Annotated in this window: 46 protein-coding genes and 2 pseudogenes (1 of these 48 only partly in view); 16 read left to right on the plus strand and 32 right to left on the minus strand. The window is 61.5% G+C overall.

Annotation, left to right across the window (positions count from 1 at the left end):
• Positions 1–59 precede the first annotated feature (59 nt).
• Entirely contained in the window at positions 60–419 is a 360-nt protein-coding gene (locus NN484_RS25300; RefSeq protein WP_215500242.1) for a DUF6124 family protein, read from the plus strand.
• Positions 420–608: 189 nt separating this feature from the next.
• Here the strand turns inward: NN484_RS25300 and NN484_RS25305 are convergent, their stop codons facing one another.
• From NN484_RS25305 to NN484_RS27430, 17 genes and pseudogenes are all read right to left on the minus strand, one after another.
• Positions 609–1,367: a PIG-L deacetylase family protein gene (locus NN484_RS25305; RefSeq protein ID WP_127647039.1), complete on the minus strand. Its 759-nt coding sequence runs from the start codon at positions 1,365–1,367 to the stop codon at positions 609–611.
• Between the two features lie 157 nt (positions 1,368–1,524).
• Positions 1,525–2,211 (minus strand): glycosyltransferase family 2 protein, encoded by a 687-nt coding sequence (locus tag NN484_RS25310; RefSeq protein WP_215500241.1) that lies wholly within the window; start codon positions 2,209–2,211, stop codon positions 1,525–1,527.
• A complete protein-coding gene (locus NN484_RS25315) occupies positions 2,208–2,807 on the minus strand; it encodes an SAM-dependent methyltransferase (protein WP_274658188.1) in 600 nt (199 codons plus the stop codon). The genes NN484_RS25310 and NN484_RS25315 overlap by 4 nt, the downstream gene beginning before the upstream one ends.
• Positions 2,804–3,574 carry a PIG-L deacetylase family protein gene (locus NN484_RS25320; protein WP_274658189.1) on the minus strand — a complete coding sequence of 257 codons (771 nt, stop codon included), beginning with the start codon at positions 3,572–3,574 and terminating at the stop codon, positions 2,804–2,806. The genes NN484_RS25315 and NN484_RS25320 overlap by 4 nt, the downstream gene beginning before the upstream one ends.
• Complete coding sequence (locus NN484_RS25325) at positions 3,571–4,569, minus strand: acyl-CoA dehydrogenase family protein (RefSeq protein WP_274658190.1); 999 nt, start codon at positions 4,567–4,569, stop codon at positions 3,571–3,573. Before NN484_RS25325 ends, NN484_RS25320 begins: the two co-directional genes overlap by 4 nt.
• A gap of 1 nt (position 4,570) precedes the next feature.
• Positions 4,571–6,730, minus strand: coding sequence for a glycogen debranching protein GlgX (glgX, locus tag NN484_RS25330; RefSeq protein ID WP_274658191.1), 2,160 nt, complete (start codon positions 6,728–6,730; stop codon positions 4,571–4,573).
• Between the two features lie 223 nt (positions 6,731–6,953).
• Positions 6,954–7,286 (minus strand): DUF2934 domain-containing protein, encoded by a 333-nt coding sequence (locus NN484_RS25335; protein ID WP_215500237.1) that lies wholly within the window; start codon positions 7,284–7,286, stop codon positions 6,954–6,956.
• A 27-nt stretch (positions 7,287–7,313) separates the two neighbouring features.
• Positions 7,314–10,082: a malto-oligosyltrehalose synthase gene (locus tag NN484_RS25340; RefSeq protein ID WP_274658192.1), complete on the minus strand. Its 2,769-nt coding sequence runs from the start codon at positions 10,080–10,082 to the stop codon at positions 7,314–7,316.
• Complete coding sequence (malQ, locus tag NN484_RS25345) at positions 10,079–12,157, minus strand: 4-alpha-glucanotransferase (protein WP_215500235.1); 2,079 nt, start codon at positions 12,155–12,157, stop codon at positions 10,079–10,081. The genes NN484_RS25340 and malQ overlap by 4 nt, the downstream gene beginning before the upstream one ends.
• Positions 12,154–13,956: a malto-oligosyltrehalose trehalohydrolase gene (gene treZ, locus NN484_RS25350; RefSeq protein WP_215500234.1), complete on the minus strand. Its 1,803-nt coding sequence runs from the start codon at positions 13,954–13,956 to the stop codon at positions 12,154–12,156. Before treZ ends, malQ begins: the two co-directional genes overlap by 4 nt.
• An 18-nt stretch (positions 13,957–13,974) precedes the next feature.
• On the minus strand, positions 13,975–15,561 hold the full coding sequence (gene glgA / locus NN484_RS25355) for a glycogen synthase GlgA (protein ID WP_274658193.1): 1,587 nt from the start codon (positions 15,559–15,561) through the stop codon (positions 13,975–13,977).
• A 591-nt stretch (positions 15,562–16,152) separates the two neighbouring features.
• Positions 16,153–17,106: a D-2-hydroxyacid dehydrogenase family protein gene (locus NN484_RS25360; protein WP_215500232.1), complete on the minus strand. Its 954-nt coding sequence runs from the start codon at positions 17,104–17,106 to the stop codon at positions 16,153–16,155.
• 13 nt (positions 17,107–17,119) lie between these two features.
• Positions 17,120–18,184, minus strand: a complete 1,065-nt coding sequence (locus tag NN484_RS25365; RefSeq protein WP_274658194.1) for an alpha/beta fold hydrolase — start codon at positions 18,182–18,184, stop codon at positions 17,120–17,122.
• A gap of 86 nt (positions 18,185–18,270) precedes the next feature.
• The gene (locus NN484_RS25370) at positions 18,271–18,705 is read right to left on the minus strand and encodes a YqaA family protein (protein WP_274658195.1); all 435 of its coding nucleotides are present in this window, start codon (positions 18,703–18,705) and stop codon (positions 18,271–18,273) included.
• Complete coding sequence (locus NN484_RS25375) at positions 18,705–19,151, minus strand: DUF411 domain-containing protein (RefSeq protein ID WP_274658196.1); 447 nt, start codon at positions 19,149–19,151, stop codon at positions 18,705–18,707. Before NN484_RS25375 ends, NN484_RS25370 begins: the two co-directional genes overlap by 1 nt.
• A gap of 276 nt (positions 19,152–19,427) precedes the next feature.
• Positions 19,428–19,955, minus strand: a pseudogene (locus NN484_RS27425) (methyl-accepting chemotaxis protein); the annotation flags it as partial.
• Positions 19,956–20,288: 333 nt separating this feature from the next.
• Positions 20,289–21,749: pseudogene (locus NN484_RS27430) on the minus strand (HAMP domain-containing protein); the annotation flags it as partial.
• A gap of 50 nt (positions 21,750–21,799) precedes the next feature.
• Here NN484_RS27430 and NN484_RS25385 point away from each other — a divergent pair.
• On the plus strand, positions 21,800–22,327 hold the full coding sequence (locus tag NN484_RS25385) for a hypothetical protein (protein ID WP_215500228.1): 528 nt from the start codon (positions 21,800–21,802) through the stop codon (positions 22,325–22,327).
• A 47-nt stretch (positions 22,328–22,374) separates the two neighbouring features.
• Here NN484_RS25385 and NN484_RS25390 read toward each other — a convergent pair whose 3' ends face one another.
• The 5 genes from NN484_RS25390 to NN484_RS25410 are packed head-to-tail and all read right to left on the minus strand — an operon-like array spanning position 22,375 to position 29,439.
• A complete protein-coding gene (locus NN484_RS25390; protein WP_274658198.1) occupies positions 22,375–23,301 on the minus strand; it encodes a GNAT family N-acetyltransferase in 927 nt (308 codons plus the stop codon).
• On the minus strand, positions 23,298–24,590 hold the full coding sequence (locus NN484_RS25395) for a phenylacetate--CoA ligase family protein (RefSeq protein ID WP_274658199.1): 1,293 nt from the start codon (positions 24,588–24,590) through the stop codon (positions 23,298–23,300). Before NN484_RS25395 ends, NN484_RS25390 begins: the two co-directional genes overlap by 4 nt.
• A 48-nt stretch (positions 24,591–24,638) precedes the next feature.
• On the minus strand, positions 24,639–27,041 hold the full coding sequence (locus NN484_RS25400) for an aldehyde dehydrogenase family protein (RefSeq protein ID WP_274658200.1): 2,403 nt from the start codon (positions 27,039–27,041) through the stop codon (positions 24,639–24,641).
• Between the two features lies 1 nt (position 27,042).
• Entirely contained in the window at positions 27,043–28,173 is a 1,131-nt protein-coding gene (locus NN484_RS25405) for a LuxE/PaaK family acyltransferase (RefSeq protein ID WP_274658201.1), read from the minus strand.
• A 9-nt stretch (positions 28,174–28,182) separates the two neighbouring features.
• Positions 28,183–29,439, minus strand: coding sequence for an MFS transporter (locus tag NN484_RS25410; RefSeq protein ID WP_274658202.1), 1,257 nt, complete (start codon positions 29,437–29,439; stop codon positions 28,183–28,185).
• A 554-nt stretch (positions 29,440–29,993) separates the two neighbouring features.
• Here NN484_RS25410 and NN484_RS25415 point away from each other — a divergent pair.
• Positions 29,994–30,182: a hypothetical protein gene (locus tag NN484_RS25415; RefSeq protein WP_127647081.1), complete on the plus strand. Its 189-nt coding sequence runs from the start codon at positions 29,994–29,996 to the stop codon at positions 30,180–30,182.
• A gap of 18 nt (positions 30,183–30,200) precedes the next feature.
• On the opposite strand, the gene NN484_RS25420 is transcribed toward NN484_RS25415, so the two are convergent.
• Positions 30,201–30,578: a fe2+ zn2+ uptake regulation protein gene (locus NN484_RS25420; RefSeq protein ID WP_127647083.1), complete on the minus strand. Its 378-nt coding sequence runs from the start codon at positions 30,576–30,578 to the stop codon at positions 30,201–30,203.
• 277 nt (positions 30,579–30,855) lie between these two features.
• Here NN484_RS25420 and pvdQ point away from each other — a divergent pair, with 277 nt between their 5' ends.
• Positions 30,856–33,201: a bifunctional acylase PvdQ gene (gene pvdQ / locus NN484_RS25425; protein ID WP_274658203.1), complete on the plus strand. Its 2,346-nt coding sequence runs from the start codon at positions 30,856–30,858 to the stop codon at positions 33,199–33,201.
• 75 nt (positions 33,202–33,276) lie between these two features.
• Here the strand turns inward: pvdQ and NN484_RS25430 are convergent, their stop codons facing one another.
• On the minus strand, positions 33,277–34,278 hold the full coding sequence (locus NN484_RS25430; RefSeq protein ID WP_215500221.1) for a FecR family protein: 1,002 nt from the start codon (positions 34,276–34,278) through the stop codon (positions 33,277–33,279).
• A gap of 153 nt (positions 34,279–34,431) precedes the next feature.
• Here NN484_RS25430 and NN484_RS25435 point away from each other — a divergent pair, with 153 nt between their 5' ends.
• A complete protein-coding gene (locus NN484_RS25435) occupies positions 34,432–34,701 on the plus strand; it encodes a PepSY domain-containing protein (protein ID WP_274658205.1) in 270 nt (89 codons plus the stop codon).
• Positions 34,702–34,758: 57 nt separating this feature from the next.
• Here NN484_RS25435 and NN484_RS25440 read toward each other — a convergent pair whose 3' ends face one another.
• Positions 34,759–39,585, minus strand: coding sequence for a dermonecrotic toxin domain-containing protein (locus NN484_RS25440; protein WP_274658206.1), 4,827 nt, complete (start codon positions 39,583–39,585; stop codon positions 34,759–34,761).
• Positions 39,586–39,819: 234 nt separating this feature from the next.
• On the opposite strand from NN484_RS25440, the gene NN484_RS25445 reads away from it, so the two are divergent.
• Complete coding sequence (locus tag NN484_RS25445) at positions 39,820–40,860, plus strand: Ldh family oxidoreductase (protein WP_274658208.1); 1,041 nt, start codon at positions 39,820–39,822, stop codon at positions 40,858–40,860.
• 166 nt (positions 40,861–41,026) lie between these two features.
• Here NN484_RS25445 and NN484_RS25450 read toward each other — a convergent pair whose 3' ends face one another.
• On the minus strand, positions 41,027–41,344 hold the full coding sequence (locus NN484_RS25450) for an ElaB/YgaM/YqjD family protein (RefSeq protein ID WP_127647097.1): 318 nt from the start codon (positions 41,342–41,344) through the stop codon (positions 41,027–41,029).
• A gap of 153 nt (positions 41,345–41,497) precedes the next feature.
• Between NN484_RS25450 and NN484_RS25455 the strand changes: the two genes are divergently transcribed.
• On the plus strand, positions 41,498–41,752 hold the full coding sequence (locus tag NN484_RS25455) for a hypothetical protein (protein WP_034155999.1): 255 nt from the start codon (positions 41,498–41,500) through the stop codon (positions 41,750–41,752).
• A 6-nt stretch (positions 41,753–41,758) separates the two neighbouring features.
• On the opposite strand, the gene NN484_RS25460 is transcribed toward NN484_RS25455, so the two are convergent.
• Positions 41,759–42,673: a LysR family transcriptional regulator gene (locus NN484_RS25460; RefSeq protein ID WP_274658210.1), complete on the minus strand. Its 915-nt coding sequence runs from the start codon at positions 42,671–42,673 to the stop codon at positions 41,759–41,761.
• Positions 42,674–42,757: 84 nt separating this feature from the next.
• Between NN484_RS25460 and NN484_RS25465 the strand changes: the two genes are divergently transcribed.
• Together NN484_RS25465 and NN484_RS25470 are read left to right on the plus strand one after the other, a co-directional pair.
• On the plus strand, positions 42,758–43,681 hold the full coding sequence (locus tag NN484_RS25465) for a carbon-nitrogen hydrolase family protein (protein ID WP_274658211.1): 924 nt from the start codon (positions 42,758–42,760) through the stop codon (positions 43,679–43,681).
• An 89-nt stretch (positions 43,682–43,770) separates the two neighbouring features.
• Positions 43,771–45,342, plus strand: coding sequence for an alkaline phosphatase D family protein (locus tag NN484_RS25470; protein ID WP_274658213.1), 1,572 nt, complete (start codon positions 43,771–43,773; stop codon positions 45,340–45,342).
• Between the two features lie 3 nt (positions 45,343–45,345).
• On the opposite strand, the gene NN484_RS25475 is transcribed toward NN484_RS25470, so the two are convergent.
• Both NN484_RS25475 and NN484_RS25480 read right to left on the minus strand, forming a co-directional pair.
• Positions 45,346–45,819: an LEA/WHy family protein gene (locus tag NN484_RS25475; RefSeq protein ID WP_215500215.1), complete on the minus strand. Its 474-nt coding sequence runs from the start codon at positions 45,817–45,819 to the stop codon at positions 45,346–45,348.
• A 65-nt stretch (positions 45,820–45,884) separates the two neighbouring features.
• Positions 45,885–47,351 carry a nucleobase:cation symporter-2 family protein gene (locus NN484_RS25480; RefSeq protein WP_127647106.1) on the minus strand — a complete coding sequence of 489 codons (1,467 nt, stop codon included), beginning with the start codon at positions 47,349–47,351 and terminating at the stop codon, positions 45,885–45,887.
• A gap of 313 nt (positions 47,352–47,664) precedes the next feature.
• Between NN484_RS25480 and zapE the strand changes: the two genes are divergently transcribed.
• The 3 genes from zapE to NN484_RS25495 all read left to right on the plus strand — a co-directional run bounded on the left by zapE (position 47,665) and on the right by NN484_RS25495 (position 50,044).
• Complete coding sequence (gene zapE, locus NN484_RS25485; RefSeq protein WP_274658215.1) at positions 47,665–48,783, plus strand: cell division protein ZapE; 1,119 nt, start codon at positions 47,665–47,667, stop codon at positions 48,781–48,783.
• A gap of 17 nt (positions 48,784–48,800) precedes the next feature.
• A complete protein-coding gene (locus NN484_RS25490) occupies positions 48,801–49,382 on the plus strand; it encodes a DinB family protein (protein WP_215500213.1) in 582 nt (193 codons plus the stop codon).
• Between the two features lie 164 nt (positions 49,383–49,546).
• Positions 49,547–50,044: a GNAT family N-acetyltransferase gene (locus NN484_RS25495; RefSeq protein WP_274658217.1), complete on the plus strand. Its 498-nt coding sequence runs from the start codon at positions 49,547–49,549 to the stop codon at positions 50,042–50,044.
• An 84-nt stretch (positions 50,045–50,128) separates the two neighbouring features.
• Here the strand turns inward: NN484_RS25495 and NN484_RS25500 are convergent, their stop codons facing one another.
• Both NN484_RS25500 and NN484_RS25505 read right to left on the minus strand, forming a co-directional pair.
• The gene (locus NN484_RS25500; RefSeq protein WP_127647114.1) at positions 50,129–50,338 is read right to left on the minus strand and encodes a hypothetical protein; all 210 of its coding nucleotides are present in this window, start codon (positions 50,336–50,338) and stop codon (positions 50,129–50,131) included.
• Between the two features lie 132 nt (positions 50,339–50,470).
• Entirely contained in the window at positions 50,471–52,717 is a 2,247-nt protein-coding gene (locus NN484_RS25505) for a TonB-dependent siderophore receptor (protein WP_274658219.1), read from the minus strand.
• A gap of 196 nt (positions 52,718–52,913) precedes the next feature.
• Between NN484_RS25505 and gorA the strand changes: the two genes are divergently transcribed.
• Positions 52,914–54,272, plus strand: coding sequence for a glutathione-disulfide reductase (gene gorA / locus NN484_RS25510; protein ID WP_274658221.1), 1,359 nt, complete (start codon positions 52,914–52,916; stop codon positions 54,270–54,272).
• On the opposite strand, the gene NN484_RS25515 is transcribed toward gorA, so the two are convergent.
• Positions 54,269–55,285, minus strand: a complete 1,017-nt coding sequence (locus tag NN484_RS25515; protein ID WP_215500210.1) for a DNA-binding protein — start codon at positions 55,283–55,285, stop codon at positions 54,269–54,271. The two genes, gorA and NN484_RS25515, sit on opposite strands and share 4 nt — an antisense overlap.
• A gap of 177 nt (positions 55,286–55,462) precedes the next feature.
• On the opposite strand from NN484_RS25515, the gene NN484_RS25520 reads away from it, so the two are divergent.
• The 3 genes from NN484_RS25520 to ahpF form a co-directional block, all read left to right on the plus strand.
• Positions 55,463–56,401: a site-specific integrase gene (locus NN484_RS25520; protein ID WP_274658224.1), complete on the plus strand. Its 939-nt coding sequence runs from the start codon at positions 55,463–55,465 to the stop codon at positions 56,399–56,401.
• A 136-nt stretch (positions 56,402–56,537) separates the two neighbouring features.
• On the plus strand, positions 56,538–57,101 hold the full coding sequence (gene ahpC, locus NN484_RS25525; protein ID WP_003224621.1) for an alkyl hydroperoxide reductase subunit C: 564 nt from the start codon (positions 56,538–56,540) through the stop codon (positions 57,099–57,101).
• A 132-nt stretch (positions 57,102–57,233) separates the two neighbouring features.
• On the plus strand, positions 57,234–57,671 hold the 5' end (the start) of the coding sequence (gene ahpF / locus NN484_RS25530) for an alkyl hydroperoxide reductase subunit F (RefSeq protein WP_274658226.1). It continues 1,125 nt past the right edge of the window; 438 of the gene's 1,563 nt are visible here — the first part of the coding sequence; it begins with the start codon at positions 57,234–57,236; the stop codon falls past the right edge of the window.

A 57,671-nucleotide genomic window follows, 5' to 3' on the forward strand; every position in this document is an offset into this window, starting at 1 on the left:
CTGCGGCAGCTCCTACAGAGACTCATTCTTTCGAAGTGCCTCGATCGGAGTTCCATCTGATGTCCGAAACCACCCCCAATCCGCCGCCCACAGACGCGGTATCACCCTACGAATCCCACAACTCCAGAAAACTCCACGAAGCCGCCGAACGCGCCCTCGACCACTACCTGGCACCCGCGCAAATCATGGCGACGCCCTACACCCCCAGCAGCATGTTCATGGTCAACCCGCAAACCGACACCGAATCCCTGCTGGCCAACGCCTGCGAATCCCTGGCCTCGGTCACGGTGATGCTCGGTGATTTCGCCGGCACGCTGGAAGGGCCGAGTCGCAATACGGCGCTGGGCATTGCCCAAGTGGTGATGCTGGGCGAGTTGGCAGTGAATCAGGCGCTGGATAACGTCGTGCCCAAGGATTAGGCGGCAACTGTTATGGCCTCATCGCGAGCAGGCTCGCACATTGGATATGCGGTGCTCAGCTATTTCATGCCCGACAAAAAGTCCCCTGTGGGAGCGAGCCTGCTCGCGAAAGCGGTGTTTTAGCCAATACATCAAGTGCCTGACACGGCCTCTTCGCGAGCAAGTTTGCTTCCACAAGGAATGATTGTTTCAGATGAAGACGATCTCGTACGGCAGTCGCATGCGTTCGAGGATGACCGGCGGCAGCATCGGTGCAATGCCGATGGCCGGTTCGCCCTTGAGCTGACTGGCGTAGGCATGGGTGGCGTGGCTCTTGCGCGCTACGGTCCAGGTATCGAGCCGCAGCTTGCGCGCGCGTTCCCAGGGGATCAGGCCTTGGTCGCGCTCGGGCCAGTGCCAGGCCCAGACCGGCACGTCATGGAAAGTGGCGCCGACTTGCGCCGCCGCTTTGGCACTCGCGCGTCCGACCGTTTCGTGGTCGTCATTGCGATCATTGCGCCAAGTGCTGAACACCACGTCACCGGGGCGCAGGTAGCGAGCGATGAAGTCGGTCAGGTCGGCCTCGCGGTCGAGCAGCGCATTGTCGGTGAACCCGCCGCGCACCCATTTCAGACTGTGCATCGGCAGGCCGAGACGGCGCAGGGCCTCGACGCTTTCCTGCGGGCGAAACACGCTCAGGCGCTTTTCCGACCATTGCCGCGAGCCGGGATGGCTGGCGCTGCCGTCAGTGATCGAGAGCAATTGCAGGGGATGGCCGAGGCTGGAGAGCAATTGCAGGAGACCGCCGCAGGTCACCACTTCATCGCCCGGATGTGGCGCGACCACCACCGCTCGGGCACCGGCGGGTACCAGACTGTGGGTATTGATGACGGGGATGTTGTCCAGTTGCGGGGCGCTGTTCCAGATTTGCGCCGGCAATGGGTTGTCGCTGAGGGATAACGGTTTCATGGGTGTTACGTCCTTGTCGTGTCTGGCCCTCAGTCGTACAGACGCCGCAGAAAATCAGGCGTGCGCGACCCGTGAAGGCGGATGGATTGCCGTGCGACGCTCCGAACCCTGGATTGCCGCGCAGCAGAGTATTGCTCAAGACGGCCGGTTCGTCGCGTCACAGATCAATCTGATCCGCTTTTTTTTGATCGATCTGTACCAGGTGGCGCAAATAATCACCGAATCCGCCGCGTGCACGGCTGTCCAGACGAGCACTGGTGTGCACTTGCGGGCGATGGCTCCAGGCGATGTCGGCGCCGGACAGCTCCAGGTTTCGCACCAGTTGCACATCCTCATCGCAGGCCAGTGGCGGGAAGCCCCCGGCCCAGCGGTAGGCGTCGGCGCTGACCCCAAGGTTGGCGCCGTGGATGTGCCGATGTCCGTCGCGGGCCTGATAGTGGCGGTGATAGCGGATCTGAGCCGACTCATTGAACGACTGATCCCAGTGCTCGACGGTCACCGTGCCGCACACCGCGTCGGCACCGAGCCCCAGCTGCGCCACCAGCCAGTCATCGGCCACGCGGCTGTCGGCGTCGGAGCAGGAGATCCAGCGCGCACCGCGCTCCAGCAGGACCTGCGCGCCGGCGGCCCGGGCCTGACCGACGTTGCGCGCGTCGATGTGCAGACTCAGCACCGGAAAGTCGCTGACGATCTGCGCCGAGCGGTCGGTGCAGCTGTCGAGCACCACCAGCACCTCCACCGGTTCGCCGGCCAACAACCCGTGTTTGCTGGCGCGCAACGCAGCGGTGAGGCATTGCCCGAGCAGGTCTTCCTCGTTGTGTGCAGGAATCAGAATCCCGATCATCGCAGGCCCTCCAGCGCGGCCACCGAGCGCGGTTCGCGGCTCCAGACTTCGAGAATGAAGTCGGCTTCCTGATGCAGTGCCACACGCGGCAGCGGCAGGTGTTCGTGGATCAGGTCGTGGACCTGACGGGCATTGAGCGGGCAGCCGTCGATCGGCGGGCGCCAGTGGCACGCCAGCAGTTGACCGTCGGCGGTCAGGGATTCACTGATGCGCCGGATCACTTCTGTCAGATCCTGGGCATTGAGGTAGTAGCCGATTTCGCTAAATACAATCAGGTCGAATTTTTCCTCCGGCCAGTCGCCAGGCAAGCGACTCTGGCGCACTTGGGCGTGGTCAAAAAGACTCAATCGGGTACGCGCCAGAGTCACCGCCGCGCTGGCGGTGTCGCAGCACAGCAGACGGTCGCAACGGCCGGCGAGTTCGGCGCTGAGCTCGCCATTGGCGCAACCGGGTTCGAAGATCGCCCGGTAGTGCGCCCGGGGCAGGGCAGCGAGGGTGATGGCGCGTTTGCGCTGTTCGTACCAGCGCTCGCGGAAGGCCCAGGGGTCGTCGTTGGCACTGAACAAACCGTCGAAATAACGATCGTCGACGCTCATAGAAACACCACTTCGAAAGGTTGCAGCAGACGCTCCACCACGTAGGGCGCGAGCACGGGTGGCAGGCCGGCCTGCGGGTCGCCTTCCAGTTGGCTGGCGAATGCATGCACCGCGTGGCGTTTACGTGCGACTTGCTCGGGGGACAGCAAAATCTTGCGCGCTCGCTGCCACGGCACCGAGGCGTCTTCGGGATCGGCCCAGTGCCAGGTCCACACCGGCAGTTCGTGACAGGTGACGCCGACCCGGCGTGCGGCTTCGATACTGGCGCGGCCGACGGCTTCGTGATCGCAATGACCGTCCTCGCACCAGGTGCTGAATACCACGTCACCGGGGCGCAAGTGGCGTTCAATGAACTCGACGAGCGCCGGTTCCTGCGCTGCCACCTGGGTATCGGTAAAACCGCCGCGCAGCCATTTCATCCGGTGCAGCGGCACGCCGAGGCGGCGCAGGGCCTCGGCCGATTCCTGTGGGCGAACCACGCTCAGACGCTCCACCGGCCAGCGCTCGGAGCCGGGGTGGCTGGCGCTGCCATCGGTGACCGAGATCAGCTCCAGGGGCCGTCCGGCCGCAGCAAGCAGTTGTAACAGCCCGCCGCACCCGAGTACTTCATCGTCCGGGTGCGGGGCGATGATCACGGCGCGGGTCCCGGGCGGCACCAGGCTGAGGACATCGACACTGTCCAGCGCAGCCAGATGCCGGGAATGTTGCCATTGGTGCAGGGACGTGCCCTGACCGACGATCGGGTTGGATTTTCTGGCGGCGTTCATAGTGTCCAGACCTCCGCGGGATGTTCGGCCAGCCGTTGGCCGAGGGTCGCCAGGTCGCGCTCGGCGTGGCTCTGGCGCAGGAACACCGGCAGATCGGCGCTCAATCGGGCGAAATGCCGGTCTTTGCAGAACGGCCCGGCACCGAGTGCCCGGCCGACTTCGCGGATGACTTGTTCGGCCGACTGTTCGACCACAGCGCGGGCACGCCTCGCCAACAGTTCGGCGTCAGCCTCTGGGTGCGCATCGATGTGCAGTGCACTGAAGCGCAGCACGTTGGCCGCCGCGTACAGCGCCGCATCGACGGCGCCGAGATGGGCGAGGGCGTGCGGCTCCTGACGTTGTGCGCAGTGTTGGCGCAGCGCTTCGGCAATCTGCCGCGCCGCACCGTACCAGCACGCGGCGATGCCGATTCCGCCCTGCCAGAAACCGGGGCGTTGCAGGTAATCGCCGGGGTTACCGATGGCTTGCGCCTCAGCACCGTCGAACAGTACTTCGACGCTGCCGGTGGCGCCCATGCCGACTGCCTGCCAACCCTCATTGGTCATGCTCACGCCCGGTTGATCGAGGGCAACGGCGACCAGTTGCTGACGCTCTTCGGCGTCCCATGCGGTGAGCAGCGCATGGCTGAGCACCGCTGCGCCGGAGCACCAGGCCTTGCGGCCGTCGAGACGCACCATGTGTCCGACCGGGCGCACGTGCACCCGCGCCTGCGGTGGCTCGGCGGCCCACATGCCCCAGGTACTGCCCGGCGTTGGCGAACCGCCGAGTTGTTCGATGATTGCCAGGGCATCGGTATGGCCTTCGTAAAGTTTGCACAGGCCCAGATCGTGCCCGCCGACTTCGGCCAGGAGCTGAAAACGCTCCAGCGTGCGACCGCTGCCCGGCAACGGCAGTTGATCCAGCCCGGCTTCGACCATCGCCCGCAGGCACTGGCCGAGGGACGCGGTATGGGGATAGTCCGGCGGGCGGCGCGCCAGATAACTGTGCAGGTCCATATCAGTCTTCTTCTTCGCGTTGCAGTTCGAACAGCAGCAACGAACGGCCAGTGACGGAATATTGATGACCGAACTCGAAGCGCTCCTGACCGCGAATCGCCGGTTGATTGGTATCGACCATGCAGGTCCAGAAACGGCCCTCCGGCACTTCCGGCAAGGTGAAGTTGACGATGTCGTGGTGAGCGTTGACCACCAGCAGCAATGTCGCGTCGCCAGCCTTGCGGCGGATTCCGGTTTCCTGAGCGCGGCCATCGAGGAGCATGCCCAGGCAACGATTGTGCGCGTCGTGCCAGTGTTCGGTGGTCATCTCGGTGGCGTCCGGCGCCAGCCAGGTCACGTCCTTGACGCCGATGTCCTCGTTGTACTCGCCGACCAGAAAACGTCCGCGACGCAGAATCGGATAAGCCAGACGCAACTTGATCAGGCGTTTGACGAACTTGAGCAACGCCTTGCCGTCCTCGCTGAGGTCCCAGTTGACCCAGCCGATGTCGCTGTCCTGACAATAGGCGTTGTTGTTGCCGTCCTGAGTGCGGGCGAATTCGTCGCCGGCGACGATCATCGGCGTGCCCTGGGCCAGCAGTAGGGTGGCGAAAAAGTTACGCATCTGCCGATGGCGCAGCGCATTGATCTCGGGATCGTCGGTCGGGCCTTCGACGCCGTGGTTCCAGGACAGATTGTTGTTGCTGCCGTCCTGATTATTCTCGTCGTTGGCTTCGTTGTGCTTGTCGTTGTACGACACCAGGTCGTTGAGAGTGAAACCGTCGTGGGCGGTGATGAAGTTCACCGACGAATACGGTCGCCGCCCGCGCTGGTTGAACATCTCGCCGGAGGCGGTCATGCGGCTGGCGAAGTCGGCGACCTGGCCGTCGTCGCCTTTCCAGAACGCGCGTACGGTGTCGCGGAACTTGTCGTTCCACTCGACCCAGCCCGGCGGGAAGTTGCCCACCTGATAGCCACCCGGGCCGCAGTCCCACGGCTCGGCGATCATTTTCACCTGACGCAGCACCGGGTCCTGACGGCAGGCGACGAGGAAGCTGTGGCGTTCGTCGAAACCGTCGTGATAACGCCCGAGAATGGTTGCCAGGTCAAAGCGGAAGCCGTCGACATGCATCTCGCTGGCCCAGTAGCGCAGCGAGTCGGTGACCATTTGCAGCACGCATGGGTGACTCAGGTCGAGGGTGTTGCCGGTGCCGGAATCGTTGATGTAGAAACGCTTGTCGTCGGGCATCAGCCGGTAATAGGAGGCGTTGTCGATACCGCGCATCGACAGGGTCGGGCCTTGCTCATTGCCCTCGGCGGTGTGGTTGTAGACCACGTCGAGGATCACTTCCAGATTGGCCTCGTGCAGGTGCGCGACCATTTCCTTGAACTCGGCGATCTTGCCGCTGGCCAGGTAACGCGGGTCCGGGGCGAAGAACGCGATGCTGTTGTAGCCCCAGTAGTTGGTCATGCCCTTGTGCAGCAGGTGCTGGTCGTTGACGAAGGCGTGGATCGGCAACAACTCCACCGACGACACGCCGAGCTTGCGGATGTGTTCGAGCACGTCATCGACCATCAACCCGGCAAACGTACCGCGCACGTTCTCTGGCACCGAGGGGTGACGCATGCTGATGCCGCGCACGTGGGTTTCATAAATGATGGTCTTGTCCCACGGCACGCTGACCCGGTGATCGTGGCCCCAGGTGTGGGCCGGGTCGATGACTTTGCACTTGGGCACGAACGGCGCACTGTCGCGTTCGTCGAAACTGAGGTCGGCATCCGGGTGGCCGATGGTGTAGCCGAACAACGCCTCGGACCATTTCAACTGGCCGACCAGTTGCTTGGCATACGGGTCGATGAGCAATTTGTTGTGGTTGAAACGGTGACCGTTGGCCGGGTCGTAAGGGCCGTAGACGCGATAGCCGTAGATCAGCCCCGGGTGGGCGTCGGGCAGATAGCCGTGGAAAATCTCGTCGGTGTATTCCGGCAGTTCGATGCGTTCGAGCTCGACTTCGCCGGCATCATCGAAAATGCACAGCTCAACCTTGATGGCGTTGGCGGAAAACAGCGCAAAGTTCACCCCCAGTCCATCCCAGGTCGCTCCGAGCGGGAAGGGCAGGCCTTCACGGATTCTGGACGGCTCAGCGTGCGCTGCGGGCTCGGCTTTCTTTGGACGGGTCATGATTGCTCCTGCAAACGGGGAAATTCTGATCTGATACAAAACCGTGTAGGAGTGAGCCTGCTCGCGATTGCGATCTGACATTCAACATTAATGTCGCCTGATATACCGCAATCGCGAGCAGGCTCACTCCTACAGGGGGTATTGGTATTTCTTGAGGACGAGTTGGCCCTCGGTGGCGAGCAAACTCGCCACACGGTCATTCAGTTCAATAATCCGGGGCGTGTCAGTTGGCCGGGGGCTTGCGGGGTGCCCGGGGCTTTTTCTCGGTGGCTTTTTCGCCCGGCGGGACGATCTTGGCGGCGCCGGCCGGTTTGGCTTTAGCAGCTGCCGGTGCCTTCGGTTTGGCCGCTGCTGCTTTACCATCCGTGTCTTTGGCAGCGGTCTTGCCGGCGGTTTTGCTGCCCGCCGCTTTCGGTGATTTCTTCGGCGCCAAAGCCTCGGCTTCAGCCAGTTTGCGCGCCATTTCCCAGTGGCGCGCTTCGTGACCTTCAGGCTTTCCTTCCGATTCCCAGATCTGATAGGCAAACTCGCGGATGCGTTTATCGTCGGTACTCATCGCAATGCTCCTGAACTGAACTCGTCGTTACGTAAAGAGTTGGATAAAGAGATTGACCGGGATATCCCCCAGCGCGGCGCTGACGTTCAGCTCCCTGTTTTTTGTGACTGCGCGGCTGTGAAAAAGTCCCTTCAGGTTTGTGTCAGAGGCGGCAAACGGTAAAACCACCCGCGTATCGCCCCAGCGCGGCGCATCGACTTGCGGCACGGCACTGTTTTCCAGCAGCGTCGCGCAGCGGATCGGCACGATCACGATGGCGTATGTCCCCTCGTGTTCACGGGCAAACGCGAGCACGTTGTGCGCCTGGCTGCCCAGCACCTCAAGGGCCTGGTACGAGCCGCGCCGGAACAGCTCGGCATGGTCGGCGCGCAGGTTCAACACTTGGGCGATCAACGCTTGCTTGATGCGCCCGTCACGCCAGTCGGCCAGCAATGTCTCGACCTCTGCATTCCCGTGCAGGGCATGCTCGCGGGCGGCGTAATCCACCGGCCGGCGGTTGTCCGGATCGACCAGGCTGAAGTCCCAGAACTCGTTGCCCTGATACAGATCCGGCACCCCCGGCACCGTCATGCGCAGCAAGGTTTGCGCCAAGCCATTGAGGGCGCCGGCGGCGGCGATGCTGTTGACGGTCTTGCTCAGCGCGGCGCGCAGCAGTTCGCCTTCGTCACCGGTGAGCAGGCGTTGGGTGAACGTCTGGGCAGCGTTTTCATAGGCTTCGTTGGGCGCACTCCAGCTGCTTTGCAGCTTGGCTTCGCGCAGGGCTTTCTGTTGCCACTGCCAGATGCGCTGCGCGTAATCGGCAAAGCCTGCCGAATCGTCATCGCGCAGTTGCAGCGGCCAACTGCCGAGCAATGCCTGATAGAGGATCAGTTCATCGGCGGACGACGGTACTTGATCATCGTCACGCAGTGGCCGGGCGAGGGCACGCCATAGCTCGACCTGTTCGGCGTACCAGTGGCTGCGTTCACTGAGCACTGCGAGGCGCGCCCGGGTGTCTTCGCCGCGTTTGTGGTCGTGGGTGGCAGTGGCCAGCAAGTTATCGGGAAACGCATTCAGGCGCTGCAGATTGATCGCATGGAAGTCACTGACCGGCGCGCTGAACTGTTCGGTGTTGTAGCCGACGTCATTGCGCGACAGCAGCACCGCCGAGCGATACAGCGCGGTGTCTTCGACGGCTTTGGCCGCTGCCGGTGAGGTCAGTTGCTGGAAGCGTACGCAGGCGTGTTTGAGGATCTTGCGCGAGCGCCCGCGCGGCGTGTGCCGCCACGGTGTGCCACCGAGCCAGGCGGCCACGCAGTCGAGCACCGGCCAGTCGCCTTCACCCAGGGTCTGGCGGGCACCGTCCATGGCCTGCTGGAAGAACTGTTCATCCTGCGTCGAACGGCCCAGTGCGCTGATGTAAGTGCGATACACCGGGAAGTGCACGATCAGCGCCTGCAATACCCGACGGATCGCGCCGAGGGTCAGGTCGCGGGTCATCAAGTCATCCCGCGCCACTTGCAGCAGCGCCTGGGCGACGCTTTCGCAATCGCTGGCCAGCGAGCCGTTGAGGATCTGCTGGCGTGCCAGTTGTGCTTCTTCGATGAACGCCGCCGGACGCTCGGTGCGGCGTTGCCAGAGGTCGCCGAGCACGTACTCGCCATCCGGGTCGTGTTGCAGCAGCGACAGTTGATTCATGAATTCGTAGCCGGTGCTGCCATCCACCGCCCAGTCACGGCGCAGGGTTTCGCCAGCACCCAGGATCTTCTCGACGTAGATCGGCAAGTGGCGGCCCGGGGCGAGCAAGTCGAGGCGGCGGCGCAGTTTGCGGCAGTAACCCCGCGGGTCGGCGAGGCCGTCGATGTGGTCGATGCGCAAGCCGTCGACCAGCCCTTCGGCGATCAACTGGAAGATCTTGCCGTGGGTCGCTTCGAACACCGCCGGACGTTCGACGCGAAGGCCGCCGAGTTCGTTAATGTCGAAAAAGCGCCGCCAGTTGATGTCATCCGCTGCCGTACGCCAACTGGCCAGGCGGTAACTTTGGCGTTCAAGCAACTGATGCAGCTTGTCGAAACCTTCGGCGGTGGTGGAATCGTAATGCGCGAGATTTTTCTCGATCGCTGCGAGGATTTGCGAATCGCCTGCCAGTTCTCGCAGTTCATCCTTGAGCGGCAGCGCCAGCGAATGAGCGTCGGTCTGGTAGCTGAGGGTACTGAAGCGATCGGCCAGGGCTTTCAGCGCTTCGACCGGTTTGAGCAGTTCACCGTAGTCGTTCGGGCAGATCGGGAAGTGATGTTCGTAATGCTCGACGTGGAAGCGTCCCTGGTGCGCATCGAAATGCAGTTTCAGCGTGCCTTCCTGCAGGGCGATGCCGTAATCGCTGCCGAGAAACGGCAGCAGCAACTGACCTTCCATCAATGGGTCCGGCGAGTGCCACTGAATGTCGAAGAACTCGCCGTAAGGGCTCAGCCGGCCCCATTCCAGCAGGTCGAGCCACCACGGGTTGTCACCGCCGCCGACCGCCATGTGGTTAGAGACGACGTCAAGGATCAGCCCCATTCCATGTTCGCGCAGGGTACTGACCAGACGCCGCAGCGCCGGCTCGCCGCCGAGCTCCGGATTGACTTGCGTCGGGTCGACCACGTCGTAGCCGTGCATCGAGCCGGCCCGTGCCGCGAGCAGCGGCGAGGCATAAATGTGGCTGATGCCGAGGCTGGCAAAATACGGTACCAGCGGCACCGCCTGTTCCAGGGTGAAGCCCTTGTGAAATTGCAGGCGCAAGGTCGCGCGCAGTGGCTGGATGAGCGTCTGGTTCATTGGTCACGCTCGGCAGCCTGAAGGCGGGCGCAGGCCAGCAGTTCCAGACGCCGCGCCGCATCGACACCGTCGAGCAAGGCTTCGCTGTTGCCGGGCAGGCGCCGCGACCAGTTCGGGTGGCTGTCGATGGTGCCGGGCAGGTTGGCCTGTTCGTCGATGCCCAGCGCATCCTCCAGCGGCAGCAACACCAGCGGCGCCCGGGTATGGCCGAGGAAACGCACACTGGCGTCCACCACCTGATCGGCTTCGTGGGACTCTTCGCGAAAGTTCTGCGGGTCCTGACTCAGGGCGCTGCGCAAACCTTCGCGTTCACGCTGGCGATGACGCCGCCACTCGATTTCGCCGTTGGCGTCGACAAACCCCAGGCGCGCATTCCAGTCGATGTCGCGGCCATGCCACCAGCCGTTGAGCGTCGGCAGATCGTGGGTGGTTGTGGTTGCCAGGGCGTTGTCCGGCCAGTCGAGAATCGGTTTGAAACGGGTGTTGTCCTGTTCGAACAGCAGCACGCGCATGCCGAGAATCGAGCGGGCACTGAGTTTTTCCCGCAGACCTTCAGGCACGGTGCCGAGGTCTTCGCCGAGGACAATGGCCTGGTGACGATGGGATTCGAGGGTCAGCAGGCGCAGCAAGTCGTCCACCGGGTAATACAGGTACGCACCGTCGGCGGGTGCGGCGCCGTTGGGGATCACCCACAGGCGTTGCAGGCCCATCACATGGTCGATGCGCAACCCGCCGGCGTGGGCGAAGTTGGCGCGCAGCATGTCGATGAAGGCGCGAAAGCCGTTGCGGATCAGGCCCTCGGGAGAAAATGCGGAAATCCCCCAACCCTGACCGGAGCGGTTGAGAATGTCCGGTGGCGCGCCCACGGTGAGCGAGGCGAGCAGTTCATCCTGGAAACTCCAGGCCTGACTGCCGGCACCGTCGGCACCGACTGCCAGGTCGGCGATCAGGCCGATGCCCATGCCGGCGCTGCGGGCGGCGGTTTGTGCGCGCTCCAGGCAGCGGTGGATCAGCCATTGGCAGAAGGCGAAGTAGCCGATGCGCTCGGCGTATTCCTCGGCGAACGCTTCGAGGGCGGCGCCACGCGGGTCGTGCCAGTGTTCCGGCCATTCGCGCCAGTCGAGGCTCTCGCCACGGGCGGCGCGCATTTCCTGAATGGCTTCGAAGCGGCAATGGTTTTCCAGTGCTTCGCCACCGCTGTGGCGGAAACTGGCGAAGTCCGGGTGCAACGGATGCTCGCCGGCAACGAAACCGTCGTACAAGGCTTGCAGCAGTTTTTGTTTGGCGTCGGCAGCGCTGGGCCAATCGATGAGTTTCTGATCTTCCAGCTGCCGGAATTGCTCGGCCAGACCGCTGGCCTCGATCGCATCGCGCAGTGCCCGTTCGCCGAGGATGGCGCCCGGTGCGGCGTACAGGGCATTGAGGAACAGACGGCTGGACGGCGAATAGGGGCTATAGCGCCCGGTGTCGGCGCTGAACATCGCGTGCAGCGGGCTGATGGCCAGCGCATCGGCGCCGCGCTCACCGGCGACCCGAACCAGTTCTTCCAGCGCCTGCGTGTCGCCGAAACCGCCATCGCCGGGGCGGCGCAGACCGTACAGTTGCGCACTCAGGCCCCAGACGCGGGGGATTGGGTTGTCCACGGCATCGCCGACGCTGAAGCAACGCTCCGGCGCCACGGCCAGGGTGAAATACTGATCGGCGATGTGCACCTGTTGATAGCCGACCGGGATCAGCCCCGGCAGCACGGCTTTGTCATCGAGCTTGAGGTTCATCCGCGCGCCGTCTTCGAGGTGGATTTCGCACGGGGTTTGCGGTTCGAAATAGCGCGCCAGGTCTATGCCGACGCCAACGTCTGCAGTCAGCAGCGGCGGCAGGTGCCGGTCCTGCTGGACTTGTTGCAATTGCAGCAGGCTGGCATCGATTTCCTGAGCGGTATTGGCTGGGTGTCCCAGTCCGACAAGAACATTGCGCAGCACCGCCGGGGCGACTTTTTGCGGGCGGCCGTTGGCGTCGATCCAGTCGACGGCGAGGCCGGCTCTGCTTGCGAGAATTTCCAGTTGCGCATCGCTCATAGGCGCTCTCCATCCAGAGGTTGCAAGGGGGTTGCGGCCGTGAGGCTGACAAGCGCGCAATACGCGGGCAGTTGGCCCGGTTCCGACAGGGCCACGGCGGGTGGCTGCTGAAACAGCCACACGGCGTCGTTCTGTGCAGGGTTGACCACTGGCGTGTCGCTGAGGTTCAGGTCAATTCGCAGCTCGCTGCCATCGCCCAGGCGCCAGCGTGCACTGACCGCGCCGAAGCCGAGGATGTGCGCGCCGAGTGCCTGGGTGCCGGACAGGTTCGGGATGATGTAGCGATGGCGCAATTGCAGCAGTTGCCGGTACAGCGCGAGGGTTTGTTGCTGGTTGGCGCTGCCACTGCCGATCAGTCGCGGCTGTGAGGTGTGGAAGGTCTGTTCGGCATTCGGGTCGGGAATCTGCTCGCGCTTGTGTGGATCGGTGAAGGCGCTGAACCCGGCGAATTCATTCCGCCGTCCTTCGCGCACCAGGTCCGCCAGTTCGCCGTGGTGGCTGGTGAAAAACAGGAACGGCTGATCGGCGGCGAACTCGTCGCCCATGAACATCAACGGAATCATCGGCGACAGCAGCAACAGCACGGTGGCCGCCTGCACCGCCCGAGGATCGGCCAATTGATGCAGGCGCTCGCCAAAGGCGCGGTTGCCGATCTGGTCGTGGTTCTGCAGGAACAGGATGAACGCGGTAGAGGGCAGGTGTTCGCTCGGCTCGCCACGCGGTTCGCCGTGACGGGTGATGTGACCCTGAAACACAAAACCCTGGCTCAGGCAGCGCGCCAGTTGTTCGGTGGGTTGCAGCGCATAGTCGGCGTAGTACGCGTCGGTTTCGCCGGTCAGCAGCACGTGCAAGGCGTTGTGCCCGTCGTCGTTCCACTGCGCGTCGTAATCCTCTTCGAGCAGGCTCGACTGGTTGAGCTCGTTCTCCACGGTCAGCCAGACGTGGCGCGTCGGATCGATCTGTTGGCGGATGCGCTGTGCCAGTTCGGGCAGGAAGTCCGGGCTTTCGATCGCGTGAACGGCGTCCAGACGCAGGCCGTCGAAGCGGTATTCCAGTACCCACATCAGCGCGTTTTCGATGAAGAAATCCCGCACTTCACGGCGGCGGAAATCGATTGCCGCGCCCCAGGGCGTGTGTTTGTCTTCGCGAAAGAAGCCTTTGGCGTAGCGCCCGAGGTAATTGCCGTCGGGGCCGAAGTGGTTGTAGACCACGTCGAGGATCACCGCCAGACCATGGCCGTGGGCGCTGTCGATCAGGTGTTTGAGCTGTTCCGGCGTGCCGTAGGAGGCTTGCGGTGCGTAGGGCAGCACGCCGTCGTAGCCCCAGTTTCGGCTGCCGGGGAACTGCGCCAGCGGCATCAGTTCGATGGCGGTAATCCCCAGTTCGGCGAGGCGCGCCAGATGCTGCTCGACTTCGGCAAAGCCGCCAAGTGCGCCGACGTGCAGCTCGTAGATTACCGCTTCGCTCCACGGCCGGCCGTGCCAGGTGGTGTGGCGCCACTGATAGGCCAGCGGATCGACCACCACGCTGTGGCGGTCAAGGTCGCCGTCCTGGGCGCGAGAGGCCGGGTCGGGCACTTCCAGTTCGCCATCGATGTTGTAGCGGTAGCGGGTGCCCGCCGGGCACCGGGCCTTGATCACAAACCAGCCATCGCCCTGCGGCAGCATTGGCAGGGACTGACCGTTGGCGAGTTCGACACTGACGTAAAACGCATCCGGTGCCCACAGCGCGAATTGCGTGTGTTCGGCGTCCTGCATGATCGCGCCGTGGGGCCAGTTTTCTTGGGTCCGTAACGGCATCGTGGAAAACTCCCTGAGTTATTTGTGGCCGGCTTTACCCAGTGCCTTGGCGACCAGTTGTTCGTAGAGTTCGGCGTAGGGTTCGACGGCTTTGCACCAGTTGAACGGCGCGGCCATTGCCCGGCAGCGCATGGCGTTCAGCAGGTCAGGGAAGGCGAATACCTTGAACGCGCGACTCAGGGCTTCGCGGTAGCTGTCGGCGGTGGATTCGTCGAAGAGGAACCCGGTGACGCCGTTCTCGATGGTGTCGGCCAGCCCGCCGGTATTGCGCGCCACCGGCAACGAGCCGAAGCGCTGGGCGTACATCTGACTCAGCCCGCAGGGTTCGTAACGCGATGGCATCAGCAGGAAATCGCTGCCGGCAAACATGCGCCGGGCGTCGGTTTCATTGAAGCCGATGCGCACGCCGATCTGCCCGGGAAAGCGCAGCGCCAGTTCGCGCATGGCCTGTTCTTCTTCCGGTTCGCCACGGCCGATGATTGCGATCTGGCCGCCGTTCTGCACGATGTACTCGGACACCGCCTGAGTCAGGTCCAGACCTTTTTGATAAACCAGACGCGAGACCACGGCGAACAGCGGCCCGGTGGAGTCCTTCAGACCGAACAGATCCCGCACATGGGCGGCGTTGACGGCCTTGCCGTCCCAGTCACCGATGTGGAACGGCGCGAACAGGTGCGGATCCGTCGCAGCGTCCCAGCTCTCGTCGATGCCATTGGGGATGCCGCTGAGCAAGCCTTGCTGGGTCTTGGCGGCGAGAAAGCCGTCGAGACCGCAGCCGAAATCCGGGGTGGTGATTTCCTGCGCATAGGTCGCGCTGACCGTGGTGATGTGGCTCGAATACGCCATGCCGGCCTTGAGGAACGACATCTTGCCGTAGAACTCCATGCCTTCCTGTTGCAGGGCATGGGTCGGAATGCCGAGCTCCGGGCACGAGCCGAGGCTGGTCACGCCCTGGTAGGCCAGGTTGTGAATGGTGAACAGGGTCGGCGTGCGCTGCCCGCGCCAGTGCATATAGGCGGGTGCCAGACCGGCGGGCCAGTCATGGGCGTGCACCAGATCCGGGCACCAGTGAATTTGCGCAAGGTTGGCGGCGATGTCGGCAGCGGCCAGGCCCAGGCGGGCGAAACGAATATGGTTGTCCGGCCAGTCGCGGCCGTTGTTGGCGCCGTAGGGCGAGCCTTCACGCTCATAGAGTTCGGGGCAGATCAGGACGTAGATCACCAGCCCGTCCGGCATGTCCATGCGACCGATCTTGCACGGTGGCAGCGCGGCGTGGCCACCGAGTTCGCCGATGATGTGGATCGGGTTTTCGCTGTGCATCACCTGCGGGTAACCGGGGATCAACACCCGTACATCATGCAAATGCGCCATGGCGCGAGGCAGGGCGGCGGAGACGTCACCCAGACCGCCGGTCTTCACCAGGTCGGCGATTTCCGAGGTCACGAACAATACTTTCTTTTTGTTGGGATTCTGGCTGGCGACCGGCGTCAGCGTTTTGGTGCCCGGGACGTTGATCGACCGGCTGCTGGGTAGACTCACGGTGCTCGATTCGCCAACCGCCTGCTGAGCACGCTCTCCCTGAATATCCAATGCCGCACTGATCATATGAATCTCCCGTATCGTTGATCTGATTCTTGTCTCGAACAAGCGATGTCCATGGCCAAATCCTGTGGCCGGGCGCAAATGCGCCACGCATCGGTGAGCAAACGCTACCCAACACGCGCAAGCAGAATGGGTGAAGGGGCCGTTGCAAGGATTGCACCAGTAGCGTTGACACTCTGTTTCAGATGACCCGTCGCTTCGCGCAAAAGTTTCGAGTTTTTTTCCGCGTTGTGACCGACAGGTCGAGCGCTGCGAAAATCAGTCTAGGCCAGATCCTAGAGCGGGTCGGAGCAAATGGGTAAATTGTTCGACAATCGGTTTGCAGGCAACGAAAGTCGTGGTGTCCAGGTGCGAATGCACCGACGAAGGGCAGGTTTTTTTGCTTGAAAGGGCCAAAACGGTGACTGGTCGGTCACGATTTTGTGCTAGCGAAAAGGGAGGGCGCACTGTTGTGGTGCGGGCAGATTGTTGCTGGGGCGTCTGTGCGGGCCTCATCGCGAGCAGGCTCACTCCTACAGAGAAACGCATTGCAATGTGTAGGAGTGAGCCTGCTCGCGATGGCGTCGGAGGGCGCGCCGCAACGAGAAATCGCGGTCAGTTCAACAGGCGAACCGGACTCCCCGCCGCCCAGCCCTGAATATCCTCGATCATCTGCGAAAAGAATTGCTCATAGTTTTGCCGGCTGACATACCCCACATGCGGCGTGGCCAGTACGTTGTCCAGCGTTCGGAACGGGTGCAATTCAGGCAGCGGTTCCTGATCGAATACATCCAGTGCGGCCCCGGCGATGCGTTGTTTCTGCAAGGCCTTGATCAGCGCCGCTTCATCGACGATCGGCCCGCGAGCGGTGTTGACCAGCAGCGCCGTCGGCTTCATCCAGTCCAGCGCCTGTGCATCGACCAGCCCGCGACTGCGCTCGCTGAGCACCAGATGCACCGACAGCACATCGGCCTGTTCGAACAGTTGTTGCTTGCTGACGCAGGTCACGCCGGATTCCTGGGCGCGTTCGGCGGTGAGGTTCTCGCTCCAGGCGATCACGCGCATGCCGAACACCTGAGCAAATTTCGCCACCTTCTGGCCGATGCTGCCAAGCCCGAGGATGCCCAGGGTCTTGCCATGCAGATCACCGCCCAGCCCTTGCTGCCAGCCGCCGGCACGCAGGGAATTGGCTTCGTTCACCAGATTGCGCGTGGCGGCCATGATCAGCGCCCAGGTCAGTTCCGGTGCCGCGTGCTTGTAGCTGTCGGTGCCGCAGACCTTGATCCCGAGGCTGGCGGCCGCCTGCAGGTCCAGCGCCGCATTGCGCATGCCGCCGGTGACCAGCAGCTTGAGGTTGGGCAGGCGCTGGAGCAGGTCATGGTCGAAACGCGTGCGCTCGCGCATCACGCAGATCACCTGATACGGGCCCAGTCGTTCGGCCAGGGCGGCGTTGTCCGCCGGGTACTCATGCACAAACGTCACTTCACCGATGCTGTCGAGCGCCGACCAGTCGACCACGTCCCGTGCCACGTCCTGCCAGTCATCAATCACTGCAATCTGCACCGCCATCAGCCTTACCTCATCAACGAACGGGATTGGTATTGTTCAGCCAGCCCAGCAAGGCCTGATGAAACTTCGCCGGTTCTTCCATCTGCGGCGCGTGGCCCATGCCGGGGAATTCCACCAGTGTCGACTGCGGGATCAGCTTGGCCACCTGCTTGCCGAGCACATCATAGTGGCCGATCTTCGCCTTGACCTCGGGTGAGGCGAGATCCTTGCCGATGGCCGTGGTGTCGGAGGTGCCGATCAGCAACAGGGTCGGCATCTTCAAGTCCTTGAACTCGTAGTACACCGGCTGGGTGAAGATCATGTCGTAGATCAGCGCCGAGTTCCACGCCACCTGGGTTTTGCCCGGGCCATTGCTCAAACCGGCGAGCATGTCGACCCAGCGGTCGAATTCCGGCTTCCAGCGGCCGTCGTAATAAGTGCTGCGCTCGTAGTCGCGAATGCCTTGGGCGGTGACTTTCAGTTCACGCTGATACCACTGATCGACGGTGCGCCAGGGCACGCCGAGCGCCTTCCAGTCTTCCAGACCGATCGGGTTGACCAGCGCCAGTTGCTCGACCTGATCCGGGAACAACAGGGCATAGCGGGTGGCGAGCATGCCGCCGGTGGAGTGGCCGAGCAGGGTGGCTTTCTGGATGCCCAGTGCCTTGAGCAGTTGCTGGGTGTTGGTCGCCAGTTGCTGAAAGCTGTACTGATAGTGGTCGGGTTTGCTGGAAGTGCAGAAGCCGATCTGATCCGGGGCGACGACCCGGTAACCGGCCTCGCTCAAGGCCTTGATCGAACTGTCCCAGGTGGCGGCGCAAAAATTCTTGCCGTGCATCAGCACCACGGTACGGCCATTGGCCTTGCCGTGGGCGGCGACATCCATGTAACCCATTTGCAGGGACTTACCCTGAGACTGAAAGGCAAAGTGCTTGAGTGTGTAGGGATATTGAAAGCCTTGCAGCTCGGGGCCATAGGTCGGGGCATCGTTCGGGGCTGCGCCGGGCGCCGCTTCGACGGGCGCGGCGGCATGGGCAAACAGCGGCAAAGCGGCAGTCAGGAACAGGCCGGGCAGCCAGCGGGATAGCGTGACGGACATAAGGGCGAACTCCATTGAAATCGGCCGATGCTGGAACGCCCGGATTAGGGCGACGTTAACCACAGGCAACCGTAACGCCGGAATGTTCAACCGAGCCAGCCCAGCGTCAACATCGCCACCACGGCGTAACGCGCACCCTTGGCGACGGTGACGATCAACAGAAAGCGCCCGGGCGGCTCGCGCATGACGCCGGCAATCAGGGTCAGCGGATCACCGATGACCGGCAGCCAACTGAGCAGCAGCGACCAGTGCCCGTAACGCTCGTAGTGTTGGCGCGCAGTGGCCATGTGTTTCGCGCTGACGGGAAACCAGCGCCGATCCTGAAAGCGTTCGAGGCGGCGTCCCAGGCACCAGTTGACCAGCGAACCGAGCACATTGCCCAGCGTCGCCACGGCCAGCAGCCCCCACAGCCAATAACGCTCACTGACGATCAGGCCGACCAGCAGCGCTTCGGATTGCAACGGCAACAGCGTCGCAGCGCCGAACGCCGCCGCGAACAGCCCGACGTAACCGACGGCCATCAGTGGGCCGGGTAGTCCGCCACCACCACATCCGTGCCGTCCTTCTTCAGGCCGATCACCTGATAGGCATCGCTCATGCCGTCCATTTCCATGCCCGGCGAGCCCATCGGCATACCCGGTGCGGCCACGCCCAGCAGGTCGTCGCGTTTGCTCAGGGCGAGCACTTGTTCAGCCGGGACATGGCCTTCAACGAACTTGCCGTTGATCAGCGCGGTATGGCACGAGCCCAGGCGCGGTGGCACGCCGTGTTGTTGCTTGAAGCTGCTCATGTCGCTTTCGACGTGGTCCTCGACTTTGAAACCGATGGCTTCGAGGTGGCTGATCCATTTTTTGCAGCAGCCGCAATTGGCGTCGCGATGGACTTCGATCGGGATCAGGTCGGCGGCCTGGGCCAGGGAGGACAGGAGCAGGGCGCTCAGGGCGGCCAGTCGCAGGGAAGTTCGCATGATGAGGTCTCGGCTGGGATGACAGTCAAAAAGGAAAGCATTTTGACCGGATTATCCTGCCCGGCATCAACGGAGTGTTTCAAGTTGATACAAGGCAGGCTGGCCGGATGATCGTCGGTCAAGCCTGACAGCCTGCTGAGCGAGACATTACAAATCTGTCAGATACGAAGCGACTCCCTGTAGGCGCTGCGGCAGGCTGCGATCTTTTGACTTTGATTTTGTGAACCAGGATCAAAAGATCGCAGCGTGCCGCAGCTCCTACAGGAGAATGGTGGGTTACCGGACTTTGAAGCGCCCCATGATCGCGCTGACCCGGCTGTTGGCTTCCAGCAACTGGCGGGTGTTGAGTTCGCTGGTCTGGCCGCTCTGCACCAGTTCTTCGACCATGTGGCGGATTTGCACCATGCTGCGGTTGATCTCTTCGGTCACCGCACTTTGCTGTTCGGCAGCGGTGGCGATCTGCGTGCTGAGGCTGTTGATGTGGCTGACCGAACCGGCCATTTCATCCAGACCCGAGTTGACCCGCGCTGTGGCGTCGGCGGCGGACTGGCAACTGGCCTGGGTGTTTTCCATGGCGCTGACCGACGAACTCACGCCTTGTGTCAGACGGGTGAGCATTTCGTTGATCTCCGAGGTACTGGCCTGGGTGCGGGCGGCGAGGGCGCGCACTTCATCGGCGACCACGGCAAAACCGCGCCCCTGTTCCCCGGCACGGGCCGCTTCAATGGCGGCGTTGAGTGCCAGCAGGTTGGTCTGCCCGGCAATTGCGCCGATCACCCCGAGAATCTCGGTGATGCGTTGGGCGTCCTGCTGCATGTTCTCGACTTTCTGGGTGGCGCTGGCCACTTCGTCGATCAACGCCACCACGCTGTTGGTCGCTTCGCCGACCACCACTCGCGAACGGTCGGCGTTTTCGTTGGCGCGTTGAGTGAAGGCGGCGGTTTCAGCAGCGTTCTGCGCCACGCTGTCAGCGGTCGAACTCATTTCGGTGATGGCGGTAACGGTCTGATCGGTTTCCGAAGCATGACGCAACAGGATCTGGCTGGTATGCGCCGACGTCCGTTGCAGGTCGTCGAGGCTCGTGGCCATCGCGCCGGTCGCCTGGGTCACCTCACCGATCATGTTTTGCAGGTAGGCAATGAACGTGTTGACCGAGTGGCCGATGGCTCCGAGTTCATCTTCGGCGCGGATGGTGATGCGTCGGGTCAGGTCGGCATCGCCGCTGGACAGCAAGTCGATGTTGGCTTTCAGCGCTTTCATCCGCGACACCAACTGGCGGATCGCATAGACCTGCAACAGCACCAGCAGAATCACCAGTGGAATCTGCAACAGGCTCAAGGTGCTCAGCACATCGTCACGTTGAGCGGTGAGCATTTTGGTCGGCAGGGCGGTGGCGAGGAACCACGGCGTGCCCTCGATCGGGCGCATGAAGAAGGTGCTGGCCTCACCGTTATTGTCGAACTCGACGCGTTGTGCCTGCTCGCGATTCTGCAGGCCGGCCTTGACCTGGCTGGCGAAGGTCGAGCCGGCAGCCAGTTCGCTGATGTTCTTCAGCACGATCGGACCGCTGATGCGCGAGCTGTTGCTGATGATTTTGCCGTCGGCCTCGACGATCAGCATTTCGGCATTCAGGTCTTTTTCCTTGCGCGCCACCAGGTCATTGAAGAAGCCGAGGGTCACGTCGATGGTCGATACGCCCCAGACGCTGCCGTTTTTCTGGATCGCCATGGCGCAGTTGGTGCGCGGCTCGGCACTGGCGTCATCCTTATAAGCCGCAGCCCAGGCGCACTGGCCGCGCGGGGTCTGCATGCCGCCCTTGTACCAGCTCTGGTCGTAGTAGTTGGGCGCCGCGTCGCTGTTCCAGAAGGTGTTCACCGCCAGTTTTCCCGAGGCATCGCGGTGCCAGAAGGTGCTGAATTTATTGCGCCCGGCCTCACGCTGGCCCGGCAACGGCCAGATCCCGCCGCCAAACACTTTCAGCTCGCCATATTGGTCGACCAGCCCAGGCAATACCGTGTCGATGGCCGCGCTGTCGAGCAGGGGAATGGTCTGGGTGATGCTGCGCTGCTGCGCCTGGACTTTGTTCAGTTCGCCCTGAATCTGCTCGGCGACTTCGGCGATGCGATTGAGCACCACCTGCTCTTCGGTATGACGCAGCTTGGGCGCGACCAGTTGGCTGATACCGACCACGGTCAGTACCGACAGCAGCAGGATGAACAGAACCAGAAACAGCGTGTAGCGAGCCTGAATGGTGCGGAATGCGGGCATGGGATACCGGTCCTTGAGCTGCGATTTCTTATTGTGGAGTCGGGGAAAAACGGCGGGGTAACACCAGCGTATCGTCGGCGTACGAGGAAGCTTTAGGTACTTTCGTCCAAGAAATCGCGGGGCTGACCAAAGGCAGGTATCGGCGCTGATACAAACACATTGACCGGCCAGTGCGGGGGCTGAAAAATTCAACGGGGGCGTTTGAGTAATCACCGGAAATGCCCGAGACAGCACGCTTGTCATCATTTGTATCGAGAATGTACAAAAATTGTAAGCGACAGCACTAAAAGGGTTGGTGCCACTAGTTGGCCGGTAGATACTCCCCGGCATTCGAGTGGTCCATCAGGACATTTCATGGTTATTTCACAGGGAGTCTTCTCATGACGATCGGCATTGTCGGCGGCTGGGAGAGCAAGGCAGGGGTGCTGGTTCGCAATACGGGCGCAAAAAAACAGGTGGCTCAGAGCGTCAAGGTGCAGCAGATGCTGACCTTGGTCGGTAATGACCCGAACGCGCTGAACACCGCGGAAATGGACAAGCAGGGCCTGCGCAAGAATCTCAAGGGTTTCGATCCGGCGAACACCTCGGTAAAGCAATTGGGCAACCTGAGTGCATTCCTGCGTGGCCGTGGGCTGATCTCTGAAATCACTTCCTTCACGTTGCTCAATGCGGGCGACAAGTTCGACCGGTTCGGCGTGACCAAAGACGTTGATGCCAAGTTCAACGCGCTGGAGTACTTCGCGACCCAGCTCGACGCCATCCAGAGCAATGGCCTCAATGGCAACGCTTACGGCAAGAACCTGATCCCCGAATATAAAAAGGCGATCTACGTTCTGCAGAACCTGAAAACCTACGGTGAAGGCAACGCGCCCAAGCCTGTGGACCAAGGCGTCAAGGCCAAGGCATAAGCCGACTCTCTGCGGCCCGCTCATCCTTTGGGCGGGCCGTTTTCATTTCAGTTCTGATTCATTTCACCGAGCTCCCGGGCCTGATCCTGCAGGTGCTGCATGTGCGGGCAGTGCAAGGTCAGCGCGCAGGGCTGATAGCCGCGATGAAACAGCGCCAGCCAGCCTTCGCCGCGATCATCGGGAATAACCCCGGTGAAGGTGAAACCCACTGCAGTCAAGTTGTCCAGCGCGCTGGCAAATCCCTCGGCGAGCCGCAGCCGGATTGACGTCAGCCAGTGCGCAGGCAGTTGCCCCAATTGCTTGAGCAGGTTGTCATCCAATGCCTTGAGCGTCACGTCGTAACGCCCCGATACGTGTTCGAAATGCACCTTCGGCCCCTTCCAGGGTGGGGTTTTGTCTGCGATGCCAAAGACGGCTTGCAGATGCAGCATCAGTTCGCGACACGCTGCGGGCCAGACCAGCGCGGGGAGCGGACGTCGATAACCGTCAATGCTGCAGTAGCCGATAACGATTGTCTCGCGTCCCGGCCCGCCAAACGGTGAGGGCACGTAGTCCGGCAACAATCCGCAGCTGTGAAACCCCAGACTGGCAGCCATGCGTTGGGTGTACGGGTGCTGCGTTACCTGTTTGATCGTGACACCCCGGCAATCGAGCGCTTGTGCATGAGTCAGCAACTGTTGGCCCAACTGCGTGGCAATGTTCTGCCCGCGCGTGTCCGGGTGCACCACGCTCAGCGCCAGCTCCGCGGTCGATGAGTGACAGGTCGTCTGGCGAAACAAGGTGGCGTGTCCACGGATCTTGTCGTTTACCAGCGCCACCAGTGAGTGCCAGCGACCGTTGCAGTGGTTTTGGCTGATCATGCAGGGCAGGTAAACGTGCGGTTGAACGTAATGATCGCCATAAATTTCCCGAAACAGGCCACTGACCGCCGGCGCATCGGTGATGCGATAGCGGCGCAGGGTCACCGGGTTCATCCTCTCTGCCTCTGGCATGGGGCGCCATATGCCCGTCGGTCGACGATCCGCTGGCGTTTGCCGGAGCGCGGATGACAAGTCAGCTCATCGTTTGTGAAAGCGATCACCTGCAGGTCGAGCAACTGATCGTCGTGCAGGTTTTTGATCAGCGGGTATTGGTCGATCAGCGCGCTGCGCAGCCTTGAGCTCGCCAGGAGGATGTCATGCGTTCGCAGGGCCGGTACCCATCTGAGGCTCAGCAGGTCTTTATTCCCCTCCTGCTCGATGACCAGTTGCCAGTCGTCGCTGTTGCCAATGGTTTGCACCAGATCGCCGACATGCCCTGTGTCCAGGCTCAGCACACCCACGCGTACGCGCTGGCTGTGCATGCTGCGGCCTGCCAGGGCGAACTTGCGCATTGGCGTGCCGGACGGTTCGCGCCAGCAGGCCAGGTCGCCAACCGGGTAGCGGATCACCGGCATCAGGCGACGCGTCAGATTCGTCAGAACCAGTCGCCCGTTGCGGCCACATTCTTCAATGACCTCACCGGTCGCCTCATCAATGATTTCCAACACACTGTGACGCTCCAGCATCCGGTGCTCGCCCAGGGCGCAATCGCGGGCACTGATGCCGATCAGGCCTGCGTCGACACTGGCATAGCCGATCGACGCGATGCGTGCGTTGGGGAATACCCGGTGAAGCAATTGCAGCTGTGCGCCAAACAGGCTTTCACCCCCGTATAGCAGGGTATCAACACCCTCCAGGGTCCGGGACTGGCGTTCAAGCCAGGTGGCAAACTTCAGCAGTTGCGCCGGTACGCCGGCCAGCACGTTGATCCGGTAGGCCGCGATCGAGTCGGCCAATGCGCTGTTGTCGACGTCCCCGGTGAAGGGGAACTCGCTGACGGGTGTCTGGACATGGGCCAAGGCGTCGTGGACGAACACGAAGCTGGCATACAGGTCGCCGACGAAAAACAGATTGGCAACCCGGTCGCCGGGGGTCAGCTGTGCTGTGAGGTGGCTGCCAAAATCGCGCACCAGGGTTTGCCATTCAGTGCGGGTGAACAGTGAAAGTTTGCCTGAACCGGTGGTGCCCCCGGTCTTGAAAACCAGCGCATCGTGCAGGGGGCCGGTCAATACCGGCCACTGGTCCGGGTTCTGGCTGCCGCACCAGTATTGCTCAGGGTCGATCAAGGGCAGTTCGGTCAATGCGTTGATGTGCGCTGCGACCTCTGTGAAATGTTCGCGCCAATACGCCGAATGTTGGCGAGTGAAGCCGAGCAAGGTGTTCAATTCAATGATGGTGTTCATGGTTTTATTCTTGAAAGGTGGCGGTGGGCCGCGTGCAGATCTGTGCGTTCAGCGGCGTTTATCGATCAGTAACGGCGTCTTGCCGCTGTGTTTGTTTCGGGAAAAGTGCTCGACGGCGCACTGTTCGGCGTCCACCGTGAGCAATCCGGTCTCAACCAGCGTGGTGAGCGTCAGGTAGTTCTGCAGTCGTCGTTGGGTGTCTTGCGGTGGCAGTGGGCAGCGCAAGCACATGCGTTCCAGGCCTTCCGGGCCGTGATCGAGGACCAGTTGAAACGGCGTCTGCAGGTGTTGCGCCAGCGTTGCCAACGAGATGAAATCGGTGCCGATGCGCAGCAACTTGCCGTGGCGCTCCAGTAGTTCAAAGCGTGGCGAAGTCAGACCGCAGGCGCACGGGCCGGACAGCCAACGCCCGCTGTCACCGATGTCATAGCGCCGCACCGACTGGCCCTGGCGTGTCCGGGAGGTCACCAGCAGACGGCCGGATTCGCCAGCACCGACCGGTGTGTCTTGCTCAAAATCGACAATCTCCAGATGCTGAATGTCGCTCATCAGGTGGAAGACGCCATCCGCCGTGGCGTGGCAGGCATGACCCAAGGGGCCAGCATCGACGCTGCCGTAAATCGCCGAACGGATCAGGCCGACGCCGCAGCTTTGCAGCAACTCGCGGGTCGGCTCACTCAGGTGTTCACCGCCGAGAAAGACTTTGTCGATGGCGCCATAGTGCCGCAGCGTCTGTTGTTCGTTGAGAAACAGCCGGTGCAGCGTGGCGGGCATGCCGATCAATACGGTGATCCGTTGATCGACGATCAGTTGCGCGATCTCATGGTAATCGTCGTCCGCCGGAGCCCCCATCGGCCAGTGGCTGGCCTCCAGTTGTTCCAGCACCTTGGCAAAACTGGAGAATCCACCGTACAGCCCACCGCTGAAAAACAGGTTCATGACGCGGTCTCGCGCCGGGTCCAGACCTGCCGCCAGCAGGCCATCGGCGGTGGCACGCATCTGGCGCTGGAAATCGTGGTAACTGAAGCCCGAAAGCGCCGGGGTGCCGCTGCTGCCGCCGGAGCGAAAATACAGCTGCGCCGCCGGGTCGACTGGCTGACTGGCGAAGGTGTCCTTGTTCATGATCGGCAGGCCTGTCAGCACGGGCGGTGAGGGCTGGCGATCAAGCGTGGCATGGGTTGCCAGCGTGGTCGGCGCCAGGCTGACTGACACCCGGCGGCTCAGGCGCTGCAAGGCATAGACCCCGTCATGCGGTTCGCCGTCGTAGCCATCGTGGATGGCCGCGATCGGGGCAATGCGGGTGACGCCGCTGGCGATCAACGTCTGTGACAGCTCGGCGATCTGCGCTTCGGGACACAGCAAGGCACAGCTTTGCAGCACATTGCGCCACGGCAGCAACGTAGTCGTGAGCTGCTCGCGGGGCACGGGTTTGAGCAGCAGGCTGCGAAACAGCGCAGAAGGTTCCAGCTGGTGGTCATGGCTCCAGATTACTCGCCAGCCGGGTGTGCTCCAGATCCAGCCAGTCTGCCCGGCAAAACTCTGTGCCAGCCGCGCCATCGCCGTGCAGGTGGTGATTTGTGAGGCCTCTTCAGCACTCGGCGTAAGGGCCGGCCAGTGTCCGGCGCGGCGTTCGAACGCTTCGGCCAGTTGAGTACCGATATCGTTCAACACCGCCGTGTCGTCGCTGTCCACCAGCAGCCATTGCGGGCTGGAACAGGCTTGCTGGTCTAGGCGGCAGACTTCATCCACGATGGCGTCCAGTACCGTTGGCGTGACGGCGTCCGGGGTCAGGTAAGCGAAGCTGATACGGTGCCCCCAATCGATCCAGCGACACCCCGCCGGAAGTTGTTGGCGGATGGCGTGCAAGGCGCTTTCGCCACCCCAGGCCGAAACACCGTTGGCGTGTTTGCACAGTTGGCCGATTTGGCCGGTGGTCGCTGGCAACACCGCCACGTAGTGCTTGAGTTGCCCGCTCGGATCGCATTCGAGCAAGGCCTGGAGCAATTGTGCGGTAAAGCCGTCGTCGTTGCTGCTGGGACGCAACCAGTTCACGTTACCGCTCAACAAACCTTCCAGCACTGCACAGAACGCCAGCAACGGAGCGTTGGCCGGTGTGATGTGAACCACCAGACCCAGCGGGCTCCAGCGCTCGAAGCGAGATTGTCGATAGTCGATGCGGCGCAGTGAATCGGGTTGCAGACCGAGTTCACGGTCGAGTTTGGCTTGCAGCGCGCAAGGCTGGCAGAAGTCGATCAGCGCCTGGCGTTGTCCGGCATCAAGTGATAACTCCAGTTCGTGATGTTGCAGGCACCCGGCAAAGGCCTTGGCGGCAGCCAACAGCGTGCTGGTTGAAAGTGGCGTCTGCAGCCGTTGCGGCAGCTCAAGCTGAAGTTGCTGCAAGGCGCTGTCGAGGTTGCGGTCGGTGTGCCGTTGTCCGTTGATCAAATACATGTCAGTGCCTCCCCAGCAGTTCAGACGCGGCCATGGCGCAGCTTCTGGCGGCACCGGTACCGGCGCGGCCATGCAGTTCGAACCAGTCGCTGAACAGTCCGCACTCGCAATGTGTACCGGGATGCAGCGTGGCGAGGTCACTCATGACCACCGCGTGCGCGGGACTTGAGGAAATGTAGGGAGAGACCAGGTTCAACAGGCCGCGCTCGCCATAGGGCAGGACGGAAAAATCCTGCGGGCTGCGCACGTACACTTTCGAGTAGACCGGTACGTGAAACCGATGATGAGCGCATTCGATATAAGGCACTGCGTGTTCGACCGCGCCATAACCATCGCGACAGTCCTCGGTATTGATGCCCAGTTGCTGCTGGATGCGTGCATACAACTGCTGTTTGGGGACCTCTTCGGCGGCGCGGGTTTTCCAGCCGCCGCCAAAAAAAGCCAGCGATCCCGCCGGCAATCGCACATCCGCCACGCCGGTGGCGCGCATGCGTTGCAGGGTTTCCCAAAGAAACGCCGGAAAGCCGAAGATGCGCACCGGCAGACCTTCTTCGGCAAATGCCTGCAAGGCCGCGATCACTCCGAACAGATCAAACTGATGACCGTCGCCGTTATGGCGCAATGCGTACACCACCCGATTGACGGGGGCGAAGCGGCACAGGAATTGATCGGTGAAGGAGGTGCCCAACGTGATCGTCTGCTCTGGCTCGTAGCTCAGCAGCAGGTAATTGCAGGGCGCGTGCGGAGTGATCCAGTCGTACTGCGCGAATATCCGTTCGACCATGTGTTGCGCCGCCGCGAGGCTGCGAGTGTCATAGCGCATGCGACTTTTCTGCCCGCTGGTGCCCGAAGAGGTCAGCTCCAGGGCGTCTTCGCCAGTGGGGCTGAGCAACACATGCTGTTTGAAGAAACTGGCGAAAATCGGCGGTAGCTGCGACCAGTCATCCAGTGTGTCCAGCGCATCGATGTCGATCGCGTGGGTACTCAACCAGTGCGCGTAACCGGGCGTGTGGCTGGCATGGAACCGGGTTATTTCGGTCATGGCCTGATTGAACAGCCCCGGGGGGACTGAATCGGGGCAATAGGGTTGCGGCAACGCGCAAAGCGCATCGCTATGGGGGAATCGAGTCATCGAATGTCCTTATTGATGTGAGTCCGGCGCATCGGGCGCCGCAGGGGCGTTGCGCAGAAGGCGGTAGAGCAGGGGCAGGCACAGCAGGCCGCCGAGGGCTGCCCACACGGCGAAGGACTGGAGGCTCCGGCCGCCGCCGATGACGGCGATGAGCGATCCGCCGGCACCCATCACGGCAATCGACAGCATGCCGATCATGGCCGAGACCAGACCTTTGCCTTCATCGCTTGCGAACAGCGTCAGCCGGTACAGCGCAGCGTTACTCATGCCCAGTCCCAGCGCGTACAGGGCAAGACCGGCGACGGTCAGTATCAGCGAGGTCGAACTCAGCGCCGTGGCGATGAGCATCAGCAGTCCGAGGCAGAACGGCCACAATGCCAGGCCAATCACTCGCACAAGCGAGTGATTCGTCAGCAATCGATCCAGTAGCAGATTGCCGACGATCACGGCCGAGAACACCGGAATCTGCCACAGGCCATACGCCAGCGCCGACAGTTCCAGGCGCTGCATGAGCAGCACCGGCGCCAGCCCGATCCAGGCTATCAGCGGCAGGCTCATCAGGCCCAGCGCCAGGCTGCTGCCGACGAATCGGCGGTTGCGCAGCAGGGCAAGGTAACTGCGCCGGATCTGCCTGAGCGAGAACGGCACGGGAGCCTGTTGTTGTCCGTCGCGGCGCACCACACCGATGGTTTCCGGCATCCACACCCAGAGACCGATCCAGGTCACGGCGCTTGCTGCGCCAAGGCCGAGAAACAACTGGCGCCAGCTCAACCATTCCAATAGAAGACTGCCGAGCAGCGGCCCGAGCAACGGCGACAGCAGTGCCACATTGCCCAGCAACGCCATGAGTCGCACGGCATCGGCTTCGCAGAATACTTCCTGCAGCGCCGGGTAGCTGACGGCAATGACGAAGCCCAGGCCCATGCCTTGAATCAGGCGCAACGCGTTGAACGCTTCGATACGCTGAATCATGACCGCGGCGCTGCACGCCAGACCGAACAGTGCACAGCCGAGCAGCAGCAAGCGGCGTCTGCCGTAACGGTCGGAGAGAGGGCCGATCAGCCATTGCAGGCATACGCCGCCAATCAGGTACAAGTTGAAGGCGTTCGGTACATGCCGGGCGTCGGCGTTGAATTCGTCGGTGACCGTCAACATGGCCGGCATGATCATGTCGCTTGCCATGTAGGTGATCAGTTCGAAAGCGGTAATGGCCAGGCAGAATCCAATCATCTGCACCGGTCCCATTACGATCAGAGTTCTCTGCATAACATCCGTGTTCCATTGATCGAGAAAGTCCGCAGAGACTAGAGGCAGAGTCGCCGCAGCCTCTAATGCTTTGCTGCGACACAAGATTTCAAATACTTACAACGTATTAAATTGGATCCATGTCCGTCTCGAGCAGGCGCTTTTCAGGGCGTGGCGCGCCAACGAAAATGCCCGCCAGGTGGCGGGCATGGTGGGTACTGAAAAGCCTTGTGGTGTTTCTCGACCGGCGCTTCAGACACGCCGGCAGGCGAACGTCCCTGTTCTATCGACGGTAATAACCGGGACCTTCCTGGTACCGATGGTGGCCGTCGTGCCAGCCTCCGTGGGGGAAAATGATGCAGCCACTCAAGGTCAGTACGGCAAGGAGGGGAATCAGCCAGGTGATTCGACGGAACATTTCATAAATCCTCATGGTTACGCCGTCATGAAGCCAAAACTCTTCATCGGCTGTAACATGAGACCGCGTCCGCTGGGGCTCATCCCCGCAACACGGTATGCGCATGGCATGCAAACGGATACAAACCGGATACATTTGAAAGTTTCAGGAACCCGTAATGACCCAGAAGCAACGTTTGAAATACTCGATTCTGATCGCCCTGTCGGTGCTGGCGATCATGCTCGGCCTGTCCTGGCTGCAAAATGCCGGGATGCTCAGCGAGAAGATGTTCCAGTACATCGCCATTGGCGTGGCGGTCGTCGTGGTGGTGATCAACGGGGTGATGCGCCGCAAGGTCAAACCCTGACGGCGATCGCGGGACGCTTCAATCGTTATTGAGCACTGCAGCAGCCTGTGGATGCAGGCTGTAACTCTTGTCCGGGTTGAAGGTGACCACACCTTCGGCGCACAGACGCTTCAATACTTCGCGCACACTGAGAAACGACAGCGGGACGTCCAGGTCCAGCAGTTGACTGTGCACGCCGCGCACCCCCAGGCGTCGATCGCTTTGCGCGGCGACCAGCAGGGCGTCGATGACTTTCAGGCGTACCAGACTGGTGCGCAGGCCAAAACTTTTCAGCAGCAGGCGAATGCGTTCATTGCCCTGTCGCTCGGGGCTGGGTGCGAAACTGCTCGCGCGGGGACTCATGGAAGCTCCTTGTGACGCCTGGCTACCGTCCGTTGGTAGTTGCGAGTTGTACATGGGATTACTCCTTTTCAGAGCCTGATCAGGAACCGTTTTGGCTGCTCTCGATAAACAAGACGTTTCAGCACGGCGAATCATGAAAGAAAACATGTAGAAATTTTGTCGCTTATTCGTTGTTTTCCCGTCATCGCTGGCTGTGTTCGCGGGTACGCGGGCTAAATTTTTTCTCCCGGATTCGTTTCCTGAACAGCCACCTTGCGCGCAGGCGCAGGCGTCAACTTCAGACCGGATCCGGCGCACGCGTCGATCCTTGTCCTATCGATCAGGAGCGTGCGTGATTATTCCCAGGCAGTTAACCGGGCTGGCCCTCGCCGGCGTGTTTCTCGGGCTCAGTCTGTCGGCCCATGCGTTCAGTCCCGCCACTCAGGCCAGCGCCGAGATTCGTCGCACCGGGTTTGGTGTGCCGCACATTCGTGCCGAAAACGAGCGTGGCCTGGGCTTCGGCATCGGTTATGCCTACGCCCAGGACAACTTGTGCCTGCTGGCCAACGAAATCGTCACGGTCAATGGCCAGCGCTCACGCTATTTCGGCCCGGACCTATTCACCGTTGAGGAGCGTGAAAACCGCGTCAGCGATCTGTTTTTCACCTGGCTCAATACCCCTGAAGCGGTGAAAGCGTTCTGGGATGCGCAGCCGACCGAAGTGCACGACCTGGTGCAAGGCTACGCCGCCGGCTACAACCGCTATCTGGCCGAGCGCCGCCAGCAAGGTTTGCCGCAGCAGTGTCAGGGTGAATGGGTACGTGATATCGCTGCCGAGGATCTGGTGAAACTCACGCGCCGGCTGCTGGTTGAAGGCGGGGTCGGGCAGTTCGCCGAGGCGTTGGCCGGGGCAACACCGCCGCAGGCGTCGGCACAGGTCGACCGCAACGCACACGCTTATCAGGTGGCGGACACGCGCATGCAGCGCTTCGCCCTGGATCGCGGCAGCAACGCCATCGCGGTCGGCAGCGAACGCTCGTTCAACGGTCGCGGCATGCTGCTGGCCAACCCGCATTTTCCGTGGGTCGGTGGCATGCGTTTTTACCAGATGCACCTGACCATCCCGGGCAAGCTTGACGTCATGGGCGCGGCGTTACCGGGGCTGCCGATGATCAACATCGGCTTCAACCAGCACCTGGCCTGGACTCACACGGTCGATTCGTCGAAGCACTTCACCCTGTATCGCCTGCAACTCGATCCGAAAGACCCGACACGCTACTTGCTGGACGGCAAATCGCTGCCGATGAGCAAGCAGGCCGTGACCGTGCAGGTCAAACAGGCGGACGGTCAGGTGGTGCCGGTCACACGGGATATCTACAGCTCGCCGTTCGGCCCGATTGTGCAGTGGCCGGGCAAGCTCGACTGGGACCATCAGTACGCCTTCAGCCTGCGCGATGCCAATCTGGGCAACGATCGGGTCTTGACGCAGTGGTACGCAATGAATCAGGCCGCCAACCTCAAGGATTTGCAGGATTCGGTGCACAAGATCCAGGGCATTCCGTGGGTCAATACCCTGGCCGTGGATGACAAGGGCCAGACGCTGTACATGAACCTGTCGGTGGTGCCGAACGTCAGCGCCGACAAACTCGCCCGGTGCAGTGATCCGCGCGCCGGGTTGCAGATGATCGTGCTGGACGGTTCGCACAGCGCCTGTGCCTGGGATATCGACCCACAAGCGGCGCAGCCGGGCATCTATGCCGCCAGCCAGTTACCGCAATTGCTGCGCAAGGATTTCGTCCAGCATTCCAACGATTCGGCCTGGCTGGCGAACCCGGCGCAACCGTTGACCGGTTTCTCCCCTTTGATTAGTCAGGACGGCCAGCCATTGGGCCTGCGTGCCCGGTTTGCTCTGGATCGCCTGGCTACGCTGGGCAAACAAGGGCCGGTGGGGGTGAAGGATCTGCAGCACATGGTGATGGATGACAACGTGTATCTGGCGACGCAGGTGCTGCCCGATCTGTTGACATTCTGCAGTGCTGATCTTGCCGCCGACGCCGCCGCACTGAAGCCGGTTTGTGCCAGCCTCAAGGGCTGGGACGGTCGGGCGAATCTGGATTCGGGCACCGGCCTGGTGCATTTCCAGAACATCATGCAGGCCTTGCTCGAGTCGCCGGATATCTGGCGGGTGCCGTTCGATGCGAAAGACCCGCAACACACCCCGCGCGGGCTGGCGATCGAACAACCGGCAGTGACCAAGGCGCTGCGCGAAGCGATGCTGGCGTCGGCCGCCACCGTCGAGAAAATGCGCCTCAAGCCTGACACCCGCTGGGGTGATATTCAGGTGGTGAGTAGCGGCGCTCAGCAAACGGCGATTCACGGCGGACCTGGGACGCTTGGCATCTACAACGCCATCCAGAGTGTGCCGCGCGAAGACGGCAAGCTCGAAGTGGTCAGCGGCACCAGCTACCTGCAAGTGGTGAGCTTCGACGACAAAGGCCCGCAGGCTCAGGGGCTGCTGGCGTTTTCCCTGTCCAGTGATCCGGCGTCGACATACTCCCGGGACCAGACCGAGGCCTTTTCGAAAAAACAGTGGAGTGTGCTGCCGTTCACTGAACAGCAGATTACCGCCGATCCGCACTATCAGGTGCAGGCGATTCGCGAGGCCTCTGAGCAGCCGACAAAGGTAGTGGCGCAATAAACGATTGAGCGCGGCCTGAACGAAAAAGCCGCTGCCCCCTGAACAAGGGGCAGCGGCTTTTTTTATTGCCAGGCTTCAGGTTTTCGGCGGCTGGCGGGGCATCGAGTTGATGACGGGATCACCTTCGGTGTTGCGGGTCAGGTAGACCGGCAGCACCTTGGGCAGGGTGTTGACGAGGCCGCCGAGCTCTTTGATGTTGTAGACGCCGCCGACGCGGATCGCTCCGGTGCTGGCGTCCGCGAGTTTCAGCGGCTTGCTCAGGTAACGGTTGATCAGGGGCAGGGCTTCGTTCAACGCCAGATTGTCCAGCACCAGTTTGCCGCTGCGCCAGGCCAGGGCGTTGTCGTTGGGGTAGGTCTGGCTGATCTGTGGCATGTAATCGCCATGCCTGTACTGCGCCTGCATCGCCGGCCCCAAACGCAAACCATCACCCGGCAGTGCAGCGTTGCTGGTGACCAGGACCGAGCCTTCGATCAGGTTGACCCGCACTTGATCTTCATAGCGCCAGACATTGAAACGGGTGCCGGTCACGCGGATCTTGCCTTCGGCCGCCCGGACCACGAAGGGGTGGGAGAGATCGTGGCTGACCTCGAAAAAGGCTTCACCTTTTTTCAGGGTGACCCGGCGCTCGTCCTTGTAATTGCTGAAGGTCAGCTCAGTGTTGAGGTTGAGCTCGATCTGGCTGCCATCGCTCAGGGTGACCTGACGGACATTATCGCTGGCTTCAAAATGCTGGTAGCTGTTGGGCAGCCAGCCCAGATGCCATCCGCTGTAGGCCGCCAAGGGCAGGGCCAGAGCACAGACGCTGGCGGCCATTGCGTAACGACGCCAGGCCGGGGCCGGTTTGTTCAGTGGCACGTTCGGGATCGGTTGTGGACGCGGCAAATGTTCAGCAACGCCCCAGATTTCCAGCATGGCTTCGTATTCGAAGGCATGCAGCGGATGCGCGTCGCGCCATTGCTCGAAAGCCAGACGCTCCTCGGCGGAGCAGTCAACAGCGTGCAGACGCATGCACCAGTGCGCGGCGGCATCGGTGATCGCATCGTATTCGGCTTCCGAGAGGGATTCTTGGGTCATTGACTCGTCCTGATTTGCTGCATTCTAACCTTCTCGGCAAGGCGCCGAGAACATCCGTCATGGCAATTGCCCATCAACGTGGAACTTATTTTTCCGTCTGACGCCCAAAAAACAGGACGTCTGACGAACATCATCCACAAACGGAGTGAAAAAATGATCAAAAAAACCTTTGCCGCTGTTGTTGCCACCGCCGCCCTGCTCAGCGCAGGTACCGCCATGGCTGACCGGCCAGGCGCAGGCTGGGTGACCATCGAGAAGGCAATCGAGATCGTCAAGACCAAGGCCGGTTATGTCGAGGTGTATGAGATCGAGGCAGACAACGCCGGTTACTGGAAAGGCGAGGGTCGCAAGGCGGATGGCGTGGTGTACGAGTTCCGCATTGATGGCGCTTCCGGCAACATCCTGCGCGATCAGAAAGACTGACATTGATACACCGCAAGCGGATGCGCAGGCCTTGGGGCCTGCGCTTTTTTTTGCCGCTCAGTTCAGTCCCTCCGCAGGCTGGGTGACCGGGTCGAGCTGTCGGCCCATTTCACAGATCAGAAAGGCAATCGAGTCGGCATTGCGCAGGATCGTATCGATGCGTGCGGCAGGATTGTGCGGGTTCAGGAATGCCCGCCGCGCAGCCTCGATGTTCGGGCAGGCGGTGATCTTGAGAATTTCCTTGCCGACATGCGTCATCCCGGGAATGGAATCCATGCTGATCCATTCGCTCAGTTCGTGGTTCCAGGCGGCAAACAGTTCCTCGTGGGGGGTGGCGAGTGACAGTGCTTCACGTTGAAAACTTTTCTGGGTTTCTTTCAACGCTGCTCCATAACCGGTAATCGTCGAAATCAGATCGGTAAACGGACGCCGGGCCTCCAGCGACGCAATATCCACGGCCTTGGCAAACTGATGCGCGAATTCGTGGATCAGCGTCGATGCCTGGGCATGGCCCTGAACATCGAACGGTTCGGTCAGACCGTCGCTGTACCAGTCGAGCCCCTGGTTGAAGAAGTTCTCGGTGAAATGCACCTTTCGGCGCAAGTCGTCCTCCAGCACGAAGGCAATCAGTCCGGTCTGCCGTGATCTGTTCGAGCCAACGACGAAACGCTCGGTGTTCATCAGATCCTCGGTGGGGTCCACCAGCGCATTGCAGATTGGCACGATGGCCTGTTTTATTTTCGCAAGCACGTCGGCGTCGATTCTCGGCACATCAAAAAACGCCTTGAGGAAGGTATCCAGCCGGGTGCCTGGGGCATGGTTTCTGAGTTGGGCCATGTTGTGCAGGCTGTTGAAGGCGTAGTAGCGGGCCAGATCGACTGTATGCATGAGGATTCGGGCTTTTTCCGGGTGCCTGGCGCGGATCTCGGTCATGCCTTGGGCTTCGATGTTCAGGCAGAGCCGGGTATCCCGGTCGTTCGTATAGCGGTTGTGCAGTGTCGACAGCACCTTGCCCAAGTGCACGGTGTGCCGATCCAGGTCGATAACCAGTTGCCCGGAGGCGGTGTGCTGCAACACCGGCCCGGCCTGATCGGTGCCCTTGATGCGCCAGACCGCCCCCGGCCGCTCCACCGGATAGACCTTGCCGGCAATCGCGGCGTAGCGGGTTTTGTCTGCAAGGTCCTGATAGGTGCCTTCGGCCGGATTCGGGGTCAAGTCTTTCAAGGCGATGGTCGTTGTTTCGAACGGCTGTAAGGTCGTCCGGTCAGGAGCTGTGGCTTTGATCTGCGCCCAGTGAGGTGCACTGATCGGTGGCGCAACCGCTGATTGCGCAGGCGCAACGTCCGAGGGCGCCAGCGTTGATTCCAGTGACAACCGACCGAGCGAGACCATCTCCACGCCGCCGGCAATGAACGAGGCCAGTGCGCGCGTCCAGTGATGATCCTGCAGCGCTTCGGCGGAGGCGAGGAAGTCCTTGTAGCTTTGCCAGAGAAATTGCACATAGGCCAGTTTGCCCGGCAGCACGCCGGTGATTGGCTTGATGGCGGAGCTGAACAGTTTTTTCGCCGCTTCCCAGTCCGCCTGCGCAGCGGGTATTGCATAGCTGTGCAGCAGGCGCGAGAGCAGCGCCAGATTGTCTTTGAAAAAATGCTCCAGCGCATTGCCGGCGATGGACGGCAGCGCCAGCTGCATTTCGCTGGTCTGGCCGATGCTGGCCTTGAACAAGGCGCCAAAGATCGATTGTTGATCCTCAGGCAGGCGCCGCAGCAACAGGTCTTGCAACGCCCCGGGCAGGTTGAAGGCCGCGATGACAGCGGCGTCGTTTTCGAATTCGCTGAAGACTCGCTCCCCGTGATACGGCGAATAGAGCACCTGTGGCCCGGGTTGACCGGACACCGGCCCGATCAGATACAGGCCCAGCGCGTTGACCGCCGTAGCCCCCGCAGTCTTGATCAACTTCACCTGCCTGATCATGGCATTGGCACCCGCTACCGATGCACGGGCGAGCGCATCGGGCATGTCCAGAACCTGCGTCAGCAGGTCGAACGCCTTGCCGGAAAGCCGTTGTTGCAGTTTCAACTGGTGGGCGTGTTGCAGCAGTTGCCAGGGCAACTGGCGGATGAAGCGTTGCTTGCGCTGGGCCGCGTTGGCGTCATCGCCGGTCAGGGTGGTATTGATCTTCTCGGCGAATCCCGCGATATCCAGGGACTGCAGCAGGCTGCGTACGGCTTGCTGGTCGAATCCGGCCGGCAGCTTGTGCGTGCTGCTTGACGCGACTGCAAAGCGAGTTTGCCTGGCGATGTGCGCGTGGTTCAGCGCGAAGTCGATCAGGTTCACGGCCGGACCGGCCAACGCCAGAAGCGGAGTGATCTCGATGTGTTCCGGGTCAAGGTCCGGTGCCAGGTAGCGCTCGTTCAGCAGCGTTTTGAGACGGCGCTGAATGTGTTCACGCAAGGTTGGCAGCCCCTGAAGGTAATCCTTGCCGTCGACGACGCTGTGACGCCATTGTTCAAGCAACTCCAGGTGCAATTGCTGCTCGTCGAGTGTGGCCATGCCCAGCCAGGCGGGCAGCGTCTGTTGCCAGTTGAGTGCCCTGGCGAGCGCAGTGGCTCGCTGCAGATTGACATTGATCATCTGTCCACTCAGGGCCTTGAGGGCCTGATCCTCGCGGGTTTTTGCCAGCTTCAGGCTGCGCACCTGTTCGCAATGTTGAAGAAACTGCTCGATGGCCGATTGCGTGCGGTTGTGCAGCACGTTGTCGCTGATCAGGCGCAGTGGACCCAGCGCATAGCGCTGATGAAATCCGGTGCTGAGCGGGGAGAGGTTTTCCAGCAATGCCAGGCGTTTTACGGGGTCGAGCAGACGTTGATTCAGCCCCTGCCGGGCACTGTCGATGGACGCGAACACCTCCAGGCCCATGGCCGGTGTCCACAATACGGTGCGGCCGGAATGTTGCGCGTCCAGACCGCCGCGTTCGGTCAGTAAAACGCAGTGGGCCAACGGCAATTCAGTGTCCTGTCCGGCGCACTGAAGCGTCAGCGACCAGGCGTCCGGCCGGAAACCGTTGAGCCCTTTGCGGCGCAGGTGTTCCGGCCGATCGGGGTTGAATACCGTGTCGACGATCGCTTGATCCGCGCGCCGCTGGCTGCCGTTGAGGACACGTAACCGCGCCTCACCGGTGAGCCCGACAAACAACGAATGTGCCAGTTTGGCCTGGAGGCTCTGTAAATAGCTGCGCTGTTGCGCGAGGGAGGCGAGCGGTTGCGCCGCAAATGCTTCGGCAACCTCGGGCAGGACACTGCTGAACACCTTGACCTGGACAGCCGCGACATCCGCCAGCAGCATCGAGGGCAGTTGGCTGCCGGTGATGGCCAGGCGGGTACTCCAGCGTCCCCCGGTATCGAGTTTGAGCAGCCGTTCGTGGAGCATCGAGCGAATATCCAGCGCCTTGTCGAACAGCGCTGCAACGTTGGTGGCGCTATCGCTATGGCGGAACACCTGCAGGACATACTCGATGTTCTTGCGTTGTTTGGTGACGATGGTTTCCAGCAGCGCCTTGAAAACCTTACCGCCGATCGACTGACCCGAGACATGCGGCTGCTCGAACGCGATGAAACGCTGGCGCTCGTCAAGGTTCAACAGGCCATAGAGCTCATCATCATGTCCGGCGGTGCTGAGTTTGCTGAGCAGCGTATCCTTGAGATCCTTGTAATCCTTGAGTACCTGCAACCCCTGGGTGGGTGTGTACAGGCAGGCATCGGTGTGACTGAGCATGAGCGAGCCGGCCAGCTCGACCTGATTAGGCTGGTATTGCCACAGGTGCACGGTTTCCAGCGTCCCCTGGCGGGCGGACGCGCCTCGCGGATCGATCCACGCCAACAGGTTGTCGCATTTGTTGGCGTCGATGATCTCGGCCTCGCGCTTGAGCAGGATGTCGGCCCGGGCCTGTTCGAGCAGCACCTGACTGAAAAACGCCCGGCGTGCGCTGCCGTCGGCGCCAGCGCCGTTCCAGTAAACTTCCATGCGCTGGTACAACAGCGCGAGCAGTTTGCTCGACACGCTTTTCACCGCCGCTTCCCAATGCTCATGGTCTGTGGCCAGCGATGGTTTGTGCGGGTGTGAGTAGGTGCGTGTCTGCGCGCCGGGCCAACCCGAATAGCGATAGTGCAACAGCACGGCATGGCCGAGCGTCATTGCTTCAAGCCTGCGCCCCGCGCTGCTGGCTTGCGCCGGTTCATCGTCTGGCGACACGGCCGCGTAGAAGTTGACCCGGGTCTGGGCCTGATTCACCCCGGGCATGCTGGGGGCGAGTTGGTCTTTGAGCAGCTCTTCGAGCAAGGCGTCGAGCTCGGGCAGGTGCCGCAATTCGTCGAGCATGGCCTGGGCGTTGAGTTGCTGGCAGTGCCTGATGCTGGCTTGCTGATCGGCGAATACATCGCCCTCGATGAGCTGGAAGGTCACGCTGATGCCGCGCTTCTCCACCAGATGCTTGCGTTGCGAGATGGCGAGCAAGGCCAGCAAGCGATCATCTTCTTGCGCCTCGGCAAGACGTTGTTCGAGGTGTCGGGTCAAGTTGGCGAGGCTGTCGAACTTCTTCAGTCCGTCGAAGGGCGTATAGAGCAGAAACGCTTGATCGTCGGGGGTGCTGCTGAGGATGAAACAGCCTGCCAGGGTGATGGCCGGCGGGTCTTCGGTGTTCAGCAGCACACGGTGGGCCAGCATCGGGGGCGTCTGCTGGCGACGCAGCGAGTCGGTTGCCAGTTGCACATGGGCCAACCAGTCGAAATCCTTGATCGACAGACCATGGGAGGTGCCCAGTGATCTCCACAATCCGGGAGCATGCAGAAACTGCGGGAACAGCAGTGGGGTGACTGACGCAGACATTGTCGGGTCTCTATCGGGGCGCGGGTCAAGGCGCCGGTGGAAGGAGACGACAGACTAGAAACCACAGAGCAGGCGAGGGTGGTACAGGGTTACCGCACACAAGGCCGCAGAATGTGCCGGGCAACGCATGCCGATCACCTGAACGGTTGACAGCACCCGGGGCTGACGTGGTTAATCGTCAGGCAAGTCGTTCATACGCTGTTGTTCCCTCCAATAATTAGTCTGGAGCTTCAGATGTCTGCGCCAAACGATCATGTGTCCTCTGCTGTCTCGCCATCGTTATCACTCGAGGCGCTGACGCAACTGCTTGAAACGATTTTCCTGCGGCACGGTACCTCCGCCGACGTCGCCCGTTCACTGGCCGCCAACTGTGCCGGGGCCGAGCGTGACGGTGCGCACAGCCACGGTGTGTTCCGGATACCCGGTTATGTGTCGACCCTCAAGAGCGGTTGGGTCAACGGTCAGGCGGTGCCACAAGTCGAGGACGTCGCGCCCGGTTTTGTGCGGGTCGATGCCGGCAACGGTTTCGCCCAGCCGGCGCTGGCTGCCGCCCGGCCGCTGTTGGTGGAGAAGGCGCGCAACGCCGGGATTGCCGTGCTGGCGATCCGCAATTCGCATCACTTCGCCGCCCTGTGGCCGGACGTCGAACCTTTCGCCGAGGAAGGGCTGGTGGCGTTGAGCGTGGTCAACAGCATGACCTGCGTGGTGCCCCATGGCGCCGACCGGCCATTGTTCGGCACCAACCCCATCGCCTTTGCCGCGCCGCGGGCCGGTGGCGCGCCGATTGTCTTCGATCTGGCCACCAGCGCGATCGCCCATGGCGATGTGCAGATTGCCGCGCGCCAGGGCGAACGCCTGCCAGCCGGAATGGGCGTGGACAGCCTCGGCCAGGCGACCCAGGACCCGAAAGCCATTCTCGAAGGCGGTGCGCTGCTGCCGTTTGGCGGGCACAAAGGTTCGGCGCTGTCGATGATGGTCGAGTTGCTGGCCGCTGCGCTCACGGGCGGCAACTTTTCCTTTGAGTTCGACTGGTCGAATCACCCCGGCGCCAAAACCCCGTGGACCGGGCAGTTGCTGATCGTCATCGATCCGAGCAAGGCCGCCGGGCAGAGTTTCGCCGAGCGCAGCCAGGAGCTGGTGCGCCAGATGCACGGTGTCGGGCTCAAGCGCTTGCCGGGCGATCGTCGACATTTGCAGCGCGCCAGGTCGCTGGCCGAGGGTATCGTGCTCGATGAACAAACGCTGGGGCAGTTGCGCGAGCTGGCCGGGGAATAATTGTCAGATAACAAATGTGGCGAGGGAGCTTGCTCCCGCCGGGTTGCGCAGCGGCCCCCTATGTCGACTTGAGAATAGGGGGACTGCTGCGCAGTCCAGCGGGAGCAAGCTCCCTCGCCACAGTTTTATTGTCAGGACTTAAACAATGCGATCTGACAAACGTCGATTAACGACGACCGAGTAACAAGCCGACCACCAGGCCAAAACCGGCGGAGATCGCGACGGTCTGCCACGGGTGGCCACCGATGTAGTTTTCAGTGGCATCGACCGCGGGTTTGGTGCGGTCGCGCACGCTGGACACCGAATCCAGTGCCTGCTGCAGCTTCAGCGCGATTTGCCCGCGCAGGCTCTCCGCTTCTTCGCCGACCAGAGAGGCGCTGCTCTTGAGCAGTTTGTCGGACTCTTCGATCAGAGCCTGAAGTTCGCTGAACGCCTGATCCTTGATTTGGTCTTCGGCGGCTTGCACGGTGGATTTGCGGGCCATTGGGTGACTCCTTGCAGATGAATGAACAGTGATCAATGGAGTGTGGCGCTGTTCGAAAAGTTGCACTGATTTTAGGTGCGAAAGAAAAACCTGCGCAGGAGATTTCCGTCGAGCGTGTAAGATGTCGCCATTTTACGCAGCAGGTATTTCCCCATGAGTTTCAATCTGGCCGACAAACCCCTCGCCGAGCGCGCAGCGCTGGAAGACGAGAAATCCCGTCTGTTCGAACTCTGGCAGAACAATCTGGGCAAAGCCAAAGGCGAAGCCGCGCGGTTGTTTGGCGAACGCGGCAAGCGCAAGGGCAAATGGGCCGAGTGGGTGCGCGCCGAGCTCGATGGCATGTCCCCGCCGGAATTCGCCAACATGGTGCGCAGTGAAGTCAACCGGCTGATGGCGGCCAACAAGTAAACGCGCTTACGGCGTGTTGAACGCCGCCACAATCGCCTCGCGTACCTTGATCACCATCGGATCGATCTGCGTGCTGGTGCGCCAGCCCAGTTCGACCGGGTAACGCGGCAAGGCCAGCGGGCAGGGCAGCAGCACCAGTCCGCTGAGGGCCGCGATGGCTTGGGCGGCATGCGTCGGGATCGTTGCCACCGCGCCGCTGCCCTTGAGCAGATGCGGCAGCGCCGCAAAATGCGTGGTCGAAGCGCAGACCCGGCGACTCAGGCCCAGCGCCGCCAGACCCTCATCGGTGATGCCGATAAAGCCTCCCGAGGACACCAGAATGTGTTCACGGGAAACAAACTCCTGCAAGTCGATCGACTGTTGCCCGGCGGTCAGGCTACCCGGGTCGACCAGACACGCATAATCCCCTTCGCCCAGCACCTGCCGGCTGAGCAGGCGTTCGGCAAAGCCGCCGGCGGTGATCGCCAGGTCAATGCTGCGCTCCATCAGGGCGCGGGCGACGATCTGGCTGTGGGTCTGACGGAAGATCAGCCGCAGCTTGGGCGCGCGGCGGGCGATTTCTTCGATCAGGCGCCGGCCATAAGCGATCTCGAAATCATCTGACAGGCCCACCGTCACCGAGCGGCCTTCGTAGTGATGCGCCGTCGGGTCAACCATCGCCAGACTTTGTCGACATTTGTTCAGCGCCTCGCTGACCACCGGTTTCAGTTGATTGGCCTTGAGCGTCGGCGCCAGTCCGCGACCGGTACGCACGAACAACTGGTCGCCATACACCTCACGCAACCGGCGCAACGCCGCGCTGACCGCCGATTGCGTCACGCCCAGCCGCAGCGCCGCACGGCTGGCGCTGGACTCTTCATGCAAGGCTTCGAAGACTTTCAGCAGGTTGAGGTCAATCGTGGCGATATTCATATGGTTCATATCATTCAGCAGTGATTCGGTCTTTATTCATGATCCGTCGCCGCCGCAGAATCGGCAACACTTGAACCCGATGGAGTGAACGCGATGCCCAAATCAATTGTTGCTGCCCTGCAGATCGGTGCCTTGCCCGGTGGCAAAGGTGAAACCCTGGAACAGATTCTGAGCTGGGAAGGCGCGATCAGCGAGTCCGGCGCGGCGTTGGTGGTGATGCCTGAAGCGTTGCTCGGTGGTTACCCGAAAGGCGAAGGCTTTGGTACCCAGTTGGGCTATCGCTTGCCCGAGGGCCGCGAGGCCTATGCCCGTTACTTCGCCAACGCCATCGATGTGCCGGGGGCCGAAACCGAGGCGTTGGCCGGTTTGTCAGCGCGCACCGGGGCCAATCTGGTGATCGGCGTGATCGAACGCGCCGGCAGCACGCTGTATTGCACCGCGCTGTATTTCGATCCACAGGCGGGACTGGTGGCCAAGCACCGCAAACTGATGCCGACCGGCACCGAACGGCTGATCTGGGGCAAAGGCGATGGCTCGACGCTGCCGGTGCTCGACACTCAGGTCGGCAGGCTCGGCGCCGTGGTCTGCTGGGAAAACATGATGCCGCTGCTGCGCACGGCGATGTACGCCAAGGGCATTGAAGTCTGGTGTGCACCGACGGTGGACGAGCGTGAGATGTGGCAGGTCAGCATGCGTCACATCGCCCATGAGGGCCGCTGCTTTGTGGTCAGTGCCTGCCAGGTCCAGGCCTCGCCGAATGAGCTGGGGGTGGAGATTGCCAACTGGCCGGCGGATCGGCCGTTGATTGCCGGTGGCAGCGTGATTGTCGGGCCGATGGGCGATGTGCTGGCCGGGCCATTGCGTGGGGAGGCAGGATTGCTCACGGCGCAAATCGATACCGACGAATTGGTTCGGGCGCGGTATGACTACGATGTGGTCGGCCACTATGCGCGGCCGGATGTGTTTGAGTTGTCCGTTGACGAACGCGCCAGGCCGGGCGTGCGTTTCACCGCTTGAGACGTCGGCGTGGGCGAGGGCGGTGAGTTGGCGATTCTCGACTAGGCTGATCGTACGAATCCCACCCTCACGACGGATCAGGACGAACCATGAGCGTGCTACTTGGACCCATTCTGCAATTTCGCGGAACTGCCAAAAACGTCTACTCACTCTCAGCCTTGGTGGTTCAACCCCTCGGTGATCCGCAACCCGGTGTAACGCCACCCAGCGGCGTGACGGCGTCCAAACCGCTGGCGTTGGCGGATATCCCGCTGCTGGCCCCCAAGCAGCGGGTGTGGCGCGTGGATTTCAGCATCAAGCAAGCCAAGGTCGCGACGACGTATACCGTCGAGATCGCTGGCCAACAGGCCAATTTTGTCGTTCCGCCCAGTGGGCAGTCGCCGCGCATGGCGTATGTCTCCTGCAACGGCTTCTCCGATCCCAAGGACATGGAGAAGGTTGATCGCAACAATGAGCGCTGGGACGACATGTGGGGCGCACACCAGCATCAGCCCTACCATTTGCTGTTGATGGGAGGCGATCAGATTTACAGCGATGAGATGCGCCTGACTGTCCCTTCGATGAAAGCCTGGTTTGCCAGATCCTTTGCCGAACGCGAGAAGGCGGTCTACAGCAAAACCATCGAAAGCGAGCTCGACAGCTTTTTCAGTCGTCTGTATCTAGAGCGCTGGAAGCAGCCCGAAGTCGCCAGAATGTTCAGCGCGATTCCGACCATCATGATGTGGGACGACCACGACATTATTGATGGCTGGGGTTCCTATGATGAGGGATTGCATGGCTGTCCGGTGTTTCAGGGATTGTTTGCCACGGCCAAGCGCTACTTCAGGATTTTCCAGCAGCAATTGATCCAGCCCGCTCCGAGCCAGGCTACTCCCGGTGATGTTCACCCCTGTGCGATCGCAGGCACGGCCGACGGCTTCCATCTGGGGTTTACCGGTCTGGGCGACCTGGCATTGCTGGTGCCGGATCTGCGCAGCGAACGCGCGCCCGATCTGACGAAACCGGTCTTTCAGAAGACCCGGATCATTTCAGCGACCAGTTGGACGGCCCTCTACAACTGGCTGGATCAACTCAAGAACCATCGACATTTGCTGGTGATGTCGAGTATTCCGGTGGGGTACCTGGATTTGCAGGCAGCGGAAAAGGCTCTGGATCTGGTGCCGGGGCGGCAGGAACTGGAAGATGATTTGCGCGATCACTGGCGCAGTCTGCCGCACCGCGACGAGCGCAAACGGCTGATCATGCGGTTACTCGACTTCGCCAGTCGGCAGCGGTGCAAAGTCACTCTGTTGTCCGGTGATGTGCACGTGGCCGGAGCATGTGTGATCGAGTCGAAGCTGACGCAACATGGCGTTGATGGCGCAGGCACGATCTATCAATTGATTTCGACCGGCGTCGTGCATCCATCGCCGCCGGCACTGGCGGTGTATTTTCTCGAAACCCTGGGCGCCGGCCAGGAGCAGATCGATTATGCAATTACCGGCACCATGCTGCCGCTTGGGGCTCGCGGGCGATATCTGATTGCGGCGCGCAACTGGCTGGCCATCGAGCCGGACGAAAAGGACAAGAGCGACAAGGACCGACTGTGGGTCAACTGGCATGTGGAAGGCTCGGAGCACTGGGTGACGCAGGTGATTGACCCGGTCAAACACGTGTCATGAATCTCACCAGGTGGCGCTGCTCGCTCGCGGCAGACTGAGCTTGCCACTGTCGACAAAACGCAGGGTGCCAAACAAGCCGCCTGCCAGTTTACCGCGCAGTACGTAGGGCAGGTTATCGAGGGTTTGCGTCTGGCTCAGGCCCAGCGTCTGGCGCAGCACCGAGAACGCGGAAACGCTCACCGGCACGCTGACCACGGTTTCCGAGAAACGCGGAATCGAACCGATCTGATCACTGACGCCCGAGGCCAAGGGTCGGCCATTGACCTCCAGATCCAGGGCGATGCCGTTGTAATCGATGGCCGTCTCATTGGGGTTCTGCACCCGCAACTTGATCGCGAAGCGCACTTCCAGGTCCTGGCTTGGCAACGGTTCGATGCCGACCACGTTGACGTTTACCGGGTCACGGTTGGGGAACAGCGCGCAGGCGCTCAGGGACAACAGCAGCAGGGACAGGATGACGGCGTGGACGCGGCGCATAAACAGTCTCTCAACGAAAAAGGGCTGAACCGTTGCCGGCTCAGCCCTTTGTTCAAGGCGCAGCGTCAGCGGTTCAACTGTGCGACCGCCGCTGCGGATGCAGGTTCAGCTTTGGCCGGCAGATCGGGGTTTTCCATGACCTGCAGAATCGACGCTTCCGGATCGAAATCGTCTTCCTCAAGCTCCATGAACTCTTCCGGCAGGAAGATATTCAGCACGATAGCGCACAACGCACCGACGGTGATCGGCGATTCGAAGATGTTGCGCAGCGCTTGCGGCAACTCGCGCAGTACTTCCGGCACGGCGGCGATGCCCAGGCCCATGCCGACTGAAATCGCCACAATCAGCATGTTGCGCCGATGCAACCCGGCCTCGGCGAGGATCTTGATCCCGGCCACGGCCACGGTGCCGAACATCACCAGTTCGGCACCACCGAGCACCGGTTTGGGCATCAGTTGCAGCACCGCGCCGATCATCGGGAACAGCCCCAGCAACACCAGCAGGCCAGCGATGAAGAACGCCACGTAGCGGCTGGCGACGCCGGTCAGCTGGATCACGCCGTTGTTCTGCGCAAACGTCACCATCGGCATGCTGTTGAACACCGCCGCCATGGCCGAGTTGAGGCCGTCGGCGAGCAGACCGGACTTGATCCGGCGGATGTACAGCGGGCCTTTCACCGGTTGCCGGGAGATCATCGAGTTGGCCGTCAGGTCACCGGCCGCTTCCAGCGGCGATACCAGGAAGATTACCGCCACTGGCACGAACGCTACCCAGTCGAAGTTGAAGCCGTACTTGAACGGCACCGGCACGCTGACCAGCGGCACCTCGGGCAGGTTGGCGAAATCCACGGTGCCCATCAGCCACGCGACCACGTAGCCAAGGGTCAGGCCAATGACGATGGCGCCCAGACGCAGAAACGGCACATCGACCCGGTTCAACACGACGATGGTGCCCAGCACCAGCGCCGCGAGAAACACATGGCTGGCGGCGCCCAGATCGGCAGCACCAAAGCCGCCGGCGATGTCGGTCATCGCCACTTTGATCAGCGACAGGCCCATCAGGGTGATGATGGTGCCTGTGACCACCGGGGTGATCAGCATCCGCAGTTTGCCGATGAACTGGCTCAGCACCACTTCGATGAACGCGGCGAAAAAGCACACACCGAAGATCGTCGAGAGGATTTCATCGGTGCCGCCGCCTCGGGCCTTGACCATGAAACCGGCGCTGAGAATCACGCTGATAAAGGAGAAACTGGTGCCTTGCAGACACAGCAGACCGGAGCCGACCGGGCCGAAACGCCGCGCCTGGACGAAAGTGCCCAGGCCGGAGACGAACAGCGCCATGCTGATCAGGTAGGGAATTTCACTTTGCAGGCCCAGGGCGCCGCCCATGATCAGGGTCGGGGTAATGATGCCGACGAAGCTGGCCAGCACGTGTTGCAGCGCGGCGAATACGGTGGCGGTCAGGTGCGGACGGTCGTTGAGGCCGTAGATCAGATCGTTGTTGCGCGGGACTTTTTCAGAGGCGGTCATGGTGTTTTGCGCGCCGCGAGGCGGGGCCGGGTCAGAAAATGGAGGCGCAGGATGCCGGAAGCGGGCGGCAAGGGCAACGAGCAAAAACTGCCTGAAAGGTCAGGTTTTATTGGGCTGGAAAGGATTTTCCTTGAAATCAAAAGATCGCAGCCTTCGGCAGTTCCAACAGGAGGCTGGTGTAGGAGCTGCCGAAGGCTGCGATCTTTTGATCTTGATCTTAAAAAACAAAGTCAAAAGATCGCAGCCTCGCTGCACTCGACAGCTCCTACAGGGAGGGGCGTTTCCCTACAGGCTTCGTGGCATACTGCCGCGCATGACTTTCGACTCCCCCCTAAGCGCCTGGCAACACGCGATCGAGCACAAGGGTTTCATCCAGGATGAAGCTCAGGAACATGCGGTCTGGGCGCTGCAAAAATGCCATGAAGCCTTGCACGCCGGTGCCCGGTCGGTCACCGGCGTGTACTTGTGGGGCCCGGTCGGGCGCGGCAAGACCTGGTTGATGGATCAGTTCTATCAGAGCCTGCGGGTGCCAGCCCGGCGTCAGCACTTTCATCACTTCATGGGCTGGGTGCATCAGCGCTCGTTCCAGCTGACCGGGACCGCTGATCCGCTGCGGGTGCTGGCCAAAGAGCTGGCGGCCGAAGTGCGGGTGCTGTGTTTTGACGAACTGTTCGTCAACGATATTGGCGACGCGATCATCCTCGGACGCCTGTTTCAGGTGATGTTCGACGAAGGCGTGGTCGTGGTTTGTACCTCCAACCTGCCGCCGGATGAGCTGTACGCCGATGGTTTCAACCGGGAGCGGTTTGTCCCGGCGATTGCCGCGATCAAGGCGCACATGCAAGTCGTTGCGGTGAATGGCGCCGAGGATCATCGCCTGCATCCGGGCGCGGGCCTGCAGCGTTATTTTGTCGCCACGCCGGGACAGGCCAGTGCGCTGCAACCGGTCTTCCAGTCACTCTGTGCCGGGCAAGCCGCCAGTGCAGAACCGGTGCCCGTCGGCCATCGGATATTGAACGTGGTGCAGGCCAGCGAATCGGTGCTCTGGTGCCGCTATGCCGAGCTTTGCGAGCAACCGTTCGCCGCCATGGACTTCATCGCGCTGTGTGACCGCTACCGGTCTATTCTGTTGAGCGAAGTGCCGAACCTCAGCGCACAGAAGCGCGAAGGACGTATCGCCCGCGGTACCGAAGACGGCTCGGCGCAGGTGGTGGCCGGTGACCGTGAGTTGCCGCAACTGTCGGTACACGATGACGGTGTGCGCCGCTTCATCGCATTGGTGGACGAGTGTTACGACCGTAAAGTCCCGCTGTACATCGAGGCTCAGGTGCCGATGGAGGCGCTGTATACCGAGGGGTATCTGGAGTTCCCGTTCCGGCGCACCCTCAGCCGTTTGCAAGAGATGCAGTTGCAGCGTTTTGCCGAATCCTGAGCGAAGAGGGCGCAAGCATGAGCCAGCCGCTGTCTCATCATTTACTGACCATGGCCTACCAGAACGCGTGGGCCAATCATCGCCTCGGCAAAGCCTGGGGCCAGCTCGACGCTGACGCTCTGGCGGCGCCACGGGTGAGCTTTTTTCCGAGCATCCGCCTCACGCTCAACCACATCCTGACCTGCGACTGGTTCTACGTCGACGCGCTGGAACGCGAGTTGCGCGGTGACGAGCCGCATCCCGATTGCTATGTGTTTTTCAACCGTGATGAACCGTTCACCGAGGCCGCACCGCTGCGCGAGGAACAGGCGCATGTGGACCGTCGGCTGATCGCTTATTGCGAACAACTGCGCGATGCCGAACTGGGGCGGATCGTCACCATCGCCCGGGAAACGCCGCAGCACGACAGTCGCCTGCGTATGCTCTCGCACCTGTTCGAGCACCAGATCCATCATCGTGGCCAGGTGCACGCGATGCTCAGCGAAACCTCGATAAAGCCGCCGCAGCTGGATGAGTTCTTTCCCGCGGGCGAGGCCCGATTGCGTGCTCAGGACTTTGCCGAACTGGGCTGGACGGAAGAGCTGATCTGGGGGCACTGACGTTTGAAAATCAAAAGATCGCAACCTTCGGCAGCTCCTGGAGTTACTCGCTATCGGACGATCTTTTGAGCTTGTCGGGTTGTGGCCCACAGCAGCCTCGCGTTATGGTCGAGCAGCCTTTCAGGCGCGCACCTTGCGCGCCGGGGTCATGATCGGGGATGGAAATGGATTCCGCAGAAATTCTTGTGTTGCAAGCCAGCTACACCAATCCACTGCACGCCGAAGCCATCGGCATCGTGCTCAATCATTACGCAGAAGATCCCATGGGTGGCGGCGAGTCGCTTGCCCCCGAACTGCTGCGTCGTGTGCCTGAAGAGCTGGCCCGTCGGCCCCATGCATTCAGTGTGCTGGCGTTCGTCGGCGGTGAGCCGGCAGGGCTGGTGAACTGCTTTGAAGGCTTCTCGACGTTTGCCTGCAAGCCGCTGGTCAATGTTCACGACGTGGCGGTGGTGGCGAAGTTTCGCGGCCTCGGCCTGAGCCAGAAAATGCTGCGCAAGGTTGAGGAAATCTCCCGCCAGCGCGGTTGCTGCAAGATCACTCTGGAAGTGCTCGAAGGCAACGCGGTGGCGCAGAGTTCCTACCGCAAATTCGGTTTCGCCCCCGGGATGTTCAATCCGGAGCATGGCCGCATGCTGTTCTGGATCAAGGATCTGCAGGCATAAAAAAAGGCGCCCGAAACGGGGCGCCCAACTGTCGTCTCCAAGGCCAGAGCGGAGCCATCGGAGGTCCATCGGTTGCTCGATAAATCAGTTGCGATAAGACTCGGTGACTTGCGCGGTCTGATCGTTAGGAACCTTTAGCTCCGCAGCTTTGGATTCGGTCTGCTGCTCGCTCTGCGCGCTATGGACCGGGAAGTTGTCGTAGTAATGCCGCATGCGTTCGGCGCCGCCCTCGGCAAAGGCGCTGGCGGAACCGAGGGCGAGTAGCCCGGCGAGAATGGCGGTGGTGGTGTTCATGGTGCCTCCTACTGAAAAACGTGGGAGCCGTTCGTCCATGAAACAGATCTCGGGGCGCAGTCTCCCTGGCGCGAATTAACTCGGGGTTAACACCGTCGCCAGGGTTTGAGCGCAGGGTTGCGAACCGTCGGGTCAGAGCTTCCAGTCCAGGCTCAGCGTCACCGTGCGCGGGTCGCCCCAGTACACGCCGTTGTAGAAACCGACGTTGTCGTAATACTTCTTGTCGAACAGGTTATCGACGTTCAGCGATGCCGACAGGTGTTGGTCGAACTCATAGCGCGACATCAGCTTGACCACGGTGTAGGCGTCCTGATTGATCCGCGCGCGTTCGGTGATGATCCGGCCATTGGCGCCGCGACCGACCGGACGGTTGGACGCGCCATACACATCGCTTTGCCAGTTCACCGCACCACCGACGGTCAGTGCGTGCCAGTTGCCCGGCAGGCGATAGGCCGTGGACACCCGGAACATGTTCAGCGGCTGGTTGGTGTTGGTACGCTGTTTTTCACCGTTGACCGAGTGGGTGTAGGTGTAGCCGGCGGTCATGTTCCAGCCGTCGAGCAGTTCGCCGGAAACTTCTGCCTCGAAGCCGTTGACCTTGTTGCCCTTGCCGCCGGATTTGAAAAACTCCTCGCCGGTGACCGGGTCCGGCGCCACCGAATCGTCCAGTTCGGCGACGTTGTCCTGCTTGCTCCAGAACAGCGCCGTGGAGAGGTTCAGGCGTTCTTCGAGCAGGCTGCCCTTGAGGCCAATCTCGTAGTTGCTGCCGACTACCGGCTCGAGGTATTTGCGACTGGCATCGCGCTTGGTTTGTGGTTTGAAGATATCGGTGTAGCTGACGTACACGGTGTATTCCGGCGTCAGGTCATACAGCAGGCCGGCGTAGGGCGTCCACATGTCGTTGTGTTGCTGGCTGCTTTTGTCGACGCTGCTCAGTTGCAGGTTATCGTCGTAGGCGTTGGTGGTGCTGGCCGTTTTCCAGCTGCCATAGCGGCTGCCGAGCACGACATGCAGTTCATCGGTCAGGCTCAGCCGGGTCGCCAGGTAGCCGGCCTTTTGCCGGGTGTAATCCTTGAAGCCGCTGAGGCCGGTCACGGTGTCCGGGAATTTGCCGATATCGCCCATGTACTTCCAGTCGCGGATGTTTTCGTAGCCGGCCGGCACCGCGCCGGCGATGGTGTAAGGATCATCCGAACGACGTTCGGCTTCGCCGTAGCCGAACATCATTTCGTGCTCGCGCCCCAGCAGCGAGTAGGGGCCCGATACATTGAAGTCGTAGGCTTTCATGGTTTGATCGCCGGCCATGTGGCTGGTGTTGGCGGACATGCCGCTGCGATCGGCCTCGGGGAAGCCGCCACCGCCGTAGTAAATCTTGCCCTCGGTGTCACTCTTGCGATGGGTGTAGGCGGCCTTCAGGTGCCAACCGCCCGCCAACTGCTGGTCGAGGGTGGCGAAGGCAGTCTTGTCGCGCAGCGGCCAGGAACTCCAGGAAGTGGCCATGTTGGTCGAGCGGCCGAGTCCGGCCTTGCCACCCTCGGCGTTCCAATAAGGCACGGTGCCCCACGAGGTGCCCTGAACCTGTTTGTCCTGATAGTCATAACCGACTGCCAGTACCGTGGAGTCGGTCAGGTCGGCTTCCAGGATGCCGTAGCCGACCTCCCGTTGCAGCGCGTACTTGTCGCGAAATGACTGGCTGTCGCGGTAGGCCAGCACCGTGCGCCCGCGCAAGCGACCCTCGAATGCCAGCGGGCCGCCGACATCGACGTAGCTGTAGTAGTCGTCATAACTGCCGCCGCTGACACCCGCCAATGCCTGCAGCTGCGTGGTCGGACGTTTGCGCACCATGTTGATCGTCGCCGAGGGATCGCCCGCACCGGTGGTCAGCCCGGTCGCGCCGCGCACCACTTCGATCCGGTCGTAGATGATGGTGTCGGCGTCGGACTTCATGTAGCTGAAGGTGTTCAGCATGCCGTCGATCTGGAAATTGTTGATCGAGTAGCCGCGTGCCGAATAGCTGACCCGATCCGAGTCGTTGTGCTGCACCACGATGCCGGTGGTCTGGCTCATCGCCTCGGACAATGTGCCGAGTTTGAAATCGTCCATTTGCTGACGCGTCACCACCGACACCGATTGCGGGGTTTCCTTGATCGACAGGTTCATCCGCGTTGCGCTGCTCATCGCGCCGGTGGTGTAGGCCTCGGTGTTCTCGGTGTTGACGCCCAAGCCTTGCGCGCTGACGCTGGTGGCGGCCAGTTCCAGGGCCTGGGCGGCGGATTGCGGTGTTGTTTCAGGGTCGGTTTCAGCCAGCAGTTCGGGACTCAACGCTGCACTGCACAGGCCGAAAGTGAGGGTCATGGAACGGGTGATGGGCGCGAACATCGCAGCCGACTCCTTGTCTTCGAGAGAAAAATCCGTTGGTTCAAAGACGAGGTGCAGCCCGGCGATTTAGTGTCAAACGAGAAATATTATTATCTGTAGATGTTTCGCGGAATCGCCGATCAGGCTCAAAAGCTGCGCACAGCGCTTGCCCAATGGAGCGCGGCGGGTATGCTGATGGCCTGCCGAGGAGATAGCAATGGCCTACGATTTTGACCTTTATGTGATTGGTGCCGGTTCCGGCGGTGTACGCGCGGCGCGCTTTGCCGCCGGTTTCGGCGCGAAAGTGGCGGTGGCCGAGAGCCGTTATCTGGGCGGTACCTGTGTCAACGTCGGCTGCGTGCCGAAAAAACTGCTGGTGTACGGCGCGCATTTCGCCGAAGACTTCGAACAGTCGTCCGGTTTCGGCTGGAGTCTGGGTGAAGCGAACTTCGACTGGGCGACCCTGATCGCCAACAAGGACCGCGAGATCAATCGCCTCAACGGCATTTATCGCAACCTGCTGGTCAACAGCGGCGTGACCTTGCATGAGGCGCACGCGAAGATCGTCGGCCCGCATGAGGTCGAGGTCAACGGTGAGCGCTTCACCGCGAAGAACATTCTGATCGCCACTGGTGGCTGGCCGCAGATCCCGGAGATTCCGGGGCACGAGCACGCGATCAGTTCCAATCAGGCGTTCTTCCTCAAAGAGCTGCCGAAACGTGTGCTGGTAGTCGGTGGCGGTTACATCGCTGTCGAGTTTGCCGGGATCTTCCACGGCCTGGGCGCGAACACCACGCTGCTGTATCGCGGTGATCTGTTCCTGCGTGGTTTCGATGGTTCGGTGCGCAAGCATCTGCAGGAAGAACTGACCAAGCGCGGCATGGATCTGCAATTCAACGCCGACATCGCGCGCATCGACAAACAGCCTGACGGCAGCCTGAAGGCGACCCTCAAGGATGGTCGCGTGCTGGACGCCGACTGCGTGTTCTACGCCACGGGGCGCCGTCCGATGCTGGACAACCTGGGTCTGGAAAACACCGATGTGCAGCTCACCGACAAGGGCTTCATCAAGGTCGACGAGCAATACCAGACCAGCGAGCCGTCGATTCTGGCGCTGGGCGATGTGATCGGGCGTGTGCAACTGACGCCGGTGGCGTTGGCCGAAGGCATGGCGGTGGCGCGTCGGCTGTTCAAGCCTGAGCAATATCGGCCGGTGGATTACAAGATGATCCCGACGGCGGTGTTCAGCCTGCCCAACATCGGCACGGTTGGCCTGACCGAAGAAGAGGCGCGGGAAGCGGGTCACGAGGTGGTGATTTTCGAGAGCCGCTTCCGGCCGATGAAGCTGACCCTGACCGAGTGCCAGGAGAAAACCCTGATGAAGCTGGTGGTCGACGGCAAGACCGACAAAGTGCTCGGCTGCCACATGGTCGGCCCGGACGCCGGAGAAATCGTCCAGGGTCTGGCGATTGCACTGAAGGCCGGTGCCACCAAGCGAGACTTCGACGACACGATCGGGGTTCACCCGACGGCCGCCGAAGAGTTCGTCACCCTGCGTACACCGGTTGGCGCTTAAGCGTCCTTCGGTTTGGCTGTGTCTGGCGCTGCCGCAACGGTAGCGGCCAGACGCAGGCTGTCTTCGAGGCTCGCCTGAGTCTTGGTCAATTCCTTTTCCAGTGACTGATTGAGCTGCCGCTGTTCGTCGGCATCCTGTTTCAGTGTCTGACTTTCCAGCACGGCCACGCGCAGGCGTTCCTGGAGGAGGGTGCGTTCACTGTCGACGCGGCTGGCTTGCTCCAGCAGTTGATCCTGGCGCTGGTTGCTGTGCTTGAGCTGATCCTGCATCAGGCTCAGTTCGCGCTGGGTGCCACGGTTTTCGGTGAGCAGGCGTTCGTTGTCACGGTGCAGCTGGGTGATTTCGTCCTGACGCACCAGCGCACTCTGTTGTGCCTGACGCAGCTCCATCTGCAATTGCTGGAGCTGCCCTTCGTGGCGAGCCTGTTCCTGCTCGCGCTGTTCTTTGGTGGCATTGCGATAATGCTCCAGCGCGTCGCGGGCATGCAGGTGCTTTTCTTCCAGCGAGCGGATCTGCTCGTCCTTGTCCTGCAAGCGCAACTCGAAGTCGGCCAGTGCCTGGTTCAGTCCGGCGTTGCGCGTCTGTTCGGTCTGCAGCATCGAGCGGGTTTCGTTCAGCGCCTCGGACTCCTTGGCCAGCGCTGCGCCTTGAATGTCGTGTTGTTGCTCCAGTTGTTCGAGTGCCTGGCGTACTTGCTTGAGTTCCGCTTCCAACGTTTCGCGCTGTTCCTCGAACTGCTCACGGGCGTGTTCGATGGGCTCTTGCGCTTGTTCTTTCAGGCGCTGGGCAAGGCGCGAGACCAGTGCCGTCAGCTCGTCGTTGATCGGTTCTGCGGACGCTTCGACCGGTTGACTGCCGTCGTCCAGCTCTTTCAGGTAGCGATGGATCGTGGTTTTCGAACCGGTGTTGCCCAATTCGATGCGTACTGCATCGATGCTGGGGTGTTCGCCTCGGGCCAGAATCGCTGTGCGCGCTATCTGGACCACCGCTTTATTTACGCCGCCACGGGCCATGTGAACTCCTACCGTTTCGTGCTGTGGTACATGCCACCAAAGTACGCAGTGTACCACGCTGAAAATAAAGTTAAATGATTGATTATAAAGACGCGGGATATACTGGTATTACCCAATGTCAGGTGCTTAAATTGCTTTTTTGAGCCTTGAATCAGTACGCCAGCGAGAACACTGCCCATGAGCGATATCGATCGCTATCTGCAAGCCGCCACCCGTGACAACACCCGCCGCAGCTATCGCTCGGCAATCGAACACTTTGAAGTGAAGTGGGGTGGCTTCCTGCCGGCGACGGCTGACAGCGTTGCGCGTTACCTGGTCGAGCATGCCGGGGTGTTGTCGATCAATACGCTGAAGCTGCGTTTGTCGGCATTGGTGCAATGGCACAACAGCCAGGGGTTTGCCGATCCGACCAAGGCACCGGTGGTGCGCAAGGTGTTCAAAGGCATTCGCGCGCTGCACCCGGCGCAGGAAAAACAGGCCGAACCGCTGCAGCTGCACGACCTGCAACAAGTGGTCGACTGGCTGGAGCAGGAAGCGCGCAGTGCCCGGCAGCAGCAGGATCGCCCGCAGCTGCTCAAGGCCTATCGCGACCGGGCGCTGATTCTGCTGGGCTTCTGGCGCGGCTTTCGCAGCGATGAGCTGTGCCGTCTGCAGATCGAGCATGTGCAGGCGCACGCCGGCAGTGGCATCACCTTGTATTTGCCACGCAGCAAGGGCGACCGTGAAAACCTCGGGCAGACCTATCAGGCGCCGGCGCTGCTCAAGCTGTGTCCGGTGCAGGCGTACATCGACTGGATCACCGAAGCGGCGCTGGTGCGCGGTCCGGTGTTTCGCGGCATCGACCGCTGGGGCCATCTGAGCGAGGAGGGCTTGCACGCCAACAGTGTCATTCCCTTGCTGCGCCAGGCGCTGGAACGTGCCGGGATCAGTGCCGAGCGCTACACCAGCCACTCCCTGCGCCGGGGCTTTGCCACGTGGGCGCATCAAAGCGGCTGGGATCTGAAATCGCTGATGAGTTACGTCGGCTGGAAGGATATGAAGTCAGCCATGCGCTATGTTGAAGCCAGCCCCTTCCACGGGATGGCTCGGATTACGGATAACCCGGCTTCGTCTTAGATATGGTTTTCTTCTATTAATACAGTCAGCTAATAGCGAAAACAAATCAGCAGCATCAGGTTTGCCAATGAGCCATCCGTCGAGTGAGTGGGTAGGATTCACCCATCGAATTCACAACCCTGACGGAGAGTCATCAATGCCTATCATCAACAGCCAAGTAAAACCGTTCAAAGCTACCGCGTTCAAAAACGGCGACTTCGTACAAGTCTCGGACGCTGACCTGAAAGGCAAATGGTCCGTAGTGTTCTTCTACCCAGCCGACTTCACCTTCGTTTGCCCAACCGAGCTGGAAGACCTGGCCGACAACTACGCTGCGTTCCAGAAACTGGGCGTGGAAATCTACAGCGTTTCGACCGACACCCACTTTGCCCACGCCGCCTGGCACAACACTTCGCCAGCCATCGGCAAAATCGAATACACCATGATCGGCGACCCGACCCACGTCATCTCCCGCAACTTCGACGTGCTGATCGAAGAAGCTGGCCTGGCTGACCGTGGCACCTTCGTGATCAACCCTGAAGGCCAGATCAAAATCGTTGAACTGAACGATGGCGGCGTTGGCCGTGACGCTTCCGAGCTGCTGCGCAAGATCAAGGCTGCTCAGTACGTTGCTGCTCACCCAGGCGAAGTCTGCCCAGCCAAGTGGAAAGAAGGCGAGGCCACTCTGGCTCCGTCCCTGGACCTGGTCGGCAAGATCTAAGTCTGTGCGACACGCAACACAGGGCGGGACTCCGCACCTACCTCAGTAAGCTGCACCGCCCATTAAAAAAGCCCGGGCGAGATTCGCTCGGGCTTTTTTTCGCCTCGAATAAAGACACAGGAGATCGCCCGTATGTTGGACGCCAATCTTAAAGCCCAGTTGAAATCGTACCTGGAACGGGTCACCCAGCCGATCGAGATCGTTGCTTCCCTCGACGACGGTGCGAAATCCCGGGAAATGCTTGAATTGCTCAAAGACGTTGCCAGTCTGTCGAGCCAGATTACCCTGATCGACAACGGTAACGATGCCCGCAAGCCGTCGTTCTCGATCAACCGCCCGGGTGCCGACATCAGCCTGCGCTTCGCCGGCATCCCGATGGGCCACGAATTCACTTCCCTGGTGCTGGCCCTGCTGCAAGTCGGCGGCCACCCATCGAAGGCCAGTGTCGAAGTGATTGAACAGATCCGTTCGCTCAAGGGCGAGTTCAACTTCGAGACTTACTTCTCGCTGTCGTGCCAGAACTGCCCGGACGTGGTCCAGGCGCTGAACCTGATGGCGGTGCTGAACCCG

The sequence above is a fragment of the Pseudomonas serboccidentalis genome, assembly GCF_028830055.1.
Lineage (GTDB): Bacteria > Pseudomonadota > Gammaproteobacteria > Pseudomonadales > Pseudomonadaceae > Aquipseudomonas > Aquipseudomonas serboccidentalis.

Excerpts from the sequence above, each read along its gene's own strand:
- NN484_RS25300 (WP_215500242.1), top strand. The coding sequence starts at position 60 with ATGTCCGAAACCACCCCCAATCCGCCGCCCACAGACGCGGTATCACCC.
- NN484_RS25305 (WP_127647039.1), bottom strand. The coding sequence starts at position 1,367 with ATGAAACCGTTATCCCTCAGCGACAACCCATTGCCGGCGCAAATCTGG.
- NN484_RS25310 (WP_215500241.1), bottom strand. The coding sequence starts at position 2,211 with ATGATCGGGATTCTGATTCCTGCACACAACGAGGAAGACCTGCTCGGG.
- NN484_RS25315 (WP_274658188.1), bottom strand. The coding sequence starts at position 2,807 with ATGAGCGTCGACGATCGTTATTTCGACGGTTTGTTCAGTGCCAACGAC.
- NN484_RS25320 (WP_274658189.1), bottom strand. The coding sequence starts at position 3,574 with ATGAACGCCGCCAGAAAATCCAACCCGATCGTCGGTCAGGGCACGTCC.
- NN484_RS25325 (WP_274658190.1), bottom strand. The coding sequence starts at position 4,569 with ATGGACCTGCACAGTTATCTGGCGCGCCGCCCGCCGGACTATCCCCAT.
- glgX (WP_274658191.1), bottom strand. The coding sequence starts at position 6,730 with ATGACCCGTCCAAAGAAAGCCGAGCCCGCAGCGCACGCTGAGCCGTCC.
- NN484_RS25335 (WP_215500237.1), bottom strand. The coding sequence starts at position 7,286 with ATGAGTACCGACGATAAACGCATCCGCGAGTTTGCCTATCAGATCTGG.
- NN484_RS25340 (WP_274658192.1), bottom strand. The coding sequence starts at position 10,082 with ATGAACCAGACGCTCATCCAGCCACTGCGCGCGACCTTGCGCCTGCAA.
- malQ (WP_215500235.1), bottom strand. The coding sequence starts at position 12,157 with ATGAGCGATGCGCAACTGGAAATTCTCGCAAGCAGAGCCGGCCTCGCC.
- treZ (WP_215500234.1), bottom strand. The coding sequence starts at position 13,956 with ATGCCGTTACGGACCCAAGAAAACTGGCCCCACGGCGCGATCATGCAG.
- glgA (WP_274658193.1), bottom strand. The coding sequence starts at position 15,561 with ATGATCAGTGCGGCATTGGATATTCAGGGAGAGCGTGCTCAGCAGGCG.
- NN484_RS25360 (WP_215500232.1), bottom strand. The coding sequence starts at position 17,106 with ATGGCGGTGCAGATTGCAGTGATTGATGACTGGCAGGACGTGGCACGG.
- NN484_RS25365 (WP_274658194.1), bottom strand. The coding sequence starts at position 18,184 with ATGTCCGTCACGCTATCCCGCTGGCTGCCCGGCCTGTTCCTGACTGCC.
- NN484_RS25370 (WP_274658195.1), bottom strand. The coding sequence starts at position 18,705 with ATGGCCGTCGGTTACGTCGGGCTGTTCGCGGCGGCGTTCGGCGCTGCG.
- NN484_RS25375 (WP_274658196.1), bottom strand. The coding sequence starts at position 19,151 with ATGCGAACTTCCCTGCGACTGGCCGCCCTGAGCGCCCTGCTCCTGTCC.
- NN484_RS25385 (WP_215500228.1), top strand. The coding sequence starts at position 21,800 with ATGACGATCGGCATTGTCGGCGGCTGGGAGAGCAAGGCAGGGGTGCTG.
- NN484_RS25390 (WP_274658198.1), bottom strand. The coding sequence starts at position 23,301 with ATGAACCCGGTGACCCTGCGCCGCTATCGCATCACCGATGCGCCGGCG.
- NN484_RS25395 (WP_274658199.1), bottom strand. The coding sequence starts at position 24,590 with ATGAACACCATCATTGAATTGAACACCTTGCTCGGCTTCACTCGCCAA.
- NN484_RS25400 (WP_274658200.1), bottom strand. The coding sequence starts at position 27,041 with ATGTATTTGATCAACGGACAACGGCACACCGACCGCAACCTCGACAGC.
- NN484_RS25405 (WP_274658201.1), bottom strand. The coding sequence starts at position 28,173 with ATGACTCGATTCCCCCATAGCGATGCGCTTTGCGCGTTGCCGCAACCC.
- NN484_RS25410 (WP_274658202.1), bottom strand. The coding sequence starts at position 29,439 with ATGCAGAGAACTCTGATCGTAATGGGACCGGTGCAGATGATTGGATTC.
- NN484_RS25415 (WP_127647081.1), top strand. The coding sequence starts at position 29,994 with ATGACCCAGAAGCAACGTTTGAAATACTCGATTCTGATCGCCCTGTCG.
- NN484_RS25420 (WP_127647083.1), bottom strand. The coding sequence starts at position 30,578 with ATGTACAACTCGCAACTACCAACGGACGGTAGCCAGGCGTCACAAGGA.
- NN484_RS25430 (WP_215500221.1), bottom strand. The coding sequence starts at position 34,278 with ATGACCCAAGAATCCCTCTCGGAAGCCGAATACGATGCGATCACCGAT.
- NN484_RS25435 (WP_274658205.1), top strand. The coding sequence starts at position 34,432 with ATGATCAAAAAAACCTTTGCCGCTGTTGTTGCCACCGCCGCCCTGCTC.
- NN484_RS25440 (WP_274658206.1), bottom strand. The coding sequence starts at position 39,585 with ATGTCTGCGTCAGTCACCCCACTGCTGTTCCCGCAGTTTCTGCATGCT.
- NN484_RS25445 (WP_274658208.1), top strand. The coding sequence starts at position 39,820 with ATGTCTGCGCCAAACGATCATGTGTCCTCTGCTGTCTCGCCATCGTTA.
- NN484_RS25450 (WP_127647097.1), bottom strand. The coding sequence starts at position 41,344 with ATGGCCCGCAAATCCACCGTGCAAGCCGCCGAAGACCAAATCAAGGAT.
- NN484_RS25455 (WP_034155999.1), top strand. The coding sequence starts at position 41,498 with ATGAGTTTCAATCTGGCCGACAAACCCCTCGCCGAGCGCGCAGCGCTG.
- NN484_RS25460 (WP_274658210.1), bottom strand. The coding sequence starts at position 42,673 with ATGAACCATATGAATATCGCCACGATTGACCTCAACCTGCTGAAAGTC.
- NN484_RS25465 (WP_274658211.1), top strand. The coding sequence starts at position 42,758 with ATGCCCAAATCAATTGTTGCTGCCCTGCAGATCGGTGCCTTGCCCGGT.
- NN484_RS25470 (WP_274658213.1), top strand. The coding sequence starts at position 43,771 with ATGAGCGTGCTACTTGGACCCATTCTGCAATTTCGCGGAACTGCCAAA.
- NN484_RS25475 (WP_215500215.1), bottom strand. The coding sequence starts at position 45,819 with ATGCGCCGCGTCCACGCCGTCATCCTGTCCCTGCTGCTGTTGTCCCTG.
- NN484_RS25480 (WP_127647106.1), bottom strand. The coding sequence starts at position 47,351 with ATGACCGCCTCTGAAAAAGTCCCGCGCAACAACGATCTGATCTACGGC.
- zapE (WP_274658215.1), top strand. The coding sequence starts at position 47,665 with ATGACTTTCGACTCCCCCCTAAGCGCCTGGCAACACGCGATCGAGCAC.
- NN484_RS25490 (WP_215500213.1), top strand. The coding sequence starts at position 48,801 with ATGAGCCAGCCGCTGTCTCATCATTTACTGACCATGGCCTACCAGAAC.
- NN484_RS25495 (WP_274658217.1), top strand. The coding sequence starts at position 49,547 with ATGGATTCCGCAGAAATTCTTGTGTTGCAAGCCAGCTACACCAATCCA.
- NN484_RS25500 (WP_127647114.1), bottom strand. The coding sequence starts at position 50,338 with ATGAACACCACCACCGCCATTCTCGCCGGGCTACTCGCCCTCGGTTCC.
- NN484_RS25505 (WP_274658219.1), bottom strand. The coding sequence starts at position 52,717 with ATGTTCGCGCCCATCACCCGTTCCATGACCCTCACTTTCGGCCTGTGC.
- gorA (WP_274658221.1), top strand. The coding sequence starts at position 52,914 with ATGGCCTACGATTTTGACCTTTATGTGATTGGTGCCGGTTCCGGCGGT.
- NN484_RS25515 (WP_215500210.1), bottom strand. The coding sequence starts at position 55,285 with ATGGCCCGTGGCGGCGTAAATAAAGCGGTGGTCCAGATAGCGCGCACA.
- NN484_RS25520 (WP_274658224.1), top strand. The coding sequence starts at position 55,463 with ATGAGCGATATCGATCGCTATCTGCAAGCCGCCACCCGTGACAACACC.
- ahpC (WP_003224621.1), top strand. The coding sequence starts at position 56,538 with ATGCCTATCATCAACAGCCAAGTAAAACCGTTCAAAGCTACCGCGTTC.